Below are 57,671 nucleotides of genomic sequence, written 5' to 3' on the forward strand. Positions count from 1 at the left end.
AACCCCACAAGTTTACTTGTGATCGAGGATTTCTTTTTATATGCATCGTGCGACGCACGTATAGCGAGATGAAGCGAAGCGAAATCGAGCTAAGCGTGCTTGTGCGGATGTCTTGATGCACCTACAATGCACAAGCTGTACCTAGACCAAAACCCCACAAGTTTACTTGTGATCGAGGATTTCTTTTTATATGCATCGTGCGACGTACGTATATAATGCCTAAGAAAAGACTTGACTTTCAGATATTACAAGTGTAAGATTTAAGAAAATAAAAGCGTTGAAAGAAAGTGGTATCTATGAAAAGAAAACGGAAAAAGCAAAACACTCAAAAATCTTACATTTGTAAGATTTTTGGGCTGATAGTAGCTATAACAGTAATTGCTGTTTCGGGAGGTGTTTTATTAAAAAGGACGATAACGGAATCACCAGAAGACACACTTGTGGAATATATGAACCATATTGAAAAAAAGGAATATGAAGTAATGTATACTATGATAGATTCAGATGAAAAAGTTTATCTGACAAAAGAAGAATACATACAACGAAATTCTAAGATATACGAAGGAATAGAGGTCAGTGACATTAAAATCAGTCATATAGCTGTGAAAGAGAAAAAAGCAGATACAGTTACGCTTTCGTATGAAACATCATGTAATACAATTGCCGGAACAATACAATTTGACAATATGGCGGAACTGAAGAAGACGAAACAGGGATATAAATTAGTATGGCAGGATAGCCTGATTTTTCCAGATTTAGAGAGTGATGATAAAATAAGTGTTACTACATCAAAAGCGGAGAGAGGAGAAATATTAGACCGAGATGGTAAAATGCTTGCAGGAAAAGGAGTAGCAACATCAGTTGGCATTATACCGGGAAAGCTGGAAGACAGGAATGTATCTATTGAAAAAATAGCGGAGTTATTAGAGATAGATGTAGAAACAATAAATAACAAACTCACAGCAAAGTGGGTAAAAGAAGATTCTTTTGTACCAATTGAAACAATTCCAAAAGTAAAAGAAACAGATTTAATGAAAATACAGCCAGAAGAAAAGACACTTGAGGAGCAGGATTGTCAGAACAAACTTTTGGAAATTCCAGGGGTTATGCTATCAGATGTGGAAGTTAGAACCTATGAGTTAGGGGAGGCAGCAGCTCATTTAATTGGTTATGTACAGTCTGTAACAGCAGAAGATTTGGAAAATCATCCAGGGGAAGGATATTCAGCAGAAAGTGTAATCGGAAGATCTGGGGTGGAAAAGTTATACGAAAAGCAATTAAAAGGAAAAGATGGTTGTGATATAAAGATTTTGGATAGTAATGGGGAAGTAAAAGAGGTTCTTGCAAGTATTTTTAAAGAAGATGGTATGGATATAAGATTAACGATAGATTCCGATTTGCAAAAATCATTATACGAGCAGTTTAAAGAAGATCCGGGGTGTTCTGTCGCAATGAATCCTTATACGGGAGAAGTATTGGCTTTGGTAAGTACCCCTTCTTATGATAATAATGAATTTATACGGGGCTTATCATCAGAGAAATGGACATCATTAAACGAAGATGAAAAGAAACCATTATATAATCGTTTCCGTCAAGTATGGTGTCCTGGCTCAGCATTTAAACCAGTTGTGGCAGGAATTGGGTTGAAAACGGGAAGCATAGATCCAAAAGAAGATTTTGGAAATGAAGGTTTGGCATGGCAGAAAGATTCGTCTTGGGGATCTTATCAAGTGACAACACTTCATGAATATGAACCGGTTATTATGAAAAATGCAATTATCTATTCTGATAATATTTATTTTGCAAAGGCAGCTCTTAAAATTGGTAGTGAGAATTTCATGAATACTTTAAATGAAATAGGATTTAATCAGGATATGCCGTTTGAGATTGCGATGCAGGAATCAACATATTCCAATACAGATAAAATAGAAACAGAAATACAATTGGCAGATAGTGGTTATGGGCAAGGGCAGATTCTTGTAAATCCATTACATCTGGCAAGTATTTATACTTCATTTTTAAATGAAGGGAATATGATAAAACCGTATTTGAAATACAAAGAAGAAGCATCCGGTGAAACATGGATAGAAAATGCGTTTAGCAAAGAAAATGTAGAAGAAATTATGCAAGGGGTGGAAGGTGTTGTAAATGATCCGGAAGGAACCGGATATGCTGCACATCGTGACGATATTTTGCTGGCTGGAAAAACAGGGACAGCCGAGTTGAAGGCAACGAAAGAAGATACTTCTGGCAAAGAAATCGGGTGGTTTTCGGTGTTTACGGCAGATAAAAGCGTGGACAAACCAATTCTTCTTATCAGTATGGTTGAGAATGTGAAAGGAATCGGTGGAAGTGGTTATGTTGTTAAAAAAGATGCAACAGTATTGGATGAGTATTTTGAAGGATAAAAAAATTTTTATGGGGAATTATTACATATGTAAGATATTTGCGATGATATTGATAGTTCTTATTGTTTTTACAGGGTGCGGACAAAATCGAATTACGGAAAAAGAAGAAAAGAAAGAAACCGTAGAATCTGAAATGAATGCAGAAGTAAAAAAAACAGCACAAACTTTTCGGTTTGTTTATATGAAGGAGAAGTCGGAGTTAAATACATTAAAGGTGAAAAGAAAAATTATCAATTGTCTGGAAGAAAAAGGATATGCGGCAGTAGATTGTGATAATCAGATTGATATGGTCAATCGTGAAAAAGTGGAAGATTTTTGCAAAACAGCGGAGAAAGAAGAACAGGCAGCAGTAGATATTGTACAACCGAACAGAGATTCGCTACAATATTAATTTATGTATAATTATGTTGTAGGTACAAAAATAGTGTGACAGCGAGGTAGAGAAAATGGAAGAGCAGATAAAAAAGATTTATGAAAAGCAGAAAAATGGACGCATCAGGATGATACGGAATGTGCTGTTGATTTATGCAGCATTGATTTGTGTGGTGAGTATTTTCAAAGGAAATCCGTTCCCGCATCAGGAGACAGTACTCTTTTTCGATGTGAAGCAGCCGGGCTGGGTCACGACAGATCCCTGGCTTCTGTGGATTTGCGTGGTGGTTGATCTGATTGCAGGTATATTCATTTTAATCAGGGACATTCTCAGAGATTTTTCAAAAATTGACCGGATTCTGTCACAGCAATGTGATGCAGAAAAATATTCAGAAATGCTGGAAGAGTTGGTAAAGTACGGAAAGAGCTTGGATTATCATGGATTTCAAAAAAGTGTCATGCTGATAGCTGAGTCTAAATATGTAGTTGCACTGATCATAAATGGGCAGTTGCAGAAGGCAGAAGAGTATATAAAGAATGAATGGGAAGGAAAAAGAGAGGGACGTTCCTGGCAGCAGGTCATGACGAATCTCGAACTGTCGAAGAAATATCAGGAGAAAGATGCGGCAGGTTATTCGGCTACATTAGAAAAAGCAGGGAAAGTATTTCAAAAGAATCCACTGTTTATGGCAAAAAATTTGATGCTGAAAGGTGAAGATGAGGCAGCAGTAAGATTACTGGAAAATGATACGGAAAAGCTGCCTTATTATGAGGTTACACGCAGATTCCTGCTGGGAGTATGTTACTACCGAATCGGAAAAGAAGAGCAGGGAAAAGAATGTATGGAATATGTAATTGGGCATGGAAATACGTTGAAGTGCAAAGAAGAAGCGGAAAAATATGTAACAGTGTAAGTAAGGATGTTCTTTAAAATGACAGGGTAACAAAAATGGAGAAGATATAGAGGATGGTAATAAAATAGGATATATCGCACATAAAGATGGTGAATCTGGAGTATACAATTCCTGAAAATAGACTTGGTTTTTAAATATTACAAGTGTAAGATTTAAGGAACAAAAAAATTAGAAGAAAGGAATCGGTGGAAGTGGTTATGTTGTTAAAAAAGATGCAACAGTATTGGATGAGTATTTTGAAGGATAAAAAAATTTTTATGGGGAATTATTACATATGTAAGATATTTGCGATGATATTGATAGTTCTTATTGTTTTTACAGGGTGCGGACAAAATCGAATTACGGAAAAAGAAGAAAAGAAAGAAACCGTAGAATCTGAAATGAATGCAGAAGTAAAAAAAACAGCACAAACTTTTCGGTTTGTTTATATGAAGGAGAAGTCGGAGTTAAATACATTAAAGGTGAAAAGAAAAATTATCAATTGTCTGGAAGAAAAAGGATATGCGGCAGTAGATTGTGATAATCAGATTGATATGGTCAATCGTGAAAAAGTAGAAGATTTTTGCAAAGCAGCAGAGAAAGAAGAACAGGCAGCAGTAGATATTGTTGTTGTATTTGATGAAGGGGAAATTATACAATATCATTTAGAGTCAATGAATGGAAAGATAAATGTTCGATTATGTCAGGTTAAATGGAAGGATAATAGCCCACAGGCTAATTATTATGATGAATATGAAGCATATGAGTGGAAATATACAGAAAAAGGATACTTGTTTCTGGAGGAATATCACCCACCGGGATTTGATGGAGCACCGGGTGAAACTGGATTCAGAGTGCAGCCATTAGATAAAACATGCCGAGAATTGAATCGAAAATATGTTATGCCGTTGGGGTATGCACTTAATAATCTGTTGATTACAAATTGGGATAACCAGAATTATACGGAACTTGATTTTTATGATCTTTATGAAAAAATGTATTATATGAAATATGGAAAGCAAGTTCCATATGAAGCAAATTATGGTGGAGCAGAATATGAAGTTCCAAAAGATGAGTTTGAAGAGGTTATAAAGACCTATTTACCATTTAGTAATAGCGAGATTGAAAAAGGAACTTTTTATAACTCTGATAATAGAACTTTTAGATACAGACCGCGAGGGTTATATGATTGTGAATTCCCATATGAGCCATATCCGGAAGTTATCTCATATGAAAAATTACAAGATGGAACATTAAAACTTACGATAGAAGCAGTATGGGAAATCAGAATGTTAGATCAGGCAATCACCAGTGAATTGATGATAAAACCTATGGAAGACGGAAGTTTCCAGTATTTATCAAATAAGGTAATCAAGTCAGATCAAAATGCAAATGCAGGGTGGTATATGCCAAGGTTAACAGAAGAAGAGTGGGAAGAGAATTACAGTAATAATTAGGGGGCAATATGAAAAGAAAAAGTATTTTGTTAGTACTTTGTATAGGAATGATTCTGACTTCCTGTGAAAGTAAGATATCGTTAAACAGCACAGATGTAAAAAATGAGAAGAATCAGAAAAACACTACCATGGAAAATCCGGATAAGGGATATAATCTACCAATCGATGAAGACAAGAAAAAGGAAGCTGTGAACGATTGTGAAGAAATTATGGGCATTATCCGAGATATTTATTCTGAATATAATGGAATACAAGAAGCAGATCAGAACACTGCTGAGCAAATGATGAATCGGATGAAAGAAATTATCAAACAAAATGGGAATCCGGTCATTGGTTCCGATCATTATTCTGTTATGGATAATTATCAGAAGATGGAACAATTTTTAAAATCTGCAGAACAAGAAGAAAAAGGAAGTGTAATTTTATATGAAGCAGATACAGATGGTGGAATTACCAGAAAAGAATATAGTTATGATGGAAAAGAAATGAGTGTGATGTCCGCAAAAATGATCTGGAGTGAGGATACAGAGCCTGTACTTACATACATATCGCTATCAAAAATAAAAGAATGGGCATATACTGAAAATGGGAATTTCTGTTATGAATTATGCGTACCTGAACCACCGGAAGTGACAGAGATTGTAGATGGAAGTTGTATTATCCGGGTAAAGCCTTTGAGTGAGGAGTGTCGGGAATATTCAAAAAAATATGTGAGTACGTTCGGCTATCAGGGAAACAATCTGTTATGTTCAAACTGGAATGCGGAGGATATGCAGGGGTTGGATTATAATGGACTTTATGAATATTTTTATCAAATGAAATATGGAGAAAAATTTACGGCAGAAAAAGAGGTTGTGGGAATTCCAGCAGAAGAGTTCGAAAATGTAATTATGACATATCTTCCTGTTACAAAAGAAGAATTGAAAGAATGGGCGGTCTACGATGAACAAAGTAATATGTTTATCTGGGAACGATTGGGATGTGGTAATTATTCACCAACACATTTTGGCTTGTCTTTACCGGAAGTAACAGAAGTCAGGCATAATGAAGATGGAACCATTGTTTTGACAATTCATGCAGTATGTGATTCTGTTGTATGTAATGATGCTGTTATTACACACGAACTTACGATGAAAATTCAGGATGATGGAACGATTCAGTATGTTGGAAACAGGATTTTAGATAATGGTATTGATAATATACCGAGGTATCAGTACCGGTTAGGTAATTTGCAGAATTGATCAGTAGAGAAGAATGAAATAAAGAGAACTGATAACAGGAAATTATGCTATCAGTTCTCTTTATTTATTTCCAAATACCAAGATTAGAAAGTACAGATTCTGTTATTTCGGTAGCCTGACTTCCAGTTGCACCAGAAGAGGATTGAATATTTGTTGCGAAGTAGTAAGTATTATTCGCTGTTTCAATGTATCCGATAAACCAGCCATTGACATCTTTACCATTGACACGCCCGGTTCCTGTTTTCCCGTAAAGAGAACCGGAAGAAGTAGTGGAAAGCAGCAGGGCTTTTTTTACTGCCTGGATATTTTTACTGTCAAAATGAAAATTATTTTGATAGAAATCCTGTAACAATTCCACCTGTTCTATGGGTGATATCTTCAGAGAGAAATCTGTCCAATAGAGATTTAGATTTGTTCCAGTATTTTGATTCCCATAGTTTATTGTCTGTAAAAATGTTCTTACGGCTTCAAAACCTGCCTGTGAATCAATTGCCTGAAAATACCAGTTTACAGAATTATGTATAGCCGAGGTTAAATCTTGATCGGCTTCCCATGAATTAAAAGGATATGGTTCTCCATTCCATGTGAAAGTGGAATGTTCTGGTGTAATAATTCCAGATTCCAAGCCAAGTAATGCATCATATATTTTATAAGTCGAATTCGGTGATACACGTGTGGAAGCATGATCCATATTATAAATATTCCATTTATCAGCAGACTGATTATATAAAACAAAACTTCCGGTGTAGTCCCCAAAATTGGAAGAAAGATTTAGCTGAGTAATATTCTTTTCGGTTGTGTCAAAATGATAGCCAGTTTGATCAGAAGCATAAACAGAAAGTATGGGAATGCATCCAATGATGATAGTAGAGACGAATATGCATATAAGATATCCACGAATTTTTTGTTTAAAAGTAGGTTGGTGGAATGATGCAATATTTAAAATGCGTCCTTTTAACTGTTTTATATTTCCACTGATTCCCATAGTAAGAGGGAATGGAGACAGAGCTATTGTTTCGGCAAAGTTAATCAGTGTATTTCCATATGACTTGTATTCTGTTTCTTTCAATAATTGTAATACAGCACTGTCGCAGGCAAGTTCGCGTTCCTGCCGTATTCTTTTTAGAAAATACCAGATTAGGGGATTGAACCAGTAGAAAACATGTACTGTATTTATCAAATATCCAATTAGAATATCTTTATGCTTGTAGTGCTGCAGTTCATGAAGAAGCATATATCGAATATCAGTTGAGCTTATAGTTCCAGCGTTAAAATCTGAAATCAAGTGAATTGGAAGATAAATGCGAGGATGCAGGAAACCAGCCAAAACAGGAGATTTCAAAAATGCTGTACTATAAATCGGAATGGTATGCTTGCTGTTCACTTCGTTTAAACATTCTATATAAAGAGCGTTTAGTTCTTCATTTTGAAGAGGTAAAGCAGAACTATGTAAGGCGTTTACTTGTCTTACTGAGCGGTAGAGAAGAAAAAACATTATGAATATACCGATACTCCAGAAAAATACAAGTAATGTGTGAATAAAAGTTGGTATTTGGGTGCTGACAGAGACAGCAAAATCATTTATTTTATCCAAATTATAACCATTACCAGAAAGAAAAGTGGTTTGAATGTCACCATTGGTACTTGAACTGGCTGTCAGCAAATGGCTCCACGATATAGAAGATGGGGCAGAGCTTATTGGTAAAAAGGGAACAATTAGAACGGCAAGAAATATAATCGAAAGATTATATTGCATACGTGCGGATAATTGCCTTTGCAATAAATTTTTTAATCCCAGTAAACTACCTAAAAAAATACAAATGATGGCATTACACAGTAAAAATCGAAAACTAAAATATATCAAAATATGCTCCTCCTCCCATGGTTAATGATTGGAAAGAAGATTCCGTAAGCTGGCAATGTCTTCTTCAGACAATTTATCATCCTCAATGTAAGAGGCAAGCATAGAAGTGATATTACCATTATAATATCGTTTTAAAAAAGAATTACTTTCCTGCCGAATATATTCGTCTTCTTTGACCAATGGAGTATAGACAAAAACCCGGCTTTGTTTTTCGTAGGTTAGTGCTTTTTTAGAAACGAGACGTTTAATCAATGTCTGAATTGTTTTAGGACTCCAACGGGAAATTTGTGTTAATTTTTCAGTAATTTCATTGGTGCTGATTGATGCATATTTCCAAACGATTTTCATAACTTCAAATTCGGCTTCTGAAATTTGAGGCAGATTGCTCATGTGATATTCCTCCAAATCTTACAAATGTAATAAAAATATTATATATCTTAAAAGGTTATTCTGTCAACGAAATAAAAAATTTGACTTTAAATCCAGATACATTTTAAAGGTATGTAGAATCGAGCTAAGATGTAAAAGTACAGAACAAACATTCGATTTAGTTCTGTACTTTTTTTCTCCTGAATGATATACTATACAAGTAACAATACTAAGAAAACAACTACTATTTCTAAAATATCACCGCTAAATTAGAGCGATCAGGAGAAATTACATGGATCATTTTGAATTAGTATCACAATACAACCCAACTGGCGACCAGCCGCAGGCAATTAAAGAGCTGGTCGAAGGCTTCAAAGAAGGAAACCAGTGTCAGACGTTGCTTGGCGTTACTGGATCTGGTAAGACATTTACCATGGCGAATGTTATTCAACAGATGAACAAGCCGACATTGATTATTGCACATAATAAGACGCTGGCTGCGCAGCTGTATGGGGAATTCAAAGAGTTCTTTCCAAATAACGCAGTGGAATATTTTGTCTCCTAGCATGAGAAAGTCACAAAACAGGTGGTATTTTGTGGTATGTGGGTGGTTGAACATCCAGATGTTGTGGAAGTGGTAGTGGTGAGAGTATAGGTGAAAAGCGGGTGGATGAAGAGGTTTTGTGACTTTTCATTGCCTGCTTTTTCGGTTATGGAATGCAAAAAATTGATGTATAGGGGTTGAAAAGTTGGTAAGATAGATCGGGAGGTGTGAGAAGTAAATGGGAATAAAAATAAATGGGGTATCAATTCCGGTAGGTGGGATATCTTGGGAATATACTGAGTCTAAGAAAAAGGGTATACAAGAGATGTTTTATTATTTGGAATCAAAGAGAATTTTAACCAATCCAATGGAAATGGAGATCAAAGAGTGGAGTGAAAAATCAGCTATAGAAATAAAAAATAAACTGGTAGAAATACTTTCTAAATATGAGTATGATCGGATTACTGTAAAAATTATCAAAGCAATGATTGATACATGTAACGAATTTTTAGATGATATGCAGAAAATTGATGCAAGTGGAATTATATATAAAAATTCACAAAAGGATTGGTGTGATATGCGTTATTCTGCTGCAATGAAGAAATTTCGTAAAAATTTTAGGTATAATATAAAATTGCTTACAGAAGAATATGATATAGAATTTTTGAAAGAAATTCCAGAAGAATATTAAATAAACGAAGATGTAGAAAATGAAATAATTGGTAAATACAATTTGTGAAAGATGAAGGTAAAGCGATGCAAGATATGATGTGGCCTAGACAAGATGCGAATATTATGGATTATGGCAAAGAAAGTTTATACAAATTCAATTTAAAATGTTCGGGGAATGTAAGCGAGAACTTTTCAAAGTTTGGAGACGTTTTTTTTAAAGCAGCACATGTGATTACGGAATATATATTGGAAAGACAGAGAATTGGTGAATTAGATTGTTATTTTTTCCCAGTGGCATATTTATATAGACACAGTTTAGAATTGAAATTGAAAGCTATTGCTTTTAAATATATTGAAGATTCGGGAGAAATATTTATTAAAGAAACTTTTCATAATCTTATTAAAATTTTAGAGTATATTGAACCTTTCATAAGAGATGAAATAAACACTGATGAAGATGCATATTTATGGATGAAAGCTCTTTTTGAAGATATGAATCCTATTGATAAAGATTCAGATGCTTTTCGTTATCCTTTTAAAATTGAAATAAGGAAAGATGAAGTATGGGGAGACAAGCAGTACACAATAAAGAAGTTTTTTGAGGGACAAAAACACATCAATTTAATTGCGTTCGCAAATAAGATGGAAATAGTATTTGACATATTGTGTTCATATTATGAGAATAAAAAGAAAAGATATGAAGAGTATAAAAAATATAATACAGTTTTTTTAGAAGAAGGCGGGGAGTATTATTGCCAAAGCGTAATAGGATATGATTATAGTAAAGCATTTTATGGACCTATGGTAAAGGGATACTCTGAATCAGCAGAATATTTGGGAGATTTAATAATTGGTGATTCAAAGTTAAAAGAAACGTATTTTTTCCCAATGTGCTATCTATACAGAAATGCATTGGAATTAGAATTAAAACAAATATGGTTTGAAGAGTGTGCTTTTGGATTTCAGGAAAGATGTAAAAAGTTATCGAAGAGTAAGCACTCATTTGAAAAATTGTGGAATATGATAAATGAAGACTTAATTCGCCATTCCCAAGGAGAGGGAGATAAATCTGTTATCACATATGCAGAACGATATATATTACAAATAAATGCGTTAGATTCCTCCTCAAGTGTGTTTAGGTATCCAGTAAATAAATATGGAAGATATCATTTTGTAAAGAATAAATATGTTGATGCAAGAAATGTTGGTGAATTTTTTAAAGAAATATCTGAGTTTTTGCAGTGTGTTGATATGATGATGGATGATCATAATCAGTGTTTAGCTGATATGGCAGCTGAATATGCAGACTACTATTAAAAAATCTTGCAATATAATACATAGCCGATTGGTTCACCAAGAATCAGTCGGCTTTTTCATACCCATTTTTATACATAGCCAGTCCCGTAAAACGGATTGGCTATTAAATTTTTCGAGGAAGGAGGAAACTATATGACCAAGTGTAAAGTAATTGCCCTTGCAAATCAGAAGGGAGGAACAGCCAAGACCACAACAACATTAAATCTTGGAATTGGTCTTGCACATCAGGGGCGAAAAGTATTATTGGTCGATGCTGATCCACAGGGAGATCTAACAACTGCATTGGGGTGGACGAATGCGGACAGTCTTCCGGTTACATTGGAAACGCAGATGAAGAAGATATTACAAGATGAACCATTTGTGTATAATGAAGGCATTTTGCACCATGAAGAAGGAGTAGATATTATTCCGACCAACATTGAATTATCGGGCATGGAAATTTCACTGGTAAATGCCATGAGCAGAGAGCAGACTTTAAAGCTGTATCTGTCAGATTTGAAAAAGGATTATGATTATATTCTGATTGATTGTATGCCTAGTTTGGGAATGTTGACTATCAATGCATTAGCTGCCGCAGACAGTGTAATTGTTCCAGTGCAGGCTCATTATCTTCCATTAAAGGGTATGACACAGCTAATGAAAACAATCGGTAAGGTGCAGAGACAGTTAAATCCTAATCTGAAGATTGATGGAGTATTGCTGACACTTGCAGATATGAGAACAAAACTTGCAAGGACAACAGAGGATAGCCTTAGAGAAAATTATGGGAAACATATCCGAATTTTTAAAACGGTTATTCCAGTGGCTATCACAGCGGCAGAAAGCAGTGCAGCAGGACAGAGCATTTATGAGTATGACAAGAATGGAACTGTTGCAAAGGCGTATGCAGAATTTACGAGGGAGGTGATTCAGTGTGGCGAAAAGCAGAGAAATAAACATGAATCTTCCCTCAGCCGATGACCTTTTTACCACGCAGGAAGAAAGAGACCAGAAGAATCAGGAGCATGTAAAAAATATTTCTGTTTATGACATCAGTGATTTTCCGAACCACCCGTTTAAAGTAAAAATGGACGCTAAAATGGTGGAGACCATTGAAAGTATTCGAGAACATGGTGTATTGGTTCCTGCTCTTGTCAGAGAGAAGCCAACAGGCGGATATGAAATGATTTCCGGACACCGCAGAAAAATGGCAAGTGAATTGGCAGGATTGGAGAGTATTCCTTGTATTGTAAGAAATCTCAGTGATGATGAAGCAGTTATTGTCATGGTTGACAGCAATCTTCAAAGAGAGGAGATATTACCATCAGAGAAAGCATTTGCTTATAAAATGAGATTGGAGGCTATGAATAGGCAAGCAGGAAGACCAAGTAAAAATAATCTGACACCAGTGGTGTCAGATTTAAACGGATTAAGAACAAATGAAGCATTGGGAAAAGAAGTAGGGGAAAGTCGAGAAACAATCCGCCGATATATCCGCCTTACAGAACTTATCCCGGAAATTCTTGAAATGGTCGATGACAAAAAGATTTCTATGCGTCCGGCGGTAGAGCTGTCTTATTTGCCGAAAGAGGAACAGGAGATATTGTACGACACCATGGAGTCGGAGGCTTGTACCCCAAGTCATGCACAGGCAATCAAGATTCGCAAGTTTTCAGCAGAGGGCAGACTGAATGAAGATGTTTTGTTGTCGATTATGGCAGAGGAAAAACCAAATCAGGTAGAGCAGTGGAAAATCCCGAAGAACCGACTGAAAAAATACTTTCCGTCAGGAACTTCACAGCAGAAAATGGAGGAAACCATAATCAAGGCACTGGAATTATACCGGAAACGGGAAAAAAGCAGGGAACGATAGGAATTTTGACACCAGGGGAGAAGTCTATCCGTTGGCAGTCAATAAGAAATCAGCTTTTTCCGGTTTTCCCCTCCCCACACCCTACCCCTTTGGTTTACCAGCAGATTACCAGCCGAAAAGACAATAAGGAGCCGGGAACATCTTCTCTTTCGGAAGGTCAGAGATTCCCACACCCTGCATGACAGCAGGGAACAAACAGCATAAAGCAACAGCAGACGTTCCAGACGGACGTCTTTTTTGATTGAAAAGAAAGGAATTGTAGAAAATGAAGAATATATGGAAACGAGTGTGTACAGGGATTCTTGCCCTGACCACGATTTTAACTGCATTACCGATCACATCGGTTCAAGCAGCGGAAACACAGTATTGGACGGAATCCTCAGAGAGAGTCGGATATATTGAACATGTGATGAATGATGGAACCATTCATTCGACATTCAATGAAGGTCACATGCGAGTAGAAGGCGAAACAGCCTATTGTGTAGATATTAACACTGGATTCAAAAATGGGTATAAAACTAGACACGATGCAAGTTCCAGTATGAGTGCTGCACAGATCGAAGATGTGGCATTGTCACTGGAGTATGTAAAACAGTATAGAGGCAGTCACAGTAACCTGAATGCGAATCAGGGATATCTGTTGGAACAGTGTGTGGTATGGCAGAGACTGAGTGAGTATTTAGGCTGGCAGTGTGATAATGTACGAGCTGCATATTCTGAGATTTCACAGGATATTCAGAATGAAGTGTATGCAGGAGCGAGAGCATTTGTACAGGCGAACAAAGGTCGGTATAAATGTGGAGGATATATCTATACTGGAGAGGGACAGGATCTCGGACAGTTTTGGGCAGAACTGAATGTCGGAAATGCGAAAGTAAAAAAGACAACCGCAAATGAGATTGTCACAAATGGAAATGCAATGTATACCATTGCCGGAGCAATCTTTGGCATATTCTCAGACCAGAATTGCAGCAATCAGATTGGAACACTTACAACAAATGAGAATGGTGAGACAAATGAGGTTGAAGTGACTGCAGGGAATGTTTACATCAAAGAGCTTTCTGCACCGAAGGGATATAAGCTGGATACGACAGTACACAGTCTGAAGGTTGAAGCCGGAAAAACAGCCGTATTAAATGTTTCCGATGTTCCGAAAGTGACAGAGACACTGGTAGACCTGTTTAAGATTGATATGGAGACGGGAAAAGCAACCGCACAGGGTAATGCAGCACTGACAGGAGCAGAATTTACCTGGCATTATTATGACGGACTTTATACAAAAGACAATTTACCAGAGAGAGCAACACGTACCTGGGTTACAAAGACGGTAGCTGAAAAAGACAGTAATGGAACTGTTCATTATGTGACAAAACTGGCAGATGCTTACAAAGTATCAGGAGATACATTTTACACCCAGAATGAAAAAAGCGTATTGCCACTTGGAACACTGACTGTTGAAGAAACCAAAGCACCAGACGGATATTTACTGGACGGAGCTTATATGCAGGCAGGGGACAGTACAGAGCAGATCAAAGGAATGTATCTGACACAGATCACAGAGGACGGAGAACTTGCAGTTCTTTCCGGAAGCAACCAGTATTCCGTATCTGATCAGGTAATCCGAGGTGGTGTGAAGATTCAGAAACGTGATATGGAGACAAAAGACACTAAGGCACAGGGAAGTGCCATATTAAAAGATGCAGCATTTGCAATTATTTCTCTGAACGAGAATCCGGTTCTGGTAGAAGGAAAACTGTACAAGAAAAATGAGACAGTTAAGACAATTCAGACAGGAATTGACGGAGTAGCAACAACATCGGCAGATTTACTTCCATATGGTAAATACAAACTGGAAGAAACCAAAGCACCAGAAGGTTATCTGACTGACGGGGCAAAAGCGATTGAATTTTCCATTACAGAAAATGGAAAAATCGTAGATTTAACAGACGAAAGCCATTCCATTTACAATCAGATTAAACGTGGAGATCTGGAAGGAGTCAAGATTGGAGCTGGCACACATAAGAGACTGGCAAATGTTCCTTTTAAGATTACAAGCAAAACAACCGGAGAGAGCCATATCGTAGTGACAGATAAAAATGGTCAGTTTTCAACCGTTTCCGATTGGGCATCCCATAAGAAAAATACAAATGCCGGAAAGTCCAGTGAGGACGGTATCTGGTTCGGAACTTCTGAGCCGGACGACAGCAAAGGTGCATTACTTTATGACACTTATGAGATTGAGGAGTTATCTTGTGAATCCAACAAAGGCATGAAGCTGATTCCGGCATTTGAAGTTGTTGTGAGCAGAAATAAAGTAACTATCGACCTTGGAACACTGACTGATGAGTATGAAAAAGAGATTACCATTCATACAACTGCAACAGACAAGAAAACAGGCGAAAAAGTAATTGTTGCAGGAAAGAAAGTAACGATTGTGGATACAGTTACTCTGGACGGTCTGGAAGAAGGCAGAAAGTACCAGTTAAAAGGCTGGCAGATGCTGAAAGAGGAAAATGCAGAACTGCTCATTGATGGAAAGCGTGTGGAGAGTGATTACACTTTTGTTGCTGACAGCGAGAAAATGAAAGTAGAGATTTCTTATACGTTTGATGCATCAGAACTTGGCGGACAGAATCTGGTTACATTTGAAGAATTATATGATCTGAAGAATCCGGAAGAACCTGTAAAAGTTGCAGAGCATAAGGACATTGACGATGAAGGTCAGACCGTCCTGATTACGGAGCGAAAGATTTCGATTCATACCATAGCAACGGATAAGAACGGTAAGAAAGAGGTGGAAGCCGGAAAAGATCTGACGATTGTGGATACGGTTACTTTAGAGGGATTGGAAATTGGTACGAACTATAAGTTGTCCGGTTGGCAGATGGTTAAGGCAGAAAATGCCAAGTTACTCATTGATGGCAAAGAGGTTACCAATGATTATGAATTTACAGCGGACAAGGAAAACATGGAAGTGCAGATTGAGTTTACTTTCAACGGCAGCACGCTTGGAGGAAAGCAGCTTGTAACCTTTGAAGAACTGTATGATATGACAAATCCGGAAGAACCGAAAAAGGTAACAGAGCATAAGGATATTGACGATGAAGGTCAGACCGTAACTATCAAAGAAGTACCGGGAACACCAACCCAAGAGATACCGGGTACTACTACAAAGACAAGTAATCCTCCGAAAACAGGAGATACGGCAAATGCAGCTTTATGGATAGCCATTCTGGTATTATCAGCAGCCGGAATCACGGGAGTTCGTATCTGGAATAAAAAGAAACAAGTTAAGAGATTAGGAATTGAAGAAAAGAAAGAAGAGAAGGAGTAAAACAAAGGGCGGCGATAAGCTGCCCTTTGATGATGAAATGGGAAAAAATCAGAAAGCAGTAAAAGTATTACAGCGTTTATTTGATGCTGGGTATGGAACGGAAAAAGAGATTGTCAATATGACGATGGATGAAATGCTTGCTTTGCCAGGAGTAAATGTAGCAGACCTGTGCATTATCAGTGAGTTACAGAAAAGCATTAAGGCAAACAAAGTGATAAGCTATTTGTCAGAGAAAACAGAAGCAAGGGAAGAAACGAAAGGAGCAGATTATGGTGGAACAACCTAAATATTTGGAGATGACATTATCACAATTGAAAGCATATGTGGAATCTTCAGAGAGTAATGTTCTTCTAGTTGTAGAATTTCCAAAAGGAGATCAGAACAATGGAGAATGAATTGGAAGTTGTGAATATCCGTCTGGTAAAAGAACCATCTCTTTATAGTGAGCAGACATTGGACAGTCCACAGGCTGTTGTAGAATTAATGGCGAAGGAGTTATCCCAATATGACAGAGAGGTATTTTGCATCTTGAATATGAAAAATAATGGACAGGTAATCAATATGAATCTGGTCAGTGTTGGAACAATCAATGCCTCGCTGGTAATTCCAAGGGAAGTTTTTAAGAGCAGTATTCTGGCAAATGCTTCTGCAATCATTGGACTTCATAATCATCCCAGTGGTAATGTGAAACCATCAAAAGAGGATATGATTGTTACGAGAAAGCTGCAGAAGTGTGGACAGCTATTGGGAATAGAATTGCTGGATCATATCATTGTCGGTGGAACAAATGGAAAGATGCTCAGTTTCCGAGAAGAAAAGATGTTGAATGTGACAGGAAGGATGGATTGGGAGAGATAGAAGGAAAGTGAATTAGAAGTTTTTATTTACTGTAGTGTTTCAAGTAGCGGCATTAGTAAAATAGTGTCGCTACAAAAAGCTGACTTATACATTGATATTATATGCATAACTCAAAATGAAATTGTTAAAAATAGAAAATAGAACAATATATAACGGAAAAATCTCCAAATAGTAAAATTCACATTGACTGTGAGAAGAGAAAAACATATAATAAAGGTGGAGGTGTATAAGAATGTTAGTAAAAGTAAGTGTTGAAAATTTTAAATCTTTTGATAAAGCAGCAGAGCTGACAATGATTTCCTCAAATAAAATACGAACAAATGCAAATCACAGGTTAAAGATAAAAAGTACCCAGTTATTAAAATATGCAGTAGTTTATGGAGCAAATGCATCTGGAAAGACCAATCTGGCATTGTTCTTTAAATTTTTTAAAGATAGTGTCTGCAATGGTATTCCGATAGAAGCTACACAGATGTTTTGTAAGAATCGGCAGGAGAATAAGGAACGAGAAAGTAGTTTTGAAATTCAGATTACTGTAGGTGACAAATTTTATGCCTATGGTTTTTCTGCAGTTTTAAGCAGACGAAAAGTAACCGGAGAATGGTTATATGAATTATATCAGAATGGTTCAGCAAAATGTCTCTTTGAACGAGAAGGAAGTAAACGTCCGGTGTTAAATGATGGTATTACGCTGACAAACACAGAAAAAAATAAATTTGAAACCTATGCAGATGATTTTGAAGGAAATGAAACATCTTTGTTCCTGACAGAAATGAATCGTGGAAAAAAATATAGCACACGATCTAAATTATTGTTCTTCCGGGATGTATATGATTGGATTCAGAATCATATTTCGATTATCACACCGGATACGCCATTGATTGATTTGGAATATTATTATGATGATAATTCGCTGAAGCTGATTAACAAATTGATCAAAACATTTGATACGGGTATCAGCCAGGTAAAAATTGAAGAAATTACATTGGATGAGTTATCAAATGCATTGCCGAAATCAGTATTTGATAAGATGATGCAGCATGTAAAAAATAGAATGGAAGAGCAGGAAGAACCATCATTCAGAATGACGATGAGGTCGAAGGAAACTTTCTTTAATATCGAAGTTGAAGGACATTCTGAACCGAAGGTCACAACAATCCGATTGCATCATAATAAGTCATTTTATGAGTTCGGTTTTGATGAAGAGTCTGATGGAACAAGAAGATTATTCGATTTGATGGATATGCTGTTGAATAAACGAGAAGATGTTCTTTATGTTGTGGATGAATTGGAGAGAAGCTTACATCCGAAATTGACAGAACGATTTTTGCAATTGTTTATGCAGCTACATGATGAGCAGCGTATGCAGCTATTGTTCACTACACATGAATCATCCATTATGGATCAGGCTATTTTTAGAAGGGATGAAATCTGGTTTGTAGAACGTAACGCAGAAAATGCAAGCTCTATTTATTCCCTGGATCGTTTTAAAGAGAGATATGATAAGGTGTTGAGCAAGGCATATCTGGAAGGAAGATATGGTGCGATACCGGTATTTTCAACATTCGACTTTAGAGAGGAGGAGTAGCCTTGGCTCCAGTAAGAAGTTATACGAATTGGAATAGCAGAACTACAGATGAAGAAGAACAGATTGAGCCTTATCGTAAGTACTTTTTCATATGTGAGGGTGCAAATACTGAAACATGGTATTTCAAAAAGTTAATTGATATCCGAAAAGAGTTAAATATTCATCCATTGATTGATATCCGGTTACTTGAAAAAACAGAGGGAGACAGGGATATTTCATTTCCAAGACGTTTGATTGAATTTGCAGAAAATCAGAAAGAAAATCCGGAAATAGCGTTTGATAAAGAACGGGATAAGATGATTGTTGTATTTGATGGAGATATTTTTGAAGAAAAAGTACTTGATTATGATGAACTAGTAGCAGAAGGTGAAAAGAATAATATATTAGCGGTCAGCAATCCAGCATTTGAATTATTTCTGTTGTTACATTATGAAAATTCATACGAAGATGATATTGAGCCAAATGCTGAACAGATTATCCAGAATGAAAAAGATGGACATCAGACGTTTATCTATAAGTTGTTACTTGCCAGAACAGGAATCAATCCCAAAAAGAATTCTGCAATTGGAGAACTGGCGAAGAATATAGAGATTGCTATTGAGCAGGAAAAGAAAATCAATGAAGATATTCATCAGTGTAAAGGACAGATTACGTGTAATATAGGTCGGATTATTGATGAGATTCGGAAGGATGATGGAAAATAAAAAGAACATTCGTTCTAATATATTGAAAAAGTACAAAAAAGACATTATAATACAAATATAATATAAAAATGAAAGGACGATGAATTATGTCAAAACCACAAATATTTGTATCATTTGATTTTGAAAAGGATAGGAATTATAAGTATACTTTAAATATGTGGAATGCAAACTCAAGCTTTGAATTTACATGTAATGACAAATCGCCAAGTGAAATTCAAAGCTGGAATATTCCAACGGTTAAAAGTGTTCTTTCTAGAAAGATTAATGAAGCGACTCATGTAATTGTAATTGTTGGTAAAGAAGCAAATAAATTACATAAGGATAGGGAGTTGATTGGATATCGTAATTGGCAGAATTTTGAAATTGCTAAAGCCAAGGAGTTAGGAAAAAAACTTATTGCTGTGCAATTAAATTCATTATATGAATATCCAGAGGAACTAAAAAATTGTGGTGCTACAAGAGTTTATAGCTTTACTCATGATGAAATCGTTAAAGCGATAAGAGGATGGTAATATGGATTCGTTAGAAATTTCATATGATCATTATAAAGAGACGTGTGAATTAAGTAGGCAAGCGCAAAGTAGGAGAAATAAAAATTTTGTAATTTTATGTGTATTAGAGGCAACGTCATTTTTATTTTTAGTAGAACCTGAAAAAACTTATGAACTTATTCAGGAAGGAATACATCAAAAATTAAATATGACTGTACAATTAAGTAATACACTTATACAGACATTGCTATGGCTGATAATTACTTATGTGATGATTCGGTATATACAAGATATGTTGTATATAGAACGGCAATATAAGTATATGGAGAAGTTGGAAAAGCATATTGCTAATGAATTGGGAGTATTTGAACGAGAGGGGAAAAATTATCAAAAAAATTATCCAATGGTTCTTAATTTCATTGATTTGTTTTATAAGATGTTAATGCCGATATTCTTTTTGGCAATTAATATAGTGAAAATATATACAGAGTGGAAAATTTCAAAAAACAAATCTATAGCGTTGGTGAGTGATAGTATTTTATTTGTGGCAATTTTTATTATTGTATGGTTTTATTTCTTTGAAATACATTCTAAAATAACAAAATTTTGCAAGAAACATATACCGCTTGTAGAACGGGCTACAAATATTTTGAGAAAAATTCTTGAGGAGGTTTAGACGATAATGGCAAAGAAAAAAGTATGCTGTTCATTTGATTATGAAAACGATAGGCATTATTATAATTTGTTGGAAGCTTGGAATGAAAATGAAAATATAGATTTTTCAATAAATGATTGTACTCCGAGTGAGATTCAGAGTGAATCTATTTCAAAAATAAAGCAGGTTTTAAGTACGAAAATCGGCCAGGCAAATTATATGATAGCTATTATAGGAGAACATTCTAATGATGAACATCCAGATAGCGAAGAAATAGGATATAAAAATTGGCAAGCATATGAAATTGATAAAAACAATGAGAAAGGCAATGGTTTAGTAGTTGTCAGATTAGACAGCTCATATTCAGTACCAGATGAGGCATATGGAATAGGTGCGAAGTGGGTGTATTCTTTTAATTTAGATGATATTTTAGAAGCATTAGAAGAACTGAAAAATTAAAATAGATCATTTATACATAGCCAGTTGGTTCCAGCTCAAGGAATCACCTGGCTATTTTCATGCCCGGATATTATTCCCAATAATATCAATCCAAGGCAGGAAAGGAGATGAAAATTATGCCATATATACCACCATCAGTTGTGCAAGAGGTCAAGCGGATGGACTTGCTCACATACCTGAAAAATTATGAACCATACGAATTAGTTCACTTTTCTGGTAACACCTACACTACCAGAACACACGACAGTTTGAAAATATCAAATGGGAAATGGATGTGGTGGAGCCAGAGAACCGGTGGCAGATCAGCACTGGATTATCTGATCAAAGTAAAAGGATACAGTTTTTTAGAGGCGGTTGAATTGCTTGCAGAAAAGGCAAATATTCAACCGCCTATTTCTGTATCTGAGAATGTTCCGATGGAGAAACAGTTATTGTTGCCAAAGAAAAATCAAGATGATCAGAAAGTGATTGCGTATCTTTCAGGACGTGGGATTGATAAGGAAATCATTCAGTTTTGCTTAGAGTCCGGAAGAGTTTATGAAAGTTCATTTCATCACAATGCGGTGTTTGTAGGGATGGATGAGAAAGAAAATCCGAAATATGCAGCTATTAGGGGAATCGGAACCAGTTTTATCGGAGAAGCAAATGGAAGCGATAAGAATTACTCTTTTTCCATTTTTACAGAGAAACCCCAAGATACGGTGCATCTGTTTGAGTCAGCCATTGATCTGCTATCTTATGCAACATTGCAGAAATTGGAGGGGAAGGAGTGGAGAAGAGAACATTTATTGTCATTGGCAGGTGTCTATCAACCAGCAAAAGAAATTGAAAAAAGTAAAGTCCCTGCAGCGTTGGTCAGGACATTAAAAATGCATCCAGAGGTGAAGACAATCGTTCTGCATTTGGACAATGACCGTATTGGGAGACTTGCCACAAAAGCAATTTCTGCAGTGCTTTCAAAGCAATATCAGGTAAAAGATGTACCGCCAAAACAAGGAAAAGATTACAACGATCTGCTCTGCATCAAGTTAAATCTGGCAATTACAAAGCGAGAAAAAAGCACGAAAAAGAGTATGTCTGGTCATGAAAATATGAGAGATAGAAGGTGAAAAAGAACATGAAAATTGCAAAATATGAGCTGAAGGTCGTGCATAAGAAAAAGCTGATTTTGACGATGGAAGACGATGTGGACAGTGAAGAACTGTTGAAGATTTTTCTGAAAACACAGTTGAAAGAAGAAAAAGAACAGAGTGAATTACTTGGAATTATTGCTGAGAAAGTGTCAGAAGAAAGCTGTACAGAGCAGTGTGAAAGTTGTCAAAAGTATTGTCCGGCAAGTGAAGAATGTATGGCAACTGATGAAAATGTACGATGCACAAAGTGTGAATACTTGTGTGAAGCTTGCGGGATTTGTGAACTGAAAAAATAAAAAAGCAAGTGCTTTTTCGGCAAGTAAATCTTCTGATACCCGGAACAGTGAGACGGGTGCAGAAGAATACACAATACCAGCAAGCAACGCCTTTGGATTACCACACAGTTTTCCTGTCTGGCAGTCCGGCGGCAGCTTGTCAGGGAGAATCCCTGAAACCCTCAGAAAATGAAAAAGGAGAAAGTAACAATGTTGAAGTTTATTTGTGGAGTATTAGTAGGTGGCATTATAGGAGTAGTGTTGATGTGCCTGTTACAGATTAACAAGATTCAGTAGACAAAAAGAAAGGAGATACAAGATGCTGGTTGAAGTATCAATGAAAGACAAGAAGAAAGCAGAAAGACGATATCAGGAATATTTAAAGAAAATGAACAAGAAGAAGGGAGAACAGAAGAAATGATTGCAAAAGAAATGATAGCAGAAAAGGTATTTGCGGAAGGTGTAGCAAAAGACATCCGGAATTTTCTTCCAGCTAAATATGAGAATGCAGAATTTCAGGTAATGCAGATGAATAAAAATAATGGAGTCCAGATGGTAGGAGTCCAGGTAAGACTGCAGGAAGAAAATGTGTGCCCAGTTGTCTATGTAGAACCGTTCTTCAATGAAATACGTTTGGGTGAACCCGTTGAGAAAGTGATGAATGAAATTGCAAGATGCATGGAAGAAGCAGGCAATGTTCCGTTTTTGCACAGTGGTATCAACCCAATGGATTATGATTCAGTGAAGGAGCATCTGGCAGTGATGCTTGTGAACACCCAGGCAAACAAACGAATGTTACAGGAAATGCCTCATGAAAATATGGAAGATCTGTCGGCTATCTGTTATGTGGATTTTCCGGTAGAGTCTAACGATGGAAAAGCGACTATGAAGGTGAAAAATGAACATCTTAAGATGTGGAATGTGGATGCAAAGGAAATGTTCCAGCAGGCCAGAGCAAATACACAGCCTGTAAATACACCGATTCTTCAGTCAATGGACGAAATGTTGTTGAGTATTTTTAATGAAGAAGGACATGCAACAAACCTGTTAGATGAAAATGTTGATTTTGGACTTCGTTCACATGATATGCTGTATGCACTTACGAATGTAGAAAAGCAATATGGAGCATCTATGATCACGCAGCCAGAAGTTTTAAATAAATTGGAACAGCTTTTTCCAGAAGGATTTTATGTGTTACCGTCATCTGTGCATGAAGTTCTGATTGTTCCGGATAATGGAGAGATGGAACCGAAAATGCTTGGTGAAATGGTACGGGAAGTAAATAAAAATGAAGTGGAACGGCAGGAGGTTCTCTCAGACAGAGTTTACAGTTACGATAAAGAAAAACACCAGATTCGCCAGGAACCAGATTCTATACAGAAAGTAAAGGAGATGGAGCGTTGAGAAAACGTAATGTAGCAATCCTTTTCCGATTGAACAAAAAAGAAGCAGAGGCATTGGATAAGAAAGTAAAGAGAAGCGGACTGAACCGGGAAGCTTACCTGAGACAGTTGATTTCTGGTGTTGTTCCAAGAGACGCACCGCCGCCAGATTATTATTCTATGATGCGGGAGCTGCATAAGATTGGAAATAACTTAAATCAGATCGCACAGAAAGCACATGTGTTAAATGTGGTAGATGTGCAGCGTTACGATAAGGAAGTGCGGAAGTTCAATGAAGCAGTCCGTAAGATTACAGAAGCAGTGATACTTCCAGAGAAAAATGAATCATGGCAGTGACATCAATCTGGAGCATCAAGGGGTGGATTGGAAAGGTAATCAATTATGCGGAGAATCCGGATAAGACGAAAGAGAACAATGAAGGGCGAATATCTGAGAATCAATCACGATCCACACAAGGACTTAATGATGTAATTACCTATGCGGTGAATGCAGAAAAGATCAGACGGAGGCAATTTGAATCTATGGAAATGGAACTTGTCGGAGAAGCGGAAGAACTAATGGAACAGTATGTATCTGGAGTGAATTGTGCACCGACAACCGCCAGAGAAGAAATGATTGCAGTCAAAAAGCGTTTTGGAAAGGAGGACGGAATTGTTGCGTTTCATGGCTACCAGTCTTTTGCACCGGGAGAATGTAATCCGGCAATGGCACATGAGATTGGAAAGAAGCTGGCAGAAGAATTGTGGGGCAGTCAGTATCAGGTATTGATTGCGACTCATTTGGATAAGGTGAATCATCTGCACAACCATTTTGTGGTGAACTCAGTTTCATTCATTGATGGGAAAAGATACCACAGGACAAATCAGGATTACCGGGATATGCGGATGGTGTCAGACCGTTTATGTAAAGAATACCAGTTATCGGTTGTGAGGCAGCCAGAACAGGGAAAAGGAAAACATTATGCCGAGTGGCAGGCAGAACAGGATGGAAAGCCGAGTTATCACAGCATGGTAAAGGCAGATGTTGACGAGGCAATCCGAAAGGCGAGGACTGAAAAACAGTTCTTTTTTTATTTGCGGGAAAAAGGATATTCTTTTAAGTTCGGGAAAGACATTACCATTCGTCCGAAAGGGCGGGAGCGTGGTCTGAAGTTAAAGCGGAATTTTGGAGAGAATTATTCACTGGAAGCAATCAGGGTTCGGATTCTGGAAGAAAATGAATTACCTGCCGAGAAGAAATTTCCGGTTCAGAGACATTACTGGATTCGGGTATCCGGCAACTTCAAGCAGACAAGAAAAATCGGAGGACTTCGGGGATTGTATCTGCATTACTGTTATCTTTTAGGAATCCTACCGAAGAATCGCCTGTCAATATCTGCTAAACAGGTGCATGTATTGTTCCGGGAGGATTTATTAAAACTGAATACCGTTTCTAAAGAAACGAAGCTGCTTTGCCATTATCACATTGATACTGCGGAGCAGCTTTTTTCATTGAAGGACCATTTACAGAAACAAATGGAGCAGTGTGCGGAGGAACGGAAGCACTTGCGTTATAAGATTCGGGCAGACAGACCGGAAGAAGAAATACAGGAAATGAAGGAGCAGATAAAAGTTCTGACAGAGAAAATTGGAACGCTCAGAAAGGAGGCAGCACTTTGTGATGGAATCGCCGCACGTTCCAAGGTAATCGAAGAAAAATTTAAGATGGTGCGGGAAGAAAAAGAGAAGAAGGAGGAACAAAGCCATGAACACATCAGGCGAAGCCGCTGATCAGGTGGTACGAATGTCGTTGGAAGTCGGTGAAGCAGCATTGAAGATCAGTGGCACAGGAGCGAAGCATCTGGCAGTGATGCTGTATGCAGTCTTAAAAGAGAAGAAAAAGACAAAAGGCAGAGTAAGACTTGAAACACTGGTCAAATCAGGTAGACCACTGACGGTATTTTCGGTGAAAGAAAGTGATCTGAAACAATTTGTTCAGGAAGCAAAACGATATGGCGTGTTGTACTGTGCAGTCCGAAATCCAAGAGGAAGCAGTGACGGATTGGTAGATGTGATTGTAAAGGAAGAAGATGCACCAAGAATCAACCGTATCGTAGATAGATTCCAGTTTGCATCTGTAACAGAAGCAGCGAAGATTAAGACGGAAATTGAGCGGACACGTGCAGAAAAAGCAAAAGCCGGAAAATCAGAGAAGCAGGAAAAGAAGCCGGAAAAGGTACAGGTTCAGCAAGAAAAACAGGGACAGGCAGAGCCGGAAAAAGATTATCCGCAGAAATCCAAGGAGGATCAGCTTATGGACGAGTTGTTTGGAGAGTCGGTGAAGAAAGAGGGTAAGGAGCAAAACCCCTCTTTGGCAAAGACGACCAAATCCCGTCTGTCCGAGCCTACCTCAAAGAAGCAAGAGAAAACCGCAGAGGGTACTTCTAAGTTATTTACCCCGGAAAAACCAGAGAAACCATCGGTCAGAAAGGAACTTCGGGAAATACAGAATGCAAGGAAGAAAGAAGCGGAGCGGCGTGAGAATAGAAATGATCCGGTGAGAAATCAGGGAAATAAAGACCGGAATCAGATTCTCCACCAGCAGCCACAACAGAAACGAAAACCAAGGAAAGGGAAAGAGAGGTAAATTTTATGGATAATAGTTTTGATTCTTTATTAAATGCATCGGCTGTACCACAGGATGAAAAGGTACAGGCATTTATTGCAGAAAGCAGAAATAACAGGAATCGCTGCTATGAGTTGTCAGAGCAGGTAACCGCACAAGTGGCAACGGATGGGAAAATGCTGCAGAAGTATCTGGATGTACAGAGTACCTTTGATCGATATACTACCAATAATGCACTTCTGATTCTGGCACAAAGACCAGATGCACAGAAATTAGGTGACTATGGATACTGGAGAGATCATGGATTTTATTTAAAACGTATGGAACGACAGAATCCAGTTCTGATTTTAGAGCCGGGAAAAACATATAAGCGTGAAGATGGTACAGTTGGAAATTATTATAATGCGAAAAAGCTATATGATATTTCTCAGACAACAATGTCCGATACTACAATTCAAAAGTCAGAATATGAAGAACATGATTTAATCCGGGCGTTAGTCAGTACCCCTCCGGTAAATATTGTTGCAGCAGAACCAGAACAGATGCCGGATGAAAAAGGAGCATTTTTTAAACCGGAAGAAGGTTGTATTTATGTAAGAAAAGGGATGAGTGCACAGGAAATCTTTCAGAATCTTGTGCCGGAATTGGTATTTGCCGGATATGCGGATGGGAATCCGCACTATGATAAAAATGAAGATGCATTTCATGTATCGTGTGCGTCTTATATGTTGTGTAAAAAATATGGAATAGATACCAGTCGATATGATTTTTCACATGCACCAGAGTTCTTTGAAAAAATGGAGACTCAGGAAGTGCGGGCGGAACTTTCCAGAGCCAGAGATGCAGCGAATGCAATTTCTGCAAGAATGGCAAAGGTATTAGATCAGAATCGGAATGCAACTTACCGACAGTCAGAGACTGAAAAAACCGGACAAGACAGTTCTGAAAAGGTGAAAGATAAGAAAGAAAATCCAGAGCCTGAAAAGAAAGAACAGAAATCCAGAGGACAACATAGAAAAGAAGCACGCTAGAAAAATCAGGGAAAGGAGAATGCAAAATGAGCAGTGATACGATCACGTTAGAACTGGACAGATATGAGAGCGGTGTAGTGTTCCATTCCCTGAAGGACAAGCGGAATCAGATGCTGAAAGAGGGAAAAGATACGGAGCTTGTCGATGACGTCTTAATGAAAGTCATTGAGAAAATCGAAGTACCGCCGGAGAAGGAAAAGCGAGGACGCAGAAGCCATGAAGAACGATGATGAGCAGAGTGGTCTGATACTGGCAGTAATTGGAATTATCCCGGTTATCTGGTTTGCGTTACTTGTCGCACCTTATCTTTCGTCTGGTCTTATGGGGATTCTGGAAGGAGTCCCGGAAGCAATGAACCACCCGTTTTCGATTCAGTTATGTGGGGACAGTGTAAAAACTGTCCTTATTTTTTTGCTGTCTTACGCCATGGGAATCGGGATTTATATTTCTACCAGGAAACATTACCGACGAGGCGAAGAACATGGCTCTGCCAAATGGGGAAATGTGAAAAAAATCAATCGCAGATACAGGGAGAAGCGATTTACAAAAAATAAGTTGCTGACCATGCATGTACGAATCAGCTACAATATGCGGAAACATTTGCGAAATGTATTGACGGTTGTGATTGGCGGTTCCGGTTCAGGAAAAACCAGATTTTTTGCAAAGCCGAATCTGATGCAGGCGAATACCTCTTTTGTGGTTTTAGATCCAAAAGGAGAGAACTTGCGGGACACTGGGTATCTTCTGGAAGAAAAAGGATATGAGGTAAGAGTGCTTGACCTGATCAATATGGAAAAGAGCCATTGCTATAACCCGTTTGTATATCTGAAGGATGATAACGATGTGCAGAGACTGGTGACGAACCTGTTCAAAGCGACTACACCAAAAGGCAGTCAGTCCAACGATCCATTTTGGGATACCGCAGCTTCCATGTTGTTACTGGCACTGATTTTCTATCTGAGATATGAAGCACCAGAGGAGGAGCAGAATTTCCCGATGGTAATGGAAATGCTTCGTGCCGGAGAAGTCAGAGAGGACGATGACCAGTACCAGTCACCGCTTGATGAATTGTTTGAGCGGTTGGAAATGAAGAACCCGGAACATATCGCAGTAAAGTATTACAAAGATTATCACTCTGGTAGTGCCAAGACATTAAAATCCATTCAAATCACATTAGCCGCAAGACTTGAGAAATTCAACTTATCCAGTCTGGCAGCACTGACTGCAACAGATGATTTAGACCTGCCATCACTGGGAGAGCGGAAAGTGGCTTTATTTGCGTTAATCCCGGACAACGACACCAGTTACAACTTTCTGGTGTCAATTTTATATACCCAGTTATTTCAGCAGTTGTTCTATCTGGCAGACCATAAATATGGTGGAAGACTTCCAGTTCATGTGCATTTCCTCATGGACGAATTTGCAAATGTTTCACTGCCTGATGACTTTGATAAGATTCTGTCCGTTATGCGTTCCAGAGAAGTGTCAGTCAGTATTATTTTGCAGAATCTGGCACAGTTAAAGGCATTGTTCGAAAAGCAGTGGGAAAGCATTATGGGAAATTGTGATGAATTTTTATATTTAGGCGGCAATGAGCAGGGAACACATAAATATGTCAGCGAACTTCTTGGCAAGGCAACGATTGACACGAACACCTATGGAAAGTCAACAGGACATTCCGGGAACTATTCCACCAATTATCAGAATACAGGGCGGGAGCTGATGACACCCGATGAAGTTCGCATGTTGGATAACCGATATGCGATTCTTTTTATTCGTGGAGAAAGACCAATTTTAGACGAGAAATTCGATATTTTAAAGCATCCCAATGTGGGACTTACGACTGACGGAAACGGGAAACCATATCTGCATGGTACGGTTGGCCGGGCGGTGGCAAGTATCTCATTGGGAGACAGTTTAGAAGGTGAACTTACAGACGATTCACTGGAATCGGAAGATTACGAATTATTATCCGATGAAGATCTGGAAGAAATCATACAGAAATATCAGTAAATCCAAGAAAAATATATAGGAGGCTATCAAAAATGAAGTTAGATATGCGAAAGAAGCAGGAGAAGAAAGAAACCACAAAAGTAACGAAGAAGCTGCCAATGACAGCAAAAATGAAACGTGCCATGGCAGTGTATATTGCAATGGTACTGTTTATGACAGCAGGAGCAAGTACCGTATTTGCGGCAGACGATCCACTGACCGTTATCAATAATCTGTCCACATTTATTTTTGGATTGATTCGTGCTATCGGAATGATTTTATTAGGATTTGGAATTGTGCAGGTTGGTTTATCACTGAAATCTCATGATCCAAGCCAGAGAGCAAACGGATTTTTAACGTTAGCAGGCGGTGTAATCATTACATTTGCAAAAGAAATCCTGAATCTGATTACAGGTTAAGAAGAAAACAAGAAAATGGGACGGTGCAGGCTCGAAAGGAGCCGCACCGACCCGGCTAAGACAGGAGGTGTTTAGAAAGTGTCAGATAACTGGGTAGTACAGAACTTGCAAAATGCCCTGGATACCTGGAACAGTAAACTTGCGGAAATCTGGCAGATACTCACACAGTCACCGGAAACTTTTAAAGGTGGTGGTATCTGGCAGGTGATTGTGCAGATCCATGGAGCATTGCAGGCAATCGGCTATGCTTTGTTAGTGCTTTTCTTTGTAGTCGGAGTGGTCAAGACTTGTGGAAGTTTTACAGAGGTAAAAAGACCGGAACATGCATTAAAAATATTTATCCGTTTTGCGATTGCAAAAGGCGTAGTCACGTATGGACTGGAGCTGATGATGGCATTATTCAATATCATACAAGGAGTGACCAGTACAATTATGCAGACCGCAGGATTTGGAAGTACAGAAGATACCGTTTTACCGGACGAAATCATAGAAGCGGTAGAAGATTGTGGATTTTTTGAAAGTATTCCTCTATGGGCGGTGACGTTGATCGGTGGACTTTTTATTACAGTTCTGAGCTTCATTATGATTATGAGTGTATATGGAAGATTTTTTCGATTATTCCTATATACAGCAATTGCACCGATTCCGTTATCTTCCTTTGCGGGAGAGCCGAGCCAAAATATTGGAAGAAGTTTCTTGAAATCCTATGCAGCAGTGTGTCTGGAGGGAGCAATCGTGGTACTTGCCTGCATTATATTTTCATTGTTTGCATCATCACCGCCAGTAGTCGATCCAAATGCAGCGGCAGTGACTATGGTGTGGAGCTATATTGGAGAATTGATTTTTAATATGTTGGTACTGGTCGGTGCGGTGAAGATGTCAGACAGGGTAGTGAGGGAAATGATGGGATTGTAAAAAGGACGCCCGAAAGCATCCTTAAAATTTATTCTACAATGTTGTTGCTATTGTTATACCGCATATTCCCCTGAGAATCAAAATGGACAGAATCTAAAGGAATCCCTCTTTGTCTGGCACGAGAAATCTGGAAGGACATATCGTCTTTCATAGCTTTGTAGTATTGATGTTCCTGCCACTTGCGTCGTAGAGCAGAAATCCAGCTAAGAACAGAAAAGGCAGTCAGCAGATAGAGGATTGCAAATGCTAGTTTCTCATGGCTTGCTGCCCAAGGATTCAGAATCGTGGAAACAGCAAGAAAGTATAACAGTGGTAAGGTCAGATTTAATCTGGCAGCAATCCGAAACAGTAGAGAAATTAGGAATAAAGCAACGGTAATAACAAGTGAAATCATAACAGTGATTGGCATAGGTCAGTCCCCCTTTCGTTTAGCAAAAGTATAACAGAACATGAAAAATATAACAAATGTGCGATTTGGAGGTGTATCGTTTTGGAAGTAAAAATTAACAAGGAAATCAGGGATTACACAGAAGCAATCTTTTTTGGATTGTCCCTGAGACAGTTTATCTTTTCAGTATTAGCCTGCGGGATTGCCGTTGGGCTTTATTTTTTGCTTCACCCATACATGGGTATGGAAACAGTGAGTTGGATTTGTGTACTGGGAGCTGCCCCTTGTGTGGTGTTTGGATTTGTGAAATACCATGGAATGACAGCGGAGCAGTTTATCTGGGCATGGATAAAATCAGAAATCCTGATGCCGAAAAAACTAATGTTCCGGTCAGAAAATCTTTATTTTGATGCGGTAGAACCAGTCATTAAAAAATATGAGAAAGAAAGTATGAAGAAGGAGGGACGCAAGAAAAATGATAAAAACGCTGAGTAATATCTTCAAGCAGGATAAAGAAAAATTTGTAATTCCAAGAAGCGTACAGCAGGTAATTCCCATCGAGACCATCTGGTCTGACGGGATATTTAAAATCGGGAGAAATAAATTTGCACGTACTTATAAATTTACGGATATCAACTATGCGGTGGCAAGCAAAGTAGATAAGGAAACCATGTTCCTGGAATATATGGATTTATTAAATTCGTTCGATTGCGGTGGAACAACAAAAATAACGATCAATAATCGCCGCTTGAATAAAGTGGATTTTGAAAAAGCAATTCTGATTCCGATGCAGGAGGACGGACTGGATTTATACCGGAAAGAGTATAACAACATGCTTTTAGATAAGGCAACCAGTTCCAACAGCATGGTGCAGGAAAAATATGTGACAGTATCCTGCTATAAGAAAACGATCGAAGAAGCCAGAACGTATTTTGCACGAGTGACAACAGAGCTGAACAGCCATTTTGCAAGATTGGGTTCCAAATGTGCAGAGGTAAATGGAGAAGATAAGTTACGGATTCTGCATGATTTTTACCGTACAGGAGAAGAATCGGGTTTCCATTTTGATATTCAGGAGAGTATGAGAAAAGGGCACAGCTTCAAAGATTATATCTGCCCGGATACTTTTGAATTTGAAAAAGACTATTTCCGCATGGGAGAACGTTACGGAAGGGTACTTTTTCTTCGGGAGTATGCTTCTTACATCAAAGACGATATGATCGCAGAACTGACCGACATGAATCGAAATCTGATGCTGAGCATTGATGTGATTCCGGTTCCGACTGATGAAGCAGTGCAGGAAGTTGAAAAACGTCTGCTTGGTGTGGAAACAAATATCACAAACTGGCAGAGACGGCAGAATGCGAACAATAACTTTTCAGCAGTCATTCCGTATGATTTGGAACAGCAGAGAAAAGAGAGTAAAGAGTTCATGGACGATTTAACCACACGTGATCAACGTATGATGTTTGGAATATTGACTATGGTGCATACGGCAGAATCGAAGAAACAGCTTGATGCAGATACGGAAACTCTTCTGACAATCGGGCGAAAAAAGTTATGCCAGTTTTCAGTTCTGAAGTTTCAGCAGATGGACGGACTGAATACAGCACTTCCCATCGGACACCGGAAGATTCCGGCAGTCCGCACGTTGACATCGGAGAGCGTGGCAGTGTTGATGCCATTTCGGGTGCAGGAGATTATGGACGCAGGTGGAATCTATTGCGGTGAAAATGCAATCTCCCATAACTTAATTATGTGTAATAAAGAAAAACTGTTAAATCCAAACTCATTCCTTTTAGGAGTACCGGGAAGTGGAAAATCCTTTAATGCAAAAATGCAGATTGTATTCCTGGCACTGGCAACGCAGGACGATATCCTGATTTGTGATCCAGAGCGAGAGTATGCATCATTAGTTGAAGCAATGGGCGGAGAAGTGGTTCGCATTGCTGCAGGAAGCAGGGACCACATCAATGCAATGGATATGGTAGACGGATATGGAGATGGCGGTGATCCGGTAATTGAGAAGTCACAGTTTATCTTATCTTTGTTTGAACAGTTGGATAAAAAAGGGATCAATGTGAAGGAACGTTCCATTATTGACCGATGTGTAGGGGAAGTCTATGAGGAATATCAGCATGGCGGAGCAGTGCCGACTTTACGGGTGTTGCGTGAAAAGTTTCTGGAACAGGAAGAACCGGAAGCACAGGATTTGGCACTGGTATCAGAATTATTTACAAATGGAAGTCTGGACGCATTTGCACATGAAAGTAATGTTGATGTGAATAACCGTATCATGGTATACGACATTCTGGATTTAGGAAAGCAGTTAAAGACCATGGGACTTCTGGTAATCACTGATGCAATGCTGAACCGGGTAACGGAGAACTGGAAACAGGGAAAGCGAACCCATATTTTCTTAGACGAGTTTCATGTAGTATTTGAAAATGAGTATTCCGGAGCATTTTTTAACTCTGCATGGCGAAGATTTCGTAAGCGTAATGCATTTCCGACAGCAATTACCCAGAACGTGGAATATTTGTTAGATTCTGTTCTTGCAAGTACGATGATTTCCAACAGTGAGTATATCGTGATGCTTAATCAGGCAGAGCCGGATAGGGCAAAACTGGCAACACTTCTAAATATCTCCACAGAACAGATGGGATATATCACAAATGCAGATGCCGGTTGTGGTCTGGTGAAATACGGAAGTTCGCTTGTACCGTTCGTCAATAGATTTCCAACCAATACAAGGTTGTATAAACTGATGACCACAAAGCCGGGAGAGGACAGTATCAACCGGGGAAGAATGTAAAATTAAAAATATTTTGAATAATGAAAAGCAAGGCACTGGAAATCGTCACAATTTGTGGCGTTTTTTAGTGCCGGAAAAGGAGCCAAATATGTCAGAAATCAGATTTTCATCAAAGGAACACGAAAAGTTTTTTTATCAGATGTTAGCTAAATGCGGAAAGCACGACAGTTATTACAGTTCATTTTTCTATTGTGTGGGAATTTCTGAAGATACCAGAAATCATGTTGATCGCATGTTTGATTTTAAAGAGCGTTTGATTAAACCAGAAGCATTGCATGAAGGGTGGCAGACAGGCGGTTCGGCACGATTGACCAGACTGGCTTTCAACTTATGGAATGGATATGTGGAGAAGGGAGAAGAAAGCTTGTCTACTCCATACGAGATGTTCGATTGTGGCTATGCACCATATTTTTATGAAGCAATCCGCATGAAATACCCGGAATACTGCCGGGAACTGCCACAGGTAAGTAAAAAAGAAACTAATCATGAACGCTAGATAAAGATTCAAATGGAGGAAAGCGATGGATCGTAAGATAAAAACACGCCAAGTCCATAAGGATATTAAAGTATTAGATAAGACGGTTACGGTGACAGACCATGTCAAACATTCCTATGTCAGAACAAAAGAAACTGTCATGCAATCGACGGAGAAATCCAGTGATAGAGAGAATAATCCGGTAGGTTATGCAGAAGATGCGGCCAGCGAGTATGCTGACCGCATCTTTCACGAAACAGGGCATCAGGTACGTAGACAGGCAGGAAAGATTATTGAACGGAAGAAAGAGAAAGTTTCTGTTTCTTTGGCAGGCGAAGAAACAGTTTACCAGCCGAAAGAACAAATCCGACCAGTACCGCCTTCAGGCGGGGAAAAGGCACAGGAGCAGGGAAAAAAACTTGCTGTAAAAAAAATCAAGAATATTGAGCGGGATAAAAGAACCATTAAGACCGGGAAAGCATCGGAGCAGGTTGTAAAGAATACCGGAAAGGGTACCATCAAGACATCTGGAAAATCAGTCAAGACTGCAGAACAGACGGCAAAGACCAGCATTAAGACATCGGAGCAGACTGCAAATGCTTCTGTCCGGGCAATGCATTATTCTATGAAAAAAGCAGAAAAAGCAGTGCAGACAGCAAGGCAGACTGCACAGAATACCAGGATTGCAGTGAAAAAGACAGCAAAAGCGGTAACACATGTAATAAAAGCGTTGATTGAAGCTACAAAAGCATTACTGAGTGCATTGACTGCAGGTGGTTGGATTGCGGTTATGATTTTGATTATCGTCATTTTATTTGGTGGTTTTCTATGCATGACAGGTGGGGATAATTCCAGTACGGTTTCTTCCGTCAGTGCAGAAGTAGAAGCATACGAACCACTAATCCGACAGTATGCAAATCAATATGGTATTGGAGAGTATGTGGAACTAATCAAAGCCATTATGATGCAGGAATCAGGCGGGAGAGGACTTGACCCGATGCAGTGTTCAGAAGGGAGCTTTAATACAAAATATCCCAGACAGCCAAATGGAATCACAGATCCAGAGTATTCGATTTCTTGTGGTGTGCAGGAAATAAAAAGCTGTCTGGAACGTGCAGGAGTAAAAAATCCTCTGGATATGGAAAATATTAAACTGGCATTGCAAAGTTACAACTATGGAAATGGATATCTGGAATGGGCGAAAGCCAGAGGTGGATATACCCTTGCAAATGCAGCAGAATTTTCTGATATGATGGCACAGAGAATGGGGTGGAACAGTTATGGGGACAAGCAGTATGTACCGCATGTGCTTCAGTATTATGCATTTGGAAGAATCCCGACAGGCATCGGTAATCAGGCAATCGTTCAGGTGGCAGCATCTCAGGAAGGAAAAGGCGGAACAACCTACTGGAGTTGGTATGGATTTGGAAGCCGAGTAGAGTGGTGTGCCTGCTTTGTGTCATGGTGTGCAGACTAGAGCGGTTATATCCAAAGTGGAGTCATTCCGAAATTCTCTCTTTGTTCGGACGGTGTCAGGTGGTTTGAAAGTAAAGGCAGGTTCCGGGACGCCAGTTATACCCCGGCGGTAGGAGATATTATTTTCTTTGACTGGGGGAATAATGGAACGATTGACCATGTTGGAATTGTGGAGAGCGTCAGCGGTGGAACAGTGAATACCATTGAAGGCAACAGTGGGGATAAGGTGGCGAGACGAAATTACAGTATCGGAAGCAGTAATATCTATGGATACGGTGTTCCGTTATATTAAGAGTATTTATCTATAACATACCAATGTTAATTATTGATGTATATATGGAATGTATAGAGAAGGTTTTGGAATAAAAAGGAAGCAGCAATCAGTCAGAATGATATCTGGATTGCTGCTTATTTTTGGATTTGTATACCTAAAAGATATTCACAGGATACATGGAAAAATTCTGCTAAAGCTACAACTTCATAATCTGGTACAAAGCGTGAACCTTGTTCAATGCGAAGTATAGTTAAATCACTGAATTCGTATCCGGCAAGCTGAAGTTGTTCGGCCAGAGCTTTTTGGGACATATGTCGTTCGGTTCGCAATTCTTTAACACGTTGACCAATTATGTTTTTTGAATTATTTTCTTTGTTCCAATAAATTTTCATTATAACTACCGACTTTCTAAAGATGAAGTGTTATATGATTGATTTTACGGAATAATATTGATAATATACTTCTAAAGATGAAGTTCAAAAGAATAAAGTTATAAAAAAGAGTGCAAAAGGGAACAGTACGGTTAAAAAACACAATAATTATTAACGAAGAAGGTGAATATAAGAATGAATGAAGTATTTAAAAAAGTAGAAGAGATATTAGAAGAACTTCGCTGTGAGGCAGAAGAACGAGAATATTTTGTTCAAACAGAACAAGCGGAAAAGGCTGCACAAGAATTAAAAAAAGTAAATCGAGAGTATGAAAAAATATTAATAGAGATGCCAGAAGAATATAGAATTTTTTTAGAAAAGTATATGGATATTGTGGATCATGCAAATTTCCAAGAACAACAAAGAGCGTATTATCAGGGAATAGTAGATGCAATACAAATTCTTGCCGGACTTAAAATCATAAAAGAAAATGACAAGATAAAAGATTGGTTTACTAAAAAAATAACAGAGGCAAACTAAAAATGAGTTTGCCCCAATAATTCAGAAAGTTGTTTATTATTCTCTCTAATCAAGTTTTTTATATGTACGAAGATAAGCCTCTACCAGAGCAAGAATAGTGGTTATCTGATCAGCAGAACATTCTGAAAGATAAACTAACAGCCGTTGATAATCAAGATTATCAGATGGAACTGCTGGATAAAAGAACGGGTCAGCAGAAATATGTAGGGCACGAATAAGTTGTCCTAGTTTTTCAAGACTTGGAACATTACCATGATTTTCAATTTCTTTAATATATCTTGATGAGACGCCAGATTTTTCGGATAATTCATCATATGTTAGCTTCTGATCCAATCGGGCTTTTTTTAGACGAAAACCTAGCTCTTTATCAATTTTTTTAGATTTAGCCATAAATGCACCTCCATACCTAGTGTATAGTTCACATTTTTGTTTGGAAATGCATTAATAATGCACTATAACGAAGGGGTATGATGCATTAATGAATACTTTAGAAAGAATGCGTAGGTGACATATGATTATCTTGACTGTTAAATAAATATAAAGTAGTATATGATTAGTTAAAACTAACATAGAAGGGAGAGGATATAATTGACAAATCAATATATGAGTAAACTGTATCATGATTTACTTTCAAATTCTCCGCAGACAGTGACGATAGACATTCCTATTGATATAGGAACAGGACAGATTTCACAGGTTGTTACAAAGCAAGGAGCTGTTGTATCAGACTGGAAAATGAACTATTTTTCTGATATGAATGTGCAGGGTGTAAGCTGCGAAGATTATATTCAACTTTTATTTTGCTTCAATGATGGCGTATCGTGGAATATTGCAGATGCGCGTCAAAGTGTCAACGTTCAGAAAGGTGAATCTTGCATTTATCGAGGACATGGTAAGATGGAATACTTGTGTTATTCTGGGAAGAAAGATTTTCTTTTCAAGAATATAAAAATCCCCATGCCCTATTTTCACAAAATTTTGAATGACTACTTTGAAGATAGTGAAATAAACGCTTATGAAAAGAAATTACTGACAGGAATTTCAAAAGTGAGCGTTACACCGTATATGGAACACATTTTTGCGGAGGTAAAAGATTTTACGCAATATCGTGGCGGTTTAGGGTATCTATTCTTGGAAAGCAAAGTTTTTGAATTGCTGTCTGTGTATTTGAGTGAAGTATTGGAACTCAGTATTCTTTCATCGAGCTATATCAGCATTTCCAAAAGTGACAGGGACTCGATTACCGAAGCAAAAAGGATTATCGACAGTCAACTTGCTTTTGCGCCAAGCTGTGAGGAACTGGCGAAAAAGGTAAATATCAGTGTTTCCAGACTGACAAAGGGATTTAACTCTTTATTTGGGACATCTGTTCACGCATATATCATAGATCAAAGGCTGGAAAAGGCGGCAGGGTTGCTTTTGGAAAGCGATTTAAACGTAAGTCAGATTGCAATGCTGGTTGGCTATTCAAAACCAAGCAACTTTGCGGCTGCGTTCAAAAAGAAATATGGAGTAATACCCAAGAACTATAAAGATGAAAATACGATTGGTTAAACCTAAAAAAATACCGATTTTGGGTAGAATGAAATCGAGTTTGGGTTGGATATAACAACGAAAATTGGTAGAATTTGCGATGTGGTTAGAGAACATTAACCGCATCGCATTTTTATTTTCCAAATAAAGTGAGGAGGAATAAGTGTATGAAACAAAAGTTAAATGCGAAAGATTTTATTCTCATCGGTGTTTTAACGGCTCTTATGTGGATTATTTGCATGGTTATCAGCACCATTATGAGCGTGGCTGGCCCGGTGACAAATGTATTTTACCCGTCCGTTGTTGCGATCCCGAATGGCATCGTTATGATGCTCCTGCTGGCTAAGGTTCCGAAGAAAGGCGTGTTTACCATTTGCGCCGTAATTCAGGCTATCCTGTTTCTTCTGGTTGGTGCTTTCTGGTTCATTCCTATCGGTTTGATAATTGGCGGTGTCATCTGCGATTTCCTGGTTATGAGTCGGAGTGAAATCACAATGAAGTCCATGATGGCAGCCTATGCGCTGTTCAGTGCTATTTTTGCTTTTAGTGCTATCTGCCCTATCAAATTTCTTCAAAGCGCGTTTGTCGGAGCAATGGAGAAAAACAATATTGCCCCGGAGTACATTCAGGGAATGTTGAACATTACTTCCGTTCCCATGCTGGTAGTCATTGTCGCTGCCGGATTGGTAGGCGGTCTGATTGGCGGCTTTATCGGTCAGAAAGCATTGAAAAAACACTTTATCAAAGCTGGACTTGTTTCAGTAAAATAACAGGATCAGCCACCTGAAACTTTATCAGGCAATACAGGCAAGCGGGCTGCCTGACTTCAGAGCGTGGGGCTGAGAAGAGTCCTGCGCTTTAATTTTATAGGGAGACATTTGAATGGAAGAAGCACAAATTAAACAAATAATCAAGCGCCAGCCCCTACATGGCTCTGCGCTTCTCGACCCACGTTGCAAGATACTTCTTTTGGTCTGCATTGGTTTTGTCAGTTATTTTCTGGTCGGAGAAGTTGTCAGTCTCGCACTCATGCTGGTTTATGGGCTGTTTATTGCCTTAGGTAACGGAGAAAAATGGGCTGCTAAAATGATAGTGACATATATTGTTGTTGCTTATCTCAATGCCCTGCTCCGTTATGTCCAAGTTCCAGTTTTAAGTGTGATTATGAGCGTGTTCGGCGTGACGGTCTTAAAACTGATTCCCATTATGATGATGGGACTTTGGATATTGCGAACTACATACATGGATGACTTAATGGTGGCACTTCAACGGATGAGGCTGCCCCAGGCAGTCACAATTCCCCTTGTTGTTATGTTCCGCTATATCCCTACTTTACGGATTGAATATCGACAAATCCGAAGCACGATGGATATTCGCGGTATCAGTGATACCGTGTGGAAACGGGTATCCCATCCGTTAGCAACCATAGAATATATTTTGATACCTCTGCTGATGCGGTGCTTGAAAGTTACCGATGAACTGGCAGCATCCGGCACAACACGCGGTCTGGAATTGGAGTGCAAACGATATGCGCTGCGGCCAATCCGTTTTTCATGGCAGGAAATTGTGGTATCGCTGTTGGGTATCCTCTTTTTGGCCGGGTTGCTGTTTATCGACCAGACTAAAATCGGGGAAATCATTTTGTGGAGGGTGTGACGATGATCTCATTTCAGAATTTTAGCTTTCGTTATGAAGAAAGCAAAGACTTTACCCTCCGCGGCATTGATATGACCGTACAGACAGGAGAATTTATTCTTTTGACTGGGCGAAGCGGCTGCGGAAAAACAACCCTGATCCGCTCACTCAACGGTCTGATTCCGCACTTTTATCCCGGAGAAATCCAAGGTGATCTGCTCATGGATGGTCATTCACTGCTGGAAATGAAGCCGTCTGAATTGGCCGGACAGGTTGGAACGGTATTCCAAGACCCACGTTCTCAATTCTTTATGACGGATACCACGCGGGAATTGGCTTTCGGCTGCGAAAATCTCGGACTGTCCCGCGAGGAGACGATTGACCGCATTACAAAAGCGGCAAAAGAGTTAGAATTGGTAAACTACTTGAACAGGAGTATCTTTGCATTGTCCAGCGGAGAGAAACAACAGATCGCAATCGGTTCTGTTTATGCGCTGGGACCAAAAGTGTATATTTTTGACGAACCATCGGCCAATCTTGACTATGGCGCTACCAAACGGCTGGCAGAAATCATGGAAAAACTTAAACACGCCGGATACACCATTTTTGTGGTAGAGCATCGGTTTTATTATTTGCGCGATCTGATTGACCGAGCCTTTCTGATTCAGAACGGAAAAATTGAGCATGAGTTCACAGGGAAACAGTTTTGCTCTTTGCCCGAAGAAACACGAATTTCTTATGGCCTGCGTACAGCATACCCGGAACGCGATGCAGAACATTATCAGGAAAGGCCACATACAAAGGACGAGACACATCGGCTGAAAGTTCACAATTTAGGCTTTGCCTACAAGAAAGGGCCGAATGTTTTCCAAAATGTCAGCTTTGAAGCTCATGCAGGAAATGTGATCGGTATTCTAGGACATAACGGAGCTGGAAAAACAACCCTCTTATCTATTCTAACGGGCCTGCTAAAGCAGCAGCGCGGCGAGGTCTGCTTTGACGGTAAAAAATTGACACCACGCCAGCGGCGGTCACTTTCCTATCTTGTCATGCAAGATACGGATTATCAGCTTTTTGCCAGCAGCGTGGAGGAAGAACTCTCCCTTGGAATGAGGGACGATTGCGAGGAAAAAGTGAATGAAACGCTGAAAGCACTGGAACTATCAGATTACCGGGAACGACATCCGGCATCCCTTTCAGGTGGTCAAAAACAGAGGGTTACTATCGGTGCGGCAATCGTAAAGGGCAGTCCAGTAATCTACTTTGACGAGCCTACCAGTGGTTTGGACTATGATTCTATGGTGCGTGTCAGCAAACTGATCGAACAGCTTTCCAGCTCTGGCGTGATCGTGTTTGTGGTGTCCCACGATTTTGAATTTATTGTCCGTACTTGTACGGAGGTGGTTCAGTTGGATGATGACGGGGCTATTCAAAATCAAAGGCTCTCGCCAGAAATTTTGAAAACGTTGTCCGAAAAATATTTTTCCTGATAGGAGGTTGGAATTATGTTTCAAAAAGTATTTGAATATGCAGGGCCTCATAAGAAGGGGCTTTATGCAGCAACGACCATCGTGCTGGTCAGTGTCCTGATGGGGGTACTTCCCTTTGTGCTGGCTTATCAGGTGATAGCGCCGCTGGTCATGGGTGAATCCATTGGAGCATCTTTCATCATTTCGCGCGTGGCTCTTGTCTTGGTGTGTCTGGTGCTGCAAGCCCTTTTCTATGGCTGGGGACTGAATCTCTCACACAAAGCCGCTTATGACACGCTGCTCCGTCTGCGAACGGCGCTTCAAAAACGGTTTGAGAAGCTGCCCCTCGGTGTCATTCAGGATAAAGGCACCGGCACAGTCAAAAAGTTGTTCGTAGATGATGTAGACAGTCTGGAAGTTTTACTGGCTCACTCCATGCCGGAGGGAATTGCAAACCTGATGATTCCTATTGCGGTTTATGTGGCAATGTTCTTTGTGGATTGGAAACTGGCGCTTCTGTCGCTGGCATCCATTCCAATCAGCCTGATTGCCATGATGACGATGTATTCGGTCGGAATGAAGAAAATGGGGCCTTACTATATGGCCGGACAGAAGATGAATAATACCATTATCGAGTACATCAACGGTATGGAAGTTGTCAAGGTATTCAATAAGGATGCGGATTCCTATGAGCGGTTCCGCAAAGATGTATCAGATTACCGAGACTACACGCTGGCATGGTATAAGGCGGCGTGGCCGTGGATGGCAATTTACAGCAGTCTGCTTCCATGCACTATTATTCTGACTTTGCCTGTGGGCGCATGGTTCGTTCTCTCAGGCTGGTCAACTCTGCCTAATTTGATTTTGGTGCTGTGTCTTTCTTTAAGCATTGGTATGCCGCTACTGAAATCCCTCGGTTTCCTGCCTACCATGCCCCAGCTCAACTATAAAATTTCTGCATTGGAGCAGGTGCTGGATGCACCAGAGCTTCAGCAGACAGAGGATGTATTCAATGGAAAAGATGACACCATTACTTATGACCATGTTTCTTTTGGTTATCAGACCACACAGCCCGGCCCGGATGGAAAGCCTGTGGTGACCATGAATGAAGTTCTCCATGACATTTCCTTTACGGCAAAAGCTGGACAGAAAACAGCTCTTGTTGGTGAATCTGGTTCTGGCAAGAGTACATTGGCAAAACTGCTGATTCACTATTATGACCCACAGAAAGGTAGCATTTCCATCGGTGGACAGAAACTCTGCGATATGAGTCTTGAAGCACTGAACAGCCGTATCTCCTATGTGGCGCAGGATCAATACCTGTTCAACACCTCTCTGCTCGAAAACATTCGGCTTGGTCGGCTGAACGCAACGGACGAAGAAGTGGTGGAGGCCGCAAAGAAAGCCCAGTGCATGGAGTTCCTTGAGAAACTTCCGCAGGGTATTCATTCGATGGCTGGTGATGCAGGAAAAATGCTATCCGGCGGTCAGCGCCAGCGTATTTCTTTGGCGCGGGCAATCTTAAAGGATGCTCCTATTGTGGTGCTTGACGAGGCAACTGCCTATGCTGATCCTGAAAATGAGGAAAAGATGGAGGCTGCTATTGCAGAGCTTGTAAAAGGTAAGACCCTTGTGGTTATCGCACACAAATTACCAGCCATTATGAACGCAGACCAAATTTGTGTTATGGATCACGGAAAGCTGGTTGCAACGGGCAGACATCAAGAGCTGATCCAGTCCTGCCCTGAATATCAAAAGTTGTGGAAAGCGGCACAGGACAGCGCCGAGTGGAAAGTACACACCGTAAAGGAGGGAAAATAAATGTTTGCTTTGTTTTCAAGAATATTGAAACTTTCCGGCCGTTATAAGAGCCGTATTCAGGGCGCATTTGTTTGTGCGTTTCTGGAATCAATTCTGTCAAAAATGCCGATTTTTCTGGCCTTTGTGGTTTTGAGTGGATTTGCAAATAAGACAATTACTGGGCAGACCTGCCTTTATGTGGGACTTGGTCTTGCTGCTGTTGTGATGGTTCAGATGCTCGTTCATTATCTTAGTGACAGCCTGCAAAGTGCAGCGGGATATTTGATGTTCGCTGACAAGCGTATCGAATTGGGTGGCCATCTGCGGAAACTTCCGATGGGTTATTTCACTTCCGGCAATATTGGAAAGATCAGTTCTGTCCTCAGTACCGACATGGTATTCATTGAAGAAGTTGCTATGAGTACGCTGGGAAACATGATGAGCTATCTGCTGTCCTCGCTGGTTTTGCTGGCCTTCATGTTTTATCTGAATTGGCAGCTTGGCTTGATCGCCGCAATAGTTACTATTTTGGCATGGCTGGTATCTAAGGGGATGAATAAAGTTTCTCTGCGAGAAGCAGCAGGCCGTCAGGAGCAGAGCGAACGGCTGACCGATGCGGTGCTGTCTTTTGTAGAGGGTATTGGTGTTATTAAGAGCTATAACTTGCTTGGAGAAAAATCCGAAGAATTGTCCGGCAATTTCAAGCGTTCCAGAAACACATCGCTTGACTTTGAACGGAAAATGACGCCGTGGACAATGGGGCTGAATATCCTTTACGGTATTGGTATTGCGGCAATTTTCGGCCTGTCTATTGTGTTGGAACAGAGCGGTGCGCTTTCTTTGGCTTATGTGTTGGGTGTTCTGCTGTTTGTATTTGATCTTTTTGGCCCGTTGAAGGCTCTCTATGGCGAAGCATCCAGACTGACAGTTATGAACGCTGCCCTTGATCGTATTGAAGCGGTATTGGATGAACCAGAACTTCCCGACAACGGTAAGCAGCATATTCCGGCTCAGGCACAGCCGGGACAGCCAGAAGTCCAGTTCAACGATGTTACATTTGCTTATCAGGATAAAGAGGTTTTGCACCATATCAGCTTTGCCATGAAGAAAAATTCTATGACGGCGCTGGTTGGACCGTCCGGCGGCGGTAAGTCCACCATTGCAAACCTGCTGGCGCGGCTTTGGGATGTGAAATCCGGCAATGTGATGATAGGGGGTGTGGATATTCGCAATGTACCTCTGTCGGAATTGATGGATCAGATCAGCATGGTATTCCAGCGTGTGTATTTGTTTCAGGACACCATTTACAACAATATCAGCATGGGAAAGCCGGATGCCACGGAAGAAGAAGTCTATGAGGCTGCCAGAAAAGCCCGCTGCTATGATTTCATTATGGATTTGCCCGATGGATTCCAGACGGTAGTTGGTGAGGGCGGCGCAACACTCTCCGGTGGCGAAAAGCAACGCATTTCGATTGCCCGCTGTATTCTGAAAGATGCACCTATCGTCATTTTGGACGAAGCTACCGCAAGTGTGGATACGGACAATGAAAGCTATATTCAGGAGGCCATTTCCGAATTGGTGAAGGGAAAGACCCTGCTTGTAATTGCTCACCGTCTGAATACCATCCAGAACGCCGATCAGATTTTAGTTATAGACAACGGCCAGATTGCACAGCAAGGAAACCATGAGGAACTTTTGAAACAGCCCGGTATCTATCAGGATTTCGTCAATATCCGAAAGAGTGCGGCTGGCTGGAGTCTTGCTTAATGGCGAAAGGAGCTGCCTATGAAACTTCATACTGCCGGAGAGGATTATTTGGAGGCCGTGCTTATACTTCAAAAGAAGCTTGGTATGGTGCGTTCCGTGGATGTCGCCCGGTATATGGAGGTTTCAAAACCCAGCGTATGTTACGCAGTAGGAACTTTACGGGAGGGCGGCTTTCTGACAACAGACGAAAACCATTATCTACATCTGACCGAACTTGGCCGGAATGTGGCTGAAAAAATCTACGAACGCCATTGCTTTTTAACGAAGCAACTTATATCTATAGGCGTTAATCCTGAAACGGCGGAGGTTGATGCCTGCCGGATCGAACACGATATTAGCGCAGAAACTTTTGAGAGATTAAAAGAATTTGTTAAAAAAAATAAATACAGTATGTAGCTCGGTGTTTATAATGTTTGAAACAAATATATTTAAGTTCCTAGTTTGAGTAATTATCGAAGGTTTAGAAATATCAAAAATATTTAGTTGGAGGGAAGATGAAAGAAAGAGTGTAGAAGAGGCTATATTGAATTTTTCATCTTTCCTTTTTCAATATTTTTGACGGATAGTTTTTTTATAAAATTTTATATAATGAAACTTTGAATGTTGCATATAAAAAAACGCAGTATTCAAAGGTTTTTTCGCATGCTTTTATCCTTTGAACATGTTAGGAAGAAAATGGACGCTAAACTGTTGGAAGGATTTTATTATATTAGTCATATTCAATCTTGCATGATGTGTGGAAAGGTTGATATATAGATTGTATTTTATCGTATGCGTTTGTTTTTGCAAAGAAAAGTGAACTATATACACTCAAGATATGTGGTGAAAATTTAATAGTAAGTAATGAAATCGTTCTGAAGACCTATGTCTGTCAGGGCGTTTTTTGTTACCTAAATATTGAGAATGAACAATTCCTAACAAGGACGATTGTTCGTATTCGTGCCCCACCTACTGATCTGAATTCAAAAAAATTCAGATTGGAGGAAAGGACATGGAAGGCAGACAGCCAAAAAGAAGAAAAGATAAATACAACCCATATGAAATCTATGAGAAGGACGGAAAATATTATGTTTCATTTCGCAATGGTGAAAAAGAGTACAAGGATTTGGAAATAGGAAAGAATGTATATGAGGCTTTTAATACGTTTGAATTGCAGGACGTGTCGCATATGAATATTGTGGACAGGCATTTGGAACAGTCAGAAATCTGGGATTCCAGTTTATATGAACGGGTATTTCAGAAGGAGGAAGGTGTAGAGGATACGGTTCTGAATAAACTGGAAGCGGAACGTTTACATAGTGCAATTCAGCAGTTGTCGGAAATTCAGAGAAGACGATTGATGAAGTATTATTTTGAAGATAAGAATTATGAGCAGATTGCACAGGAAGAAGGCTGCTCTTTTCAGATGGTAGCAAAGTCTGTAAAAGCAGCAATCAGAAATTTGAAAAAGATTTTGAGATAGTGGGTTGAAAAATAGCGTTTAAGTGAGGAAACAGGTGGAAAGAGAAATATTCTGATCCGCCTGTTTCTTCTTTTGTCACGAAAATACTGGGGAGCGGGACGAACCTTGACAAATTCATATACATTCATCAGGCACATTCCTGTTGTTATCGTGATGAGCGTAAGCCACATTAACAAATACGCCATAACACAGGCTGGGTAAAGACAGCGAAATCCCACCCGTATACTTCCTTTTGGTTTCAGTTTGTATTACCCGGACTGTTGAGCGAAAAATATCTGGTTATAACTGTCAGATTGCTTCTGGCAGGGCGATGACAGACAACAGGCATAATGATACTCCTGTCCGGTCATAAAGTCGTGTATACAAAATATTTCTTTGATGCCGCAACAAGTGAGGGCAGCTTCAGGAGATCCCTGGAGAGGAAAACTCCCAATCCCATATATTTATTTTAGATAAAATCCTGTGGAGCTGATTAGCAGTCAGCCGTCTGATGATTTCCCAATTACAAGTCGGGGCGTCGGGGACAAATAGGCTTGTATTTTACATATTTAGGGATAACAACAGTTAGAAAGACGAGAGGAGATATAGCAAAGATGGAAGATAGGAACGTCAGGCGTGGGGATATTTATCACGCCGACCTTGATCCTGTATTTGGAAGTGAACAGGGCGGTTATCGTCCGGTGCTGGTGATTCAGAACAATATAGGAAATAAATACAGTCCGACAGTGATTGTGGCAGCAATTACTAGTAAAGAAAAAATGAAACTGCCAACACACATTGCAGTCCCGGAAATGGAAGGGTTAGAAAAAGATTCTGTAGTGCTGTTGGAGCAGCTTAGAACTTTGGATAAAAGACGGTTGGAAAATTATGTGTGTACCTTAGACCGCACTGAAATGGAGAAAATCAATAAAGCAATCAGGAGAAGTACCGGGATACCGAAGATAATTGAAAAACCGTTAGTCGTGAGCCTGTGCAGAGTATGTGCAGGCAATTTTTATGATGTGCCGGGACATTATATCCGGCGAGTGAATCCAGAACAGCGATATAAGGATACTTGTATGTTCTGTAATGTCCGGAATGGGTACGACTATTATATAGGAAGAAAGAACAAGTAACACGTAAAAGTCAAGTGTGCGATTTGAAAATTCGCACATTGGACGATGCAGACGAAAATGGATATCTTAGTGGTGTAACGTTTTTAGATGTTACACAGCTAAAAACTACCGGTAGTGAAGCGCAAAGATTAGGACGAGGAGGATAACGTCATGGCAATGATAGAGAATGAAGTGGAAAAGAAAGTATATAAAGTAGAAGATGTTCAGAATTTGCTTGGGCTGGGACGCTCCAAGGCGTATGAATTTATAGAAAATGTTTATTATGATAGAAAACCATTCCGGGTGTTGAAGATTGGCAGATCTTATCGTATCCCATGCAATTCTTTTGATAGGTGGCTGAATGGAGACGAGGAGAGAGAAAGAGTGAGAGCCGAATGAAACAGAAAGAAACGAAGCAGGAGACAATGTCAAAGGAAAAGAGAGTTGTCTTTTTTGAAGGAAAATCATGGTATCACAGAATCAAAGAGCTGCAGGACGATCTGACGACAAAATATGGGAAAAAAGGCGGCTTTGAAACGCCGGAAGAAGCGGAGAAAAGTTACTGGGAATATGAAAAGAGATACCAGAAGAAGCAGAGAGATCTCCAGATTGCAAAAATGCAAAAGACAGATGTAATGCTTGGAGATTATCTGGAATATTGGTTTGAAAATATTTTCAGTCCGAGAATTGAGACAACCACGAGGATGGTTGGAGCATATACGTTATATAATCTGATTCTTCCGAGTATGGAAGCAGATATCAAATTAAAATACATTTCAGTAGAGTATTTAGATGCTCTACTGGAACGTGTTGCAAAAATCTGTCCTTCAGCAGGAAATAAGGGGCGGGAACTTCTGAGTATCGCCATGAAAGATGCAGCAGGAGATAAGTTCATAAGCTATAATCCAATGCCTGAGACAAAGCCATATCCGAGAGCAAAACCAAAGGTAAGGGTATTAGGCAAAGAAAAATTGAAGGTTTTTCTTGAAGCTGCGAGCAAGAATCCTTGGTATCTGGAAATTTTACTGGGACTGTTTTGTGGATTACGAAAAGGAGAAATCCTTGGATTGAAGTTTCAGGACTTTGATTTTGAAAAGCAGACGGTCAGAATCAGCAGACAGATTGTCGGAAATCTTAAAGTGAAAGAACAGGAATTTACGATTACGGAATATGCTGTTATCGAACGGAATCCAAAGACGGAGAACAGTTACCGGATATTAAGAGTTCCGAAAGTGGTGATGCGGGAAGTGAAACACAGACAACAGTTAATTGATAAGCGTAAAGCAGATATGGGGGTAGCGTACAAGGATTATGATTATGTATCTTGTCAGGAAAACGGTGAACCACGTTCGCTGACAGCAATGAATCAGGCACTCACAAAAATCTGTAAAAGAAATGGATTGCCCAATATCACTGTACATGGACTCAGACACATGTTTGCGACCATTTTGATCGAGCTTGGAGTTTCTTTGTTTAAAATATCTGGTCTGTTAGGACATAGTTCCGTTCATACAACTTATGAATACTATTGTGAGATTATGGACGAGCAGGATAAGATTATTGCGTTTGTAAATAATACGTTTGTACCACAACAAACCGGAACGGAGGGATAGCCATGCATAAGACCTTTGATTTTAAGAAATATGTAGAATATAAGGTCTATTCGGTGACAACAATCAAAAAGGGATATGGATTTCGTGTGTTGCTGACGTTTGCAGACGAAAGTACAAAGACGCAGCAACATGCGGGATTCACGACCAAAAGAGAAGCCAATGCATTTCGTGATGAAGTCATTGGACAGCTACATACCGGAACCTATATTGTGTATGGGAAAATCCGGGTAGAGGAGTTTATGATCTTCTGGCTGGAAGATATTATGCGTCCCCGAATAACAGACGACACATATACAACTTACAAAAGTGCCATTAGGAATTATATTGTTCCACAGCTTGGAAAAATGTATATGTCTACACTGAATCAGGGTTATATCAGAAAATTATATAATACAGTTGCAGAAAAGTACGAATCAGTTGCGAAAAATGTCAGGACGATCATGAAAACATCATTGGAGTATGCATTTAACAAAAATGTACTGGCAACAAATCCAGCGAAGGGAATCAATTTACCGAAAAAAATAAAAAAGACAGAGTATCGTGTCCTGAAAATTGACGAGAAGAAAACATTGACACTTCCGCAGGTGCTTCGGTTGATCGAGGCAAGCAAGGAGACACCGATTCATATGCAAATTCTGTTTGCGGTATTGATGGGACTTAGAAGAAGTGAAATAAATGGTCTGAAATACAGTGATGTCGATTACATTCACAGGACGTTGAGAGTCGAGCGTCAGTTGGGAAAGAAGCCAAACAGTAAAGCAGAAGACTGTGCACCTAAGATGCTGACAAAGCAGGAAATAAAAACAAAAACACCTGCTGGTGTGCGTGAACTTCCAATACCGGATTATGTATTTGAAGCCATTCTGGAAGAACGGAAAACCTATGAGAAGAACCGCAGACGCAGACCAAAAGAGTTCCGGGACTGGAATTATATTTGTTCTTCTACATATGGGAATCCAAGGAGTAAAGGTTTTCATCAGAAATACTATAAAGACTTGTTGAAATCCTTGGATTTGCCTGATATTCATTTTCACCAGTTGAGAAATACCTATGCAACTATTTTGCTGAAGAATAGCTTTAATTCAAAAGGTGTTTCGCATTTATTGGGACATGCTAAGGAAATCATATCAGTAGATGTCTATGGAGATACGCAGGAAATCATAGAAGACTGTCTGGATGTATTGGAACCATTTATTGAAGAAGTTATTCCAAAAGAGCGGAAAAATCAGTATTATGATTATTCAGAAGTGATTGAAATAGACTTAATTCTGGAGGAATATTTCAACGCAGCATGATAAAAAATAGAATAGTAGTAGGATAGAAAAGTACAAATGAGAACCGAACATTTGTACTTTTTTCTTGCTTTCATCTATATACTTTCAAAAAAATGTCTGATATAATAGGGACTGTTACAAGAACAAACAGTAAAAATATGACAGAACCGGAGCCTGGTATCATCAGGTATTTCCGAGTGCTGTTTTATCCGCAAAAATCAGTTTTGTGACTTTTATTCGTAACGAGGTGAAAACGACATCTATTCACCATAAAAATGAGCTTTTCGTTACGAATCCGGATACGAATTTTTGGCTGATAATGGTCATAGTAAAAGTCACAAATGGAGGGATTTACCATGAATGAGTTCAAATTAAAAGCCCCATATAAGCCAACCGGAGACCAGCCACAGGCGATTGCAGAGCTTGTGAAAGGGTTCAAGGAAGGCAATCAATGCCAGACTTTACTAGGGGTTACGGGTTCTGGAAAGACTTTTACGATGGCAAATGTGATTCAGCAATTACAGAAGCCGACACTTGTCATCGCTCATAATAAGACGTTAGCGGCTCAGTTATACGGAGAGTTCAAGGAGATGTTCCCCGATAACGCAGTAGAATATTTTGTCTCCTACTACGACTATTATCAGCCGGAAGCATATGTTCCATCTTCAGACACATATATTGCAAAGGATTCGTCCATCAATGACGAGATTGATAAGCTTCGACTCTCCGCAACTATGTCACTGATGGAGCGAAGAGATGTGATCATTGTTGCAAGTGTATCTTGCATCTATGGGCTGGGTAACCCGGTAGATTACCAGAACATGGTAGTTTCTCTGCGTCCTGGTATGATCAAAGATCGTGATGAAGTAATGGCAAAGCTGATTGAGATCCAGTATGATCGTAATGATATGGATTTCCACCGTGGTACATTTCGTGTGCGTGGAGATGTTTTGGAAATCATTCCGGCATATGAGAGTGACACAGCGATTCGTGTGGAATTCTTTGGAGACGAGATAGACAGGATCTCAGAGATTGATATTTTGACAGGAGAAGTGAAGGACGAACTGAAACATGTAGCAATCTTTCCGGCATCTCATTATGTTGTTGACCGTGAGAATATCAAGCGTGCGGTGGCAGATATCGAGGAAGAACTGGAAGAACGTGTCAAAGAGTTTAAGAGAAATGACAAGCTTTTAGAGGCACAGCGTATTGCGGAGCGAACGAATTTTGATATTGAGATGCTTAAGGAGACTGGATTTTGTTCCGGAATTGAGAATTATTCCAGACATTTGGCAGGGCTTCGACCAGGACAGGCTCCGTATACATTGATCGATTATTTCCCGGATGATTTTATTATGATGATTGATGAGTCACATAAGACAATCCCGCAGATTGGTGGAATGTATCACGGAGACCAGTCGAGAAAGCAGACATTGGTAGATTATGGATTCCGCCTGCCATCTGCGAAGGATAACCGTCCACTTAACTTTGATGAGTTTGAAAGTAAGATCAATCAGGTGATGTTTGTATCTGCAACACCAGGAGAATATGAGAAGGATCATGAACTTCTTCGAGCAGAACAGGTAATCCGTCCGACAGGACTTCTGGATCCGGAAGTTGAAGTGCGACCGGTAGAAGGACAGATTGATGATCTGATCGGTGAAGTGAACAAAGAGATCAGTAAGAAGAATAAAGTCCTTGTCACAACGCTGACAAAGCGCATGGCAGAAGATTTGACAGATTATATGCGTGAAGTAGGAATCCGTGTAAAATATCTTCATTCGGATATTGATACGCTTGAACGTACGGAGATCATCCGAGATATGCGTCTGGATGTGTTTGATGTGTTGGTTGGGATCAACCTCTTGAGAGAAGGACTTGATATTCCGGAAATCACTCTTGTTGCAATCCTTGATGCAGATAAAGAAGGATTCCTTCGTTCAGAGACTTCGCTGATTCAGACAATCGGTCGTGCAGCGCGTAATGCAGAAGGACATGTAATCATGTATGCAGATAAGATTACAGAATCAATGCAGCTGGCGATCGATGAGACACAGCGTCGTCGTGAGATTCAGATGAGATACAATGAAGAGCATGGAATCACGCCGAAGACGATTCAGAAGTCAGTGCGTGATCTGATCAGTATCTCTAAAAAGGTTGCGACAGAAGAGATGCGGCTTGAAAAAGATCCGGAGTCCATGAGCCAGAAAGAACTGGAGAAACTGATCGCGGATCTGACGAAACAGATGAAGAAGGCAGCAGCGGAATTGAACTTTGAGGCAGCGGCAGAGCTTCGTGATAAGCTTGTTGAATTAAAAAAGATGCTCAATGATATGGAATAGGAGATTACAAAATGGGTAAGAAAATGGACGCTAGACAGTACATTAAGATACGAGGCGCGAATGAGAATAACCTGAAGAATATAGATGTAGATATCCCAAGAAATGAACTGGTTGTTTTGACGGGACTTAGCGGTTCTGGAAAATCTTCCCTTGCATTTGATACAATTTATGCAGAAGGACAGAGACGTTATATGGAATCACTGTCTTCCTATGCAAGACAGTTTCTTGGTCAGATGGAGAAACCGGATGTAGAAAGTATCGAAGGGCTTTCACCTGCAATTTCTATCGATCAGAAATCAACGAACCACAATCCACGTTCCACAGTTGGAACTGTTACGGAGATTTATGATTATTTTCGATTATTATATGCGAGAGTTGGAATTCCGCATTGCCCGAAATGTGGTCGTGAGATTGCAAAACAGTCGGTAGATCAGATGGTGGATCAGATTATGGCGCTTCCGGAGAGAACGAAGATACAGCTTTTGGCACCTGTTGTACGTGGAAGAAAAGGAACACATGCAAAGCTTTTCGAACGTGCAAAAAAGAGTGGATATGTTCGTGTTCGTGTGGATGGCAATATGTATGAGCTTTCAGAAGAAATTACATTAGATAAGAATATCAAGCATAATATTGAAATTATTGTGGATCGTCTTGTGATAAAACCTGGAATTGAAAAACGACTGACAGATTCTGTCGAAAATGTACTTGAGCTCGCAGAAGGTCTGCTTGTTGTTGACGTGATCGATGGAGAATCTCTGAATTTCAGCCAGAGCTTTTCATGTCCTGTCTGCGAAATCAGTATTGATGAGATTGAACCACGCAGTTTTTCTTTTAACAATCCATTTGGTGCTTGCCCGGAATGTTTTGGACTTGGATACAAAATGGAATTTTCAGAAGAACTGATGATTCCGGATCCGTCGTTGTCTATTAATCAAGGTGCGATTGCAGTTTTAGGATGGCAGTCCTGTACAGACAAGAGCAGCTTCACACGTGCAATTCTGGATGCACTTTGTAAAGAATATCATTTTGATCTGGACACCCCTTTTGAGGACTATCCGAAAAAAATCCATGATATTTTGATTTATGGAACAGATGGAAAAGAAGTGAAGGTTTATTATAAAGGTCAGAGAGGCGAAGGGATTTATCCGGTTGCATTTGAAGGTTTGATCAAGAATGTAGAACGTCGTTACCGTGAGACAGGTTCTCAGACGATGAAAGCAGAATATGAGACATTTATGAATATTACACCATGTTCAGCCTGTAAAGGACAGCGCTTGAAGCCGGGGGCTTTAGCTGTAACAGTTGGAGATAAGAATATTTCAGAAGTGACAACACTTTCTATAGAACGTCTTCAGAAATTTTTAGATGAACTTCAATTGACAGAGACGCAGCAGTTGATTGGTAATCAGATTCTGAAAGAGATTAAAGCAAGAATCAGTTTTTTGATGGATGTCGGTCTGGATTATCTGACGCTTGCGCGTGCGACAGGAACACTTTCCGGTGGAGAAGCACAGAGAATTCGACTTGCAACACAGATTGGATCAGGTCTGGTCGGAGTTGCATATATTCTGGATGAGCCGAGTATCGGACTTCATCAAAGAGATAATGATAAACTTCTTGCGACGCTGAAACATTTGCGTGATCTTGGAAATTCATTGATTGTAGTAGAACATGATGAAGATACGATGCTGGCAGCGGATTATATAGTAGATATCGGTCCGGGGGCAGGAGAACATGGCGGTCAGGTTGTTGCTGTGGGAAATGCACAGGAAATTATGAAAAATCCAAATTCTGTCACAGGAGCGTATTTGAGTGGAAAAATCAGGATTCCGGTTCCGACAGAAAGAAAGAAGCCGACAGGTTATCTGAAGGTAGTCGGTGCACAAGAGAATAATCTCAAGAACATTGATGTAAAATTCCCTTTGGGAGTTATGACTTGTGTAACGGGAGTGTCTGGATCGGGGAAAAGTTCTCTTGTGAATCAGATTTTATATAAAAGACTTGCAAGAGACTTGAACCGGGCAAGAACAATCCCTGGAAAACATAAGAGAATAGAAGGGCTAGAGCAGGTTGACAAAGTGATTAATATCGACCAGTCACCAATCGGAAGGACGCCACGGTCAAATCCTGCCACTTATACAGGCGTGTTTGATTTGATCCGAGATTTGTTTGCAGGAACGCCGGATGCAAAAGCACGTGGATACAAGAAAGGACGGTTTAGCTTTAATGTTAAAGGGGGACGTTGCGAAGCATGTGCAGGAGACGGAATTCTGAAAATCGAGATGCATTTTCTTCCGGATGTTTATGTTCCATGTGAGGTCTGTGGTGGAAAGCGTTACAATCGTGAGACTCTGGAAGTACGCTATAAAGGGAAAAATATTTATGATGTATTGAATATGACAGTGGAAGAAGCGGTAGATTTCTTCGAAAACGTGCCAAGTATTCGAAGAAAGATGGAGACGTTGAGAGATGTCGGATTGTCGTATATTCGTTTGGGACAGCCTTCTACAGAGCTTTCAGGTGGCGAGGCACAGAGAATTAAACTTGCGACAGAACTTAGCAAACGCAGTACCGGAAAAACGGTATATATTCTGGATGAACCTACGACAGGACTTCATTTTGCAGACGTGCATAAATTAACAGAGATTCTCCGCAGACTTTCCGGGGATGGAAATACAGTAATTGTAATCGAACATAATCTGGATGTGATTAAGACGGCAGACTATATTATTGACATTGGACCAGAAGGAGGAGACCGCGGAGGAACTGTTGTGGCAAGTGGTACTCCGGAAGAGGTCGCAAAGAATCCAGATTCTTATACAGGGAAATATATTGCGTCTATATTGGAGAAATAAAGACGAAAAAAAGTCGAAAAAAGTCGTAAAATATATGCAAAAAATGCCTTTCTATTTTAAGCGAAGTCTATTATACTAAAGTATGCGGATGATAAAACATTACTGTTTTGGTTACATAATATTGACAACAGTAAGAGTGAAAAAAACAGTAACGATAAACCCCTTCAAGGGACAAAAGACACTTGATTGAGGAAAGAGAATGCTGGAATCAGTAACCGACAATGTTGTTTATTTGCAGTAGATTGCTGAGAACAGTAAAAGAGCGTTTTAGAAGGGAGATATAGAAATTATGATGTCAGTAGATCTTGGAATAGATTTGGGGACAGCCAGTGTACTGGTATATGTGAAAGGAAAAGGGGTTGTTCTGAAAGAACCATCAGTTGTCGCATTTGATCGTGATACGAATGTGATCAAGGCAATTGGTGAAGAAGCGCGTCTGATGCTTGGAAGAACACCGGGAAATATTATTGCGGTAAGACCACTCAGACAAGGAGTAATCTCTGATTATACCGTGACGGAGAAGATGATTAAGTATTTTGTTCAGAAAGCTTTGGGAAAACGTACATTTAAGAAGCCGAGAATCAGTATCTGTGTACCAAGTGGTGTTACAGAAGTAGAAAAAAAAGCAGTGGAAGAGGCTACATTTGCAGCCGGAGCAAGAGAAGTTCATCTGATTGAAGAACCTGTGGCAGCAGCAATAGGAGCGGGGATAGATATTTCAAAGCCTTGTGGAAATATGATTGTTGATATCGGTGGAGGTACAGCAGATATTGCAGTTATTTCGTTGGGTGGAACAGTTGTGAATACATCAATTAAGATAGCGGGTGATGATTTCGATGAAGCAATCGTACGCTATATGAGAAAGAAACACAATCTTCTGATTGGAGAAAGAACGGCAGAAGATATCAAGATTAAGATTGGAACGACTTATCCACTTGTAGAAGAAGAGAAGATGGAAGTCAGAGGGCGTAATCTGGTAACGGGGCTTCCGAAGACAGTTACGGTGACTTCATCTGAGACAGAAGAAGCTTTGAGAGAATCTACAGGACAGATTGTAGAAGCTGTAATCGGAGTACTTGAGCAGACTCCGCCAGAGTTGTCAGCAGATATCCTTGATCGTGGAATTGTTCTTACCGGAGGAGGATCACTTCTTCGCGGACTGGAAGAATTGATCGAAGAGAGAACAGGAATTAATACGATGACAGCGGAGGATCCGATGAAAGTCGTTGCAATTGGTACCGGACAGTTTGTGGAATTTATGAGTGGAAGAAAAGAGTTTTAAGAGAAAGAATTCTGAAAAAGAATTTGAAGTGTCAGGTTCTTAGAGAAGAAGATTCAATTACAAGGGGTGTGTATAATAGGAACACACCCTTTTTCTGCATATAAATAGGAAAAGATACAAGAAGAGAGAGGAAAAAGTGTGGAAACAGTTACAGGGTATGTGAGTCATATTGTATATAGAAATTCTGATAATGGGTATACAGTATTCCATATTGAACATGATGATGGTGAAGTGACATGCGTGGGAAGTCTGAACTATATTAATGAAGGAGAACTTCTTGAAATTCAAGGAGAATATGTGAATCATAATGTTTACGGTAAGCAGTTGAAGATTTCTCATTATAAAGTAAAAGA

55 protein-coding genes and 2 pseudogenes (1 of these 57 running past the window's edge) are annotated in these 57,671 nt (G+C 39.5%); 52 read left to right on the forward strand and 5 right to left on the reverse strand.

The window, feature by feature from the left end:
* Positions 1-296 precede the first annotated feature (296 nt).
* The 5 genes from LI162_RS02685 to LI162_RS02705 all read left to right on the forward strand — a co-directional run bounded on the left by LI162_RS02685 (position 297) and on the right by LI162_RS02705 (position 6,371).
* Complete coding sequence (locus tag LI162_RS02685; RefSeq protein ID WP_227155685.1) at positions 297-2,408, forward strand: penicillin-binding transpeptidase domain-containing protein; 2,112 nt, start codon at positions 297-299, stop codon at positions 2,406-2,408.
* Between the two features lie 10 nt (positions 2,409-2,418).
* Positions 2,419-2,799 carry a DUF6070 family protein gene (locus LI162_RS02690; protein WP_227155687.1) on the forward strand — a complete coding sequence of 127 codons (381 nt, stop codon included), beginning with the start codon at positions 2,419-2,421 and terminating at the stop codon, positions 2,797-2,799.
* Positions 2,800-2,854: 55 nt separating this feature from the next.
* Complete coding sequence (locus LI162_RS02695) at positions 2,855-3,694, forward strand: hypothetical protein (protein ID WP_021740685.1); 840 nt, start codon at positions 2,855-2,857, stop codon at positions 3,692-3,694.
* Positions 3,695-3,951: 257 nt separating this feature from the next.
* Positions 3,952-5,130, forward strand: coding sequence for a DUF6070 family protein (locus LI162_RS02700; protein WP_226901230.1), 1,179 nt, complete (start codon positions 3,952-3,954; stop codon positions 5,128-5,130).
* An 8-nt stretch (positions 5,131-5,138) separates the two neighbouring features.
* Positions 5,139-6,371, forward strand: coding sequence for a DUF6070 family protein (locus LI162_RS02705; protein WP_005610830.1), 1,233 nt, complete (start codon positions 5,139-5,141; stop codon positions 6,369-6,371).
* Positions 6,372-6,435: 64 nt separating this feature from the next.
* Here the strand turns inward: LI162_RS02705 and LI162_RS02710 are convergent, their stop codons facing one another.
* A complete protein-coding gene (locus tag LI162_RS02710) occupies positions 6,436-8,235 on the reverse strand; it encodes a BlaR1 family beta-lactam sensor/signal transducer (RefSeq protein ID WP_082430384.1) in 1,800 nt (599 codons plus the stop codon).
* Between the two features lie 21 nt (positions 8,236-8,256).
* Positions 8,257-8,625 (reverse strand): BlaI/MecI/CopY family transcriptional regulator, encoded by a 369-nt coding sequence (locus LI162_RS02715; protein ID WP_227155689.1) that lies wholly within the window; start codon positions 8,623-8,625, stop codon positions 8,257-8,259.
* Between the two features lie 271 nt (positions 8,626-8,896).
* On the opposite strand from LI162_RS02715, the pseudogene LI162_RS02720 reads away from it, so the two are divergent.
* From LI162_RS02720 to LI162_RS02840, 26 genes and pseudogenes are all read left to right on the forward strand, one after another.
* Positions 8,897-9,166, forward strand: a pseudogene (locus LI162_RS02720) (DEAD/DEAH box helicase family protein); the annotation flags it as partial.
* 220 nt (positions 9,167-9,386) lie between these two features.
* On the forward strand, positions 9,387-9,839 hold the full coding sequence (locus tag LI162_RS02725) for a DUF6650 family protein (protein WP_115624650.1): 453 nt from the start codon (positions 9,387-9,389) through the stop codon (positions 9,837-9,839).
* A 44-nt stretch (positions 9,840-9,883) separates the two neighbouring features.
* Positions 9,884-11,137: a hypothetical protein gene (locus tag LI162_RS02730; protein WP_131918281.1), complete on the forward strand. Its 1,254-nt coding sequence runs from the start codon at positions 9,884-9,886 to the stop codon at positions 11,135-11,137.
* Between the two features lie 132 nt (positions 11,138-11,269).
* A complete protein-coding gene (locus tag LI162_RS02735) occupies positions 11,270-12,097 on the forward strand; it encodes a ParA family protein (protein ID WP_156734687.1) in 828 nt (275 codons plus the stop codon).
* Complete coding sequence (locus tag LI162_RS02740) at positions 12,051-12,989, forward strand: ParB/RepB/Spo0J family partition protein (protein ID WP_173903441.1); 939 nt, start codon at positions 12,051-12,053, stop codon at positions 12,987-12,989. The genes LI162_RS02735 and LI162_RS02740 overlap by 47 nt, the downstream gene beginning before the upstream one ends.
* A 265-nt stretch (positions 12,990-13,254) precedes the next feature.
* Entirely contained in the window at positions 13,255-16,323 is a 3,069-nt protein-coding gene (locus LI162_RS02745; RefSeq protein ID WP_202031808.1) for a VaFE repeat-containing surface-anchored protein, read from the forward strand.
* Entirely contained in the window at positions 16,295-16,609 is a 315-nt protein-coding gene (locus LI162_RS02750; RefSeq protein ID WP_117889244.1) for a hypothetical protein, read from the forward strand. The genes LI162_RS02745 and LI162_RS02750 overlap by 29 nt, the downstream gene beginning before the upstream one ends.
* Entirely contained in the window at positions 16,593-16,718 is a 126-nt protein-coding gene (locus LI162_RS15535) for a hypothetical protein (RefSeq protein WP_005341722.1), read from the forward strand. Before LI162_RS02750 ends, LI162_RS15535 begins: the two co-directional genes overlap by 17 nt.
* Positions 16,708-17,181, forward strand: coding sequence for a JAB domain-containing protein (locus LI162_RS02755; RefSeq protein WP_006426187.1), 474 nt, complete (start codon positions 16,708-16,710; stop codon positions 17,179-17,181). The genes LI162_RS15535 and LI162_RS02755 overlap by 11 nt, the downstream gene beginning before the upstream one ends.
* A gap of 232 nt (positions 17,182-17,413) precedes the next feature.
* Positions 17,414-18,769, forward strand: coding sequence for an AAA family ATPase (locus LI162_RS02760; protein ID WP_009268661.1), 1,356 nt, complete (start codon positions 17,414-17,416; stop codon positions 18,767-18,769).
* A 2-nt stretch (positions 18,770-18,771) separates the two neighbouring features.
* Positions 18,772-19,473: an RloB family protein gene (locus LI162_RS02765; protein WP_173903442.1), complete on the forward strand. Its 702-nt coding sequence runs from the start codon at positions 18,772-18,774 to the stop codon at positions 19,471-19,473.
* An 86-nt stretch (positions 19,474-19,559) separates the two neighbouring features.
* Positions 19,560-19,985, forward strand: coding sequence for a TIR domain-containing protein (locus LI162_RS02770; protein ID WP_173903443.1), 426 nt, complete (start codon positions 19,560-19,562; stop codon positions 19,983-19,985).
* Between the two features lies 1 nt (position 19,986).
* The gene (locus tag LI162_RS02775; RefSeq protein ID WP_105309195.1) at positions 19,987-20,640 is read left to right on the forward strand and encodes a hypothetical protein; all 654 of its coding nucleotides are present in this window, start codon (positions 19,987-19,989) and stop codon (positions 20,638-20,640) included.
* A gap of 6 nt (positions 20,641-20,646) precedes the next feature.
* Positions 20,647-21,078, forward strand: coding sequence for a TIR domain-containing protein (locus tag LI162_RS02780; RefSeq protein ID WP_173903444.1), 432 nt, complete (start codon positions 20,647-20,649; stop codon positions 21,076-21,078).
* A 116-nt stretch (positions 21,079-21,194) separates the two neighbouring features.
* Complete coding sequence (locus tag LI162_RS02785; RefSeq protein WP_173903445.1) at positions 21,195-22,187, forward strand: DUF3991 and TOPRIM domain-containing protein; 993 nt, start codon at positions 21,195-21,197, stop codon at positions 22,185-22,187.
* An 8-nt stretch (positions 22,188-22,195) separates the two neighbouring features.
* Positions 22,196-22,507, forward strand: a complete 312-nt coding sequence (locus LI162_RS02790; protein ID WP_006426180.1) for a hypothetical protein — start codon at positions 22,196-22,198, stop codon at positions 22,505-22,507.
* A 168-nt stretch (positions 22,508-22,675) separates the two neighbouring features.
* A complete protein-coding gene (locus tag LI162_RS02795) occupies positions 22,676-22,783 on the forward strand; it encodes a DUF3789 domain-containing protein (RefSeq protein ID WP_006426179.1) in 108 nt (35 codons plus the stop codon).
* 120 nt (positions 22,784-22,903) lie between these two features.
* A complete protein-coding gene (locus LI162_RS02800) occupies positions 22,904-23,890 on the forward strand; it encodes a DUF5688 family protein (protein WP_006426178.1) in 987 nt (328 codons plus the stop codon).
* On the forward strand, positions 23,887-24,225 hold the full coding sequence (locus tag LI162_RS02805; protein ID WP_005342758.1) for a plasmid mobilization protein: 339 nt from the start codon (positions 23,887-23,889) through the stop codon (positions 24,223-24,225). The genes LI162_RS02800 and LI162_RS02805 overlap by 4 nt, the downstream gene beginning before the upstream one ends.
* Entirely contained in the window at positions 24,216-25,658 is a 1,443-nt protein-coding gene (locus LI162_RS02810; RefSeq protein WP_173903446.1) for a relaxase/mobilization nuclease domain-containing protein, read from the forward strand. The genes LI162_RS02805 and LI162_RS02810 overlap by 10 nt, the downstream gene beginning before the upstream one ends.
* Positions 25,633-26,514 carry a PcfB family protein gene (locus tag LI162_RS02815; protein ID WP_105309813.1) on the forward strand — a complete coding sequence of 294 codons (882 nt, stop codon included), beginning with the start codon at positions 25,633-25,635 and terminating at the stop codon, positions 26,512-26,514. The genes LI162_RS02810 and LI162_RS02815 overlap by 26 nt, the downstream gene beginning before the upstream one ends.
* Positions 26,515-26,519: 5 nt before the next feature.
* Positions 26,520-27,524: a hypothetical protein gene (locus tag LI162_RS02820; RefSeq protein ID WP_105309191.1), complete on the forward strand. Its 1,005-nt coding sequence runs from the start codon at positions 26,520-26,522 to the stop codon at positions 27,522-27,524.
* Positions 27,525-27,550: 26 nt separating this feature from the next.
* On the forward strand, positions 27,551-27,754 hold the full coding sequence (locus LI162_RS02825; protein WP_105309190.1) for a hypothetical protein: 204 nt from the start codon (positions 27,551-27,553) through the stop codon (positions 27,752-27,754).
* Positions 27,741-29,537: a VirD4-like conjugal transfer protein, CD1115 family gene (locus tag LI162_RS02830; protein WP_105309189.1), complete on the forward strand. Its 1,797-nt coding sequence runs from the start codon at positions 27,741-27,743 to the stop codon at positions 29,535-29,537. The genes LI162_RS02825 and LI162_RS02830 overlap by 14 nt, the downstream gene beginning before the upstream one ends.
* A gap of 32 nt (positions 29,538-29,569) precedes the next feature.
* Positions 29,570-29,935 (forward strand): glutamyl-tRNA amidotransferase, encoded by a 366-nt coding sequence (locus LI162_RS02835; protein WP_115624663.1) that lies wholly within the window; start codon positions 29,570-29,572, stop codon positions 29,933-29,935.
* Positions 29,936-30,013: 78 nt separating this feature from the next.
* Positions 30,014-30,850, forward strand: coding sequence for a hypothetical protein (locus LI162_RS02840; RefSeq protein ID WP_005342786.1), 837 nt, complete (start codon positions 30,014-30,016; stop codon positions 30,848-30,850).
* Positions 30,851-30,878: 28 nt separating this feature from the next.
* On the opposite strand, the gene LI162_RS02845 is transcribed toward LI162_RS02840, so the two are convergent.
* Complete coding sequence (locus tag LI162_RS02845; RefSeq protein ID WP_156734681.1) at positions 30,879-31,259, reverse strand: hypothetical protein; 381 nt, start codon at positions 31,257-31,259, stop codon at positions 30,879-30,881.
* An 81-nt stretch (positions 31,260-31,340) separates the two neighbouring features.
* On the opposite strand from LI162_RS02845, the gene LI162_RS02850 reads away from it, so the two are divergent.
* The 4 genes and pseudogenes from LI162_RS02850 to LI162_RS02865 all read left to right on the forward strand — a co-directional run bounded on the left by LI162_RS02850 (position 31,341) and on the right by LI162_RS02865 (position 36,296).
* On the forward strand, positions 31,341-31,733 hold the full coding sequence (locus LI162_RS02850) for a PrgI family protein (protein ID WP_156734680.1): 393 nt from the start codon (positions 31,341-31,343) through the stop codon (positions 31,731-31,733).
* Entirely contained in the window at positions 31,714-34,053 is a 2,340-nt protein-coding gene (locus LI162_RS02855; protein WP_227155691.1) for a VirB4-like conjugal transfer ATPase, CD1110 family, read from the forward strand. The genes LI162_RS02850 and LI162_RS02855 overlap by 20 nt, the downstream gene beginning before the upstream one ends.
* A gap of 88 nt (positions 34,054-34,141) precedes the next feature.
* Positions 34,142-34,549 carry a DUF6075 family protein gene (locus LI162_RS02860; RefSeq protein WP_005337968.1) on the forward strand — a complete coding sequence of 136 codons (408 nt, stop codon included), beginning with the start codon at positions 34,142-34,144 and terminating at the stop codon, positions 34,547-34,549.
* Between the two features lie 25 nt (positions 34,550-34,574).
* Positions 34,575-36,296, forward strand: a pseudogene (locus LI162_RS02865) (lysozyme family protein).
* Positions 36,297-36,412: 116 nt separating this feature from the next.
* Here the strand turns inward: LI162_RS02865 and LI162_RS02870 are convergent.
* The gene (locus tag LI162_RS02870; protein ID WP_044949112.1) at positions 36,413-36,670 is read right to left on the reverse strand and encodes a helix-turn-helix domain-containing protein; all 258 of its coding nucleotides are present in this window, start codon (positions 36,668-36,670) and stop codon (positions 36,413-36,415) included.
* 174 nt (positions 36,671-36,844) lie between these two features.
* Here LI162_RS02870 and LI162_RS02875 point away from each other — a divergent pair, with 174 nt between their 5' ends.
* Positions 36,845-37,189: a hypothetical protein gene (locus LI162_RS02875; RefSeq protein WP_009243976.1), complete on the forward strand. Its 345-nt coding sequence runs from the start codon at positions 36,845-36,847 to the stop codon at positions 37,187-37,189.
* A 45-nt stretch (positions 37,190-37,234) separates the two neighbouring features.
* Here the strand turns inward: LI162_RS02875 and LI162_RS02880 are convergent, their stop codons facing one another.
* Positions 37,235-37,579, reverse strand: coding sequence for a helix-turn-helix domain-containing protein (locus LI162_RS02880; RefSeq protein ID WP_009243975.1), 345 nt, complete (start codon positions 37,577-37,579; stop codon positions 37,235-37,237).
* A 198-nt stretch (positions 37,580-37,777) separates the two neighbouring features.
* Here LI162_RS02880 and LI162_RS02885 point away from each other — a divergent pair, with 198 nt between their 5' ends.
* From LI162_RS02885 to recD2, 16 genes are all read left to right on the forward strand, one after another.
* Positions 37,778-38,743 carry a helix-turn-helix domain-containing protein gene (locus tag LI162_RS02885; RefSeq protein WP_156734378.1) on the forward strand — a complete coding sequence of 322 codons (966 nt, stop codon included), beginning with the start codon at positions 37,778-37,780 and terminating at the stop codon, positions 38,741-38,743.
* Between the two features lie 146 nt (positions 38,744-38,889).
* Positions 38,890-39,492, forward strand: coding sequence for an MptD family putative ECF transporter S component (locus tag LI162_RS02890; RefSeq protein WP_156734381.1), 603 nt, complete (start codon positions 38,890-38,892; stop codon positions 39,490-39,492).
* Positions 39,493-39,604: 112 nt separating this feature from the next.
* On the forward strand, positions 39,605-40,378 hold the full coding sequence (locus tag LI162_RS02895; protein WP_227155693.1) for an energy-coupling factor transporter transmembrane component T family protein: 774 nt from the start codon (positions 39,605-39,607) through the stop codon (positions 40,376-40,378).
* 2 nt (positions 40,379-40,380) lie between these two features.
* Positions 40,381-41,847, forward strand: coding sequence for an ABC transporter ATP-binding protein (locus LI162_RS02900; protein WP_173903450.1), 1,467 nt, complete (start codon positions 40,381-40,383; stop codon positions 41,845-41,847).
* Positions 41,848-41,862: 15 nt separating this feature from the next.
* A complete protein-coding gene (locus tag LI162_RS02905) occupies positions 41,863-43,647 on the forward strand; it encodes an ABC transporter ATP-binding protein (protein WP_156734385.1) in 1,785 nt (594 codons plus the stop codon).
* The gene (locus tag LI162_RS02910; protein WP_156734387.1) at positions 43,648-45,396 is read left to right on the forward strand and encodes an ABC transporter ATP-binding protein; all 1,749 of its coding nucleotides are present in this window, start codon (positions 43,648-43,650) and stop codon (positions 45,394-45,396) included. It begins immediately after the preceding gene.
* 18 nt (positions 45,397-45,414) lie between these two features.
* On the forward strand, positions 45,415-45,792 hold the full coding sequence (locus LI162_RS02915; RefSeq protein WP_023923731.1) for a metal-dependent transcriptional regulator: 378 nt from the start codon (positions 45,415-45,417) through the stop codon (positions 45,790-45,792).
* Between the two features lie 595 nt (positions 45,793-46,387).
* Complete coding sequence (locus tag LI162_RS02920) at positions 46,388-46,858, forward strand: RNA polymerase sigma factor (RefSeq protein WP_021739061.1); 471 nt, start codon at positions 46,388-46,390, stop codon at positions 46,856-46,858.
* 593 nt (positions 46,859-47,451) lie between these two features.
* Positions 47,452-47,973 carry a type II toxin-antitoxin system PemK/MazF family toxin gene (locus LI162_RS02925; protein ID WP_055157299.1) on the forward strand — a complete coding sequence of 174 codons (522 nt, stop codon included), beginning with the start codon at positions 47,452-47,454 and terminating at the stop codon, positions 47,971-47,973.
* Between the two features lie 150 nt (positions 47,974-48,123).
* On the forward strand, positions 48,124-48,351 hold the full coding sequence (locus LI162_RS02930; protein WP_055194684.1) for a helix-turn-helix domain-containing protein: 228 nt from the start codon (positions 48,124-48,126) through the stop codon (positions 48,349-48,351).
* Entirely contained in the window at positions 48,348-49,565 is a 1,218-nt protein-coding gene (locus tag LI162_RS02935; RefSeq protein ID WP_173903451.1) for a site-specific integrase, read from the forward strand. The genes LI162_RS02930 and LI162_RS02935 overlap by 4 nt, the downstream gene beginning before the upstream one ends.
* Before the next feature lie 2 nt (positions 49,566-49,567).
* Positions 49,568-50,860 (forward strand): tyrosine-type recombinase/integrase, encoded by a 1,293-nt coding sequence (locus tag LI162_RS02940; RefSeq protein ID WP_021739056.1) that lies wholly within the window; start codon positions 49,568-49,570, stop codon positions 50,858-50,860.
* A gap of 335 nt (positions 50,861-51,195) precedes the next feature.
* Positions 51,196-53,181 carry an excinuclease ABC subunit UvrB gene (uvrB, locus tag LI162_RS02945; protein WP_195937012.1) on the forward strand — a complete coding sequence of 662 codons (1,986 nt, stop codon included), beginning with the start codon at positions 51,196-51,198 and terminating at the stop codon, positions 53,179-53,181.
* Between the two features lie 11 nt (positions 53,182-53,192).
* A complete protein-coding gene (uvrA, locus tag LI162_RS02950) occupies positions 53,193-56,036 on the forward strand; it encodes an excinuclease ABC subunit UvrA (RefSeq protein ID WP_227155703.1) in 2,844 nt (947 codons plus the stop codon).
* Positions 56,037-56,328: 292 nt separating this feature from the next.
* Positions 56,329-57,318 (forward strand): rod shape-determining protein, encoded by a 990-nt coding sequence (locus LI162_RS02955; RefSeq protein ID WP_117540219.1) that lies wholly within the window; start codon positions 56,329-56,331, stop codon positions 57,316-57,318.
* 138 nt (positions 57,319-57,456) lie between these two features.
* Positions 57,457-57,671 carry the 5' end (the start) of an SF1B family DNA helicase RecD2 gene (recD2, locus tag LI162_RS02960; RefSeq protein WP_020435725.1) on the forward strand. Its footprint extends 1,996 nt past the window's final position, so 215 of the gene's 2,211 nt are visible here — the first part of the coding sequence; it begins with the start codon at positions 57,457-57,459; the stop codon falls past the right edge of the window.

Source organism: Mediterraneibacter sp. 210702-DFI.3.120 (genome assembly GCF_020561005.1).
GTDB classification, from domain to species: Bacteria; Bacillota; Clostridia; order Lachnospirales; family Lachnospiraceae; genus Mediterraneibacter; species Mediterraneibacter faecis.

Bases quoted from the DNA above. Each gene is read 5' to 3' on its own strand.
- LI162_RS02905 (WP_156734385.1), top strand. From the start codon at position 41,863: ATGTTTCAAAAAGTATTTGAATATGCAGGGCCTCATAAGAAGGGGCTT.
- LI162_RS02780 (WP_173903444.1), top strand. From the start codon at position 20,647: ATGGCAAAGAAAAAAGTATGCTGTTCATTTGATTATGAAAACGATAGG.
- LI162_RS02815 (WP_105309813.1), top strand. From the start codon at position 25,633: ATGAACACATCAGGCGAAGCCGCTGATCAGGTGGTACGAATGTCGTTG.
- LI162_RS02745 (WP_202031808.1), top strand. From the start codon at position 13,255: ATGAAGAATATATGGAAACGAGTGTGTACAGGGATTCTTGCCCTGACC.
- uvrA (WP_227155703.1), top strand. From the start codon at position 53,193: ATGGGTAAGAAAATGGACGCTAGACAGTACATTAAGATACGAGGCGCG.
- LI162_RS02705 (WP_005610830.1), top strand. From the start codon at position 5,139: ATGAAAAGAAAAAGTATTTTGTTAGTACTTTGTATAGGAATGATTCTG.
- LI162_RS02935 (WP_173903451.1), top strand. From the start codon at position 48,348: ATGAAACAGAAAGAAACGAAGCAGGAGACAATGTCAAAGGAAAAGAGA.
- LI162_RS02890 (WP_156734381.1), top strand. From the start codon at position 38,890: ATGAAACAAAAGTTAAATGCGAAAGATTTTATTCTCATCGGTGTTTTA.
- LI162_RS02790 (WP_006426180.1), top strand. From the start codon at position 22,196: ATGAAAATTGCAAAATATGAGCTGAAGGTCGTGCATAAGAAAAAGCTG.
- LI162_RS02735 (WP_156734687.1), top strand. From the start codon at position 11,270: ATGACCAAGTGTAAAGTAATTGCCCTTGCAAATCAGAAGGGAGGAACA.
- LI162_RS02920 (WP_021739061.1), top strand. From the start codon at position 46,388: ATGGAAGGCAGACAGCCAAAAAGAAGAAAAGATAAATACAACCCATAT.
- LI162_RS02800 (WP_006426178.1), top strand. From the start codon at position 22,904: ATGATTGCAAAAGAAATGATAGCAGAAAAGGTATTTGCGGAAGGTGTA.
- LI162_RS02895 (WP_227155693.1), top strand. From the start codon at position 39,605: ATGGAAGAAGCACAAATTAAACAAATAATCAAGCGCCAGCCCCTACAT.
- LI162_RS02940 (WP_021739056.1), top strand. From the start codon at position 49,568: ATGCATAAGACCTTTGATTTTAAGAAATATGTAGAATATAAGGTCTAT.
- LI162_RS02690 (WP_227155687.1), top strand. From the start codon at position 2,419: ATGGGGAATTATTACATATGTAAGATATTTGCGATGATATTGATAGTT.
- LI162_RS02855 (WP_227155691.1), top strand. From the start codon at position 31,714: ATGATAAAAACGCTGAGTAATATCTTCAAGCAGGATAAAGAAAAATTT.
- LI162_RS02880 (WP_009243975.1), bottom strand. From the start codon at position 37,579: ATGGCTAAATCTAAAAAAATTGATAAAGAGCTAGGTTTTCGTCTAAAA.
- LI162_RS02775 (WP_105309195.1), top strand. From the start codon at position 19,987: ATGGATTCGTTAGAAATTTCATATGATCATTATAAAGAGACGTGTGAA.
- LI162_RS02700 (WP_226901230.1), top strand. From the start codon at position 3,952: ATGGGGAATTATTACATATGTAAGATATTTGCGATGATATTGATAGTT.
- LI162_RS02725 (WP_115624650.1), top strand. From the start codon at position 9,387: ATGGGAATAAAAATAAATGGGGTATCAATTCCGGTAGGTGGGATATCT.
- LI162_RS02755 (WP_006426187.1), top strand. From the start codon at position 16,708: ATGGAGAATGAATTGGAAGTTGTGAATATCCGTCTGGTAAAAGAACCA.
- LI162_RS02810 (WP_173903446.1), top strand. From the start codon at position 24,216: ATGGCAGTGACATCAATCTGGAGCATCAAGGGGTGGATTGGAAAGGTA.
- LI162_RS02900 (WP_173903450.1), top strand. From the start codon at position 40,381: ATGATCTCATTTCAGAATTTTAGCTTTCGTTATGAAGAAAGCAAAGAC.
- LI162_RS02685 (WP_227155685.1), top strand. From the start codon at position 297: ATGAAAAGAAAACGGAAAAAGCAAAACACTCAAAAATCTTACATTTGT.
- LI162_RS15535 (WP_005341722.1), top strand. From the start codon at position 16,593: ATGGTGGAACAACCTAAATATTTGGAGATGACATTATCACAATTGAAA.
- LI162_RS02910 (WP_156734387.1), top strand. From the start codon at position 43,648: ATGTTTGCTTTGTTTTCAAGAATATTGAAACTTTCCGGCCGTTATAAG.
- LI162_RS02795 (WP_006426179.1), top strand. From the start codon at position 22,676: ATGAAAAAGGAGAAAGTAACAATGTTGAAGTTTATTTGTGGAGTATTA.
- uvrB (WP_195937012.1), top strand. From the start codon at position 51,196: ATGAATGAGTTCAAATTAAAAGCCCCATATAAGCCAACCGGAGACCAG.
- LI162_RS02825 (WP_105309190.1), top strand. From the start codon at position 27,551: ATGAGCAGTGATACGATCACGTTAGAACTGGACAGATATGAGAGCGGT.
- LI162_RS02860 (WP_005337968.1), top strand. From the start codon at position 34,142: ATGTCAGAAATCAGATTTTCATCAAAGGAACACGAAAAGTTTTTTTAT.
- LI162_RS02930 (WP_055194684.1), top strand. From the start codon at position 48,124: ATGGCAATGATAGAGAATGAAGTGGAAAAGAAAGTATATAAAGTAGAA.
- LI162_RS02845 (WP_156734681.1), bottom strand. From the start codon at position 31,259: ATGCCAATCACTGTTATGATTTCACTTGTTATTACCGTTGCTTTATTC.
- LI162_RS02955 (WP_117540219.1), top strand. From the start codon at position 56,329: ATGTCAGTAGATCTTGGAATAGATTTGGGGACAGCCAGTGTACTGGTA.
- LI162_RS02770 (WP_173903443.1), top strand. From the start codon at position 19,560: ATGTCAAAACCACAAATATTTGTATCATTTGATTTTGAAAAGGATAGG.
- LI162_RS02915 (WP_023923731.1), top strand. From the start codon at position 45,415: ATGAAACTTCATACTGCCGGAGAGGATTATTTGGAGGCCGTGCTTATA.
- LI162_RS02835 (WP_115624663.1), top strand. From the start codon at position 29,570: ATGAAGTTAGATATGCGAAAGAAGCAGGAGAAGAAAGAAACCACAAAA.
- LI162_RS02830 (WP_105309189.1), top strand. From the start codon at position 27,741: ATGAAGAACGATGATGAGCAGAGTGGTCTGATACTGGCAGTAATTGGA.
- LI162_RS02925 (WP_055157299.1), top strand. From the start codon at position 47,452: ATGGAAGATAGGAACGTCAGGCGTGGGGATATTTATCACGCCGACCTT.
- LI162_RS02715 (WP_227155689.1), bottom strand. From the start codon at position 8,625: ATGAGCAATCTGCCTCAAATTTCAGAAGCCGAATTTGAAGTTATGAAA.
- LI162_RS02820 (WP_105309191.1), top strand. From the start codon at position 26,520: ATGGATAATAGTTTTGATTCTTTATTAAATGCATCGGCTGTACCACAG.
- LI162_RS02695 (WP_021740685.1), top strand. From the start codon at position 2,855: ATGGAAGAGCAGATAAAAAAGATTTATGAAAAGCAGAAAAATGGACGC.
- LI162_RS02870 (WP_044949112.1), bottom strand. From the start codon at position 36,670: ATGAAAATTTATTGGAACAAAGAAAATAATTCAAAAAACATAATTGGT.
- LI162_RS02760 (WP_009268661.1), top strand. From the start codon at position 17,414: ATGTTAGTAAAAGTAAGTGTTGAAAATTTTAAATCTTTTGATAAAGCA.
- LI162_RS02875 (WP_009243976.1), top strand. From the start codon at position 36,845: ATGAATGAAGTATTTAAAAAAGTAGAAGAGATATTAGAAGAACTTCGC.
- LI162_RS02785 (WP_173903445.1), top strand. From the start codon at position 21,195: ATGCCATATATACCACCATCAGTTGTGCAAGAGGTCAAGCGGATGGAC.